Here is a 57,671-nt window from a genome sequence, read left to right as displayed (position 1 = left end):
AAAAAAGGCTATATATTGCCGCTGCAAGTCCTGATCCTTCCATAAATCAGGTTCATTATCACCGGGGATATGGATGACTCGAAACCGAACTAAGGCTTTTAAAATGTCGTCACTTACCGCAGAAAAGATATCCGGTTTAGGTCGGTCTTTATAAGGCCATTTTTGCATGATGTTGCCCTTATCATCACGGTAGAGGACGGGCGGATTGGCCCTGCACAGGTCATCGATGATATCATGCTGCGTAACGTATTTATACACCGCTTCTACCTTAGGGATACTATAAGGAGAATGGACCCACTTGCCTAAGAGCTCTACATAGAGTGAGTAAGGGCTTCGTCCTTTTTTATCCCGTTCTTCTCGATATAAGTCACCGTCACGGGCAATATAAATTAATTTGTCATGCAGCGGATGTGGGGCCAAGTTCGACGTCCTCACTTCCGAAGCCGGGGTACAGGGAAGGAGGGTTGACTGTTCTGCTTTGGGAAGGACGCTGGCATGACTAAAGTTACCCTCACCGTCGATGGTCACTTCGATTTGGGCTTTCTGTACGACATGACAGATTGGCATTAAAACAGCCTTACTCCCCTCTATATTCTCTTTTCCCACCAATTCTTCATGGGCATCGTAGGTTTTAACTAACTCCATAATCCAGCTCATGGCAAGTCTCCTTCCAGCACCGCCGCTTCTCGTTCCACGGAGCAGATATCGTCCGGTGTAAAGACTTTGGCTTTCACCTTGTGAATATTCCGCACGAGGGTGCAGGCTTCCGGGCGAATAAAGCGAATGACGCCGTGATTCATGACAGGCTGCCAAAAACGGCCTGCATCATGTCTCGCCCCGTTTCATCAGGATAGTTAAAGCCATGGAACATCGTTCCCAAGGGAATAGCCGGAGTATCATCATAAACACCGGGAGCTTCACCATAGTCAACGGGCTCTACATAGCCCTGACATTCTCGCGTACCTAAGAAAATATCACGGCGGCCGCCTCGTTCGACCATTCGTTTGGCAATCTTATAGTGCTTATTTTCATTGCGGTCACAGGCAAGTTCCGGTCGATGAAGGTTGAACTCAAAATGAGCCTTCACTTCATAGCAAACGTCGCTCAAATACTTATAAATAGACAACGTATTCATTTTCTTATTATAGCCCTTTGGTTTTACCCCGCGAGACTGGGTACGAATCTCCTTCATGACCCGCATTTCATCGATGTACCAGATGATCGTCGGTTTCCAATAAATACCTTCAACGATTCCTTTCAAAGCCTGGTAGGTTGGCACAGAATAGGATGATTTTTCGCCGCCTATACGGGTAATGGGATCGGAAAATAACGCCATTCTTCCGTATACTTTAAAGGTTATTTCATTTCGCAAAATATCCCCTCCTTAATAATTACAAAATGGATTTGCTTGTTCTTCTAATTTGAGACCGATGGCCGAATCATAATACTTTTCCCGCAAGGCCAATGGTCCTTGCAGAGTCTGGAAAATAGCACCCATTCGCTGAAGCTGTTCCAGTTCATAGGAAAAGACATTGACCGTATATGGCTGAACCTTCTTGAACAGTTTCAAGAGTTCCTTCGGATTTTCAACGGAACCATTTAAGGCCTTAATGAAATCTTTCCCCTCCTCATAAGGAACGATGACGCCGATGGTTTCCGAGTCGATGACCGAAAAGGCATTGCCTGCATCCCAAAAAGCATGACGATAGGAAAGGTACTTGCTTATTTCTATCTTGTCTCGTTCCCCACAGGCCTGATATCCGATATCATTCGCTGAAATAAGTTCTAACATGGTATACTTCCTCGGCGGCAACTCATAAGATTTCTTGAGATCTCCTCGATCGTTGTAATACTTCATAAAGTAGGCATCCAAATTATCTGGTTTTAGAATGTCCTGGATATCGATATTATGAAGCAAATCCTTGGCCATTTTGATGCCGATTTGGATGTCGGGCAGTTTATCGAGATTTTCCCTTTCCATCTGAAAGATCTTGACTAGGCCTGATTCCATTTCACCATGACGGTTACAGCGGCCTGCCGCCTGGGCCAGAGAATCAAGGCCGGCCAGAGCACGGTATATCGTCGTGAAGGACACGTCGACACCGGCTTCAATCAGCTGCGTCGAGATACAGATGAGCCTGCGCTTCGATGTTCCGCTATGAAAGGCCGCCAAGGCCTCCTTCATGCGTTTAATTTTATCCATTCGATGGGCCGGACACATTTTGGTGCTCAAGTGAATCACCTCGACTTTGTCTTCGCTGTTGGCAGCCAGATTCTTTACAGCCGTATAGATGTCGCGAGCCTGGCGAGTCAAATTGACGATGCAGAGGACACTGCCCGATTCCACCGCATCTTTCAGCAGCAAGGGTGCCAGCGTTTCAGCCGTATGCAAGGTATCTTTCAAATACTCGAATTTTACTCGCTGAAAAGCCTCATAAACAGCCTTTAGATCATCCATTATTTCCCCATCAGACTCAATGCAATGCATCTTCATGTTATCTAATCGGGGCTGCGTCGCCGTGCAAAGAACGGCCGTGACGCCGGCAAAGTGCTTTAAGAAATTCATAGCCAGATTAAACATATAGGTGCATTTAACGGGTAAGGTCTGAATTTCATCGAATATGATGATACTGTCGGTCAATGCCTGAAGCCGGCGGGTCGATTGGCAGCTTCCTTCAAATAAAGTCTCAAGGAAATGAACTTGGGTCGTAAAAATAACCGGCGTGTCCCATCGTTCGGTCAATAACTTCCGCCAATCCCGTTCTTCATCACTCATATCTTCTTTCGGCAATACGTTAGAATGGTGTTCTAACACGGCCGCATCAAGCTGGAATACGTCACGGATTTCCTTGGCATTTTGATCGATAATCGACGTATAAGGAATGACGACGATGATTCGCTTTTTATGGTACTTTTGGGCCTGAGCTAACGCAAAGCGCATACTAGCAAAATTCTTGCCGCTCCCCGTCGGTACCGACAAGGTGTAGATGCCCGGTTTCTCCGTTCCAAAGTGTTGGCAGGCATCACTGATTTTTTGCCGTTCCAAGGCAATGGCCCGGGCCTTACCATCTACCGGCAGGACAAAGGAGTGAAGCTTATCTTCCAATTTCCCGGAAAAGAGATTCCACAGCTTATCGTAATCCCAATTCTGCGTCAAAGAGGAGTTCCCTTCGAACTCTGCCGAATCCAATCGATCAGCATCGACTAACCAGCTAAAAAGCAGCCTTTCGACCATGCCCCAATAAAACCAATATTTTTGGCGGTTTTCACGATTTTTAGACGGACAGCATTTATTAATGCGGTCCTGGAATTCTTCGACTTCGGCAACGGCTTTATGGAAGAGATCATCCAACTCCGTCGATGACAGGACCGATTCAAAAAAGTAATCCTCTTCCTCTTTCGTTGCAACGCCTTCTTTTTGAAGACGCCGTACATAATCCGATTCGCCGCGCTCACTCAAAAAGTTCGCCAATCCGCCGTGATGAGACATAACGGAAAGATCGATTAGATTGATCGTCTTCCTTTTCATCTCCTCATTTAGACTGCCATAACGCTTCCATAAAAACTTGGCTCCTCCTGTCGAATGATCGATTTTGCCACGATCACGAACTGCTGTTTCAGCATCGGCAATTATGTCTCGAATATATACCTGAAAAGGCTTTTGCCCCTCAATCCACTGACTGCGGCTCTTAGAAAAATCATGCAAGAGGCCGGTCAACTTCGCCAAGGCGCCCAAGCCCCAAGGTGTTGCGGCAACTTCCATCTTCTCAGCCACGTTCACTAAGTGATTCCTCAAAGCCTGTACCACAACCTTGCCGTCCTTATCTCTTCGAAAATGCGCTATAATCGTCATAAAAGCTCCTAGCAATACGACGTCAGGCCGGTCTATGCCTCAATCTAAGCCATATACCGGTTCACGATGCGGCTTCCTGACAAGAAACAATCGACATTCATATATCTCTAAAACTCATTATACTCCTAAACGATATTTACTACAAAGCATGTAGATTAGAATTAAATAAAAATTAATGAAAGCATACCTCCCTTCTCTAAAGTAATTTCAATGAATGATGTAAAATCCCACATCCGATTTACGATGAGAATAAATTGACATGTCATGTATCCTTTGAGCCCATTATAGTGCTTCGTTATTTCTCAAATCATAACGTAATATCGAGGGCCGCCTCGGGAAACAACGCATACAAAAAAACGCCGCGAGTCCTCTAAACTCACGGCGTTCCTATCCTTTAATAGACTTCGTTATCTTTTCGTTTCGTCACCGTCGGATGGCTGTCGATAATGATCTGGCGGCGCAGGCAAGTGGCATCGTGGTCGTTGATGATGCCGCAGGCTTGGAGGTGGGAGTAAATAGTGACACCGCCGACATACTTAAAACCGCGCTTCTTCATATCTTTGCTGATTCGTTCCGACAAGCCGTTGCGGACCGGAATCGCTCCCTTGGCATGACCTTGATAGAGAATCGTTTTTCCGCCGGTGAAGCTCCAGAAGTAGTCGCACAAGCTTCCGAATTCGTCGCGCAGTTTTTGACAGCAGCGGGCATTGTTGATGACAGCCTGTATCTTCCGGAGCGAGCGGATCATACCTTCGGTATTTAGGATGCGTTCCACATCGGCGTCGTCGTAAGCTGCCACCTTATCGTAATCAAAGTTGTCGAAACACTGCCGGAAAATATCCCGCTTGCGCAAAACGATCAGCCAGCTGAGTCCGCACTGCAGGTTTTCCAAGGTCAAATGCTCAAACATCTGCCAATCATCGTGAACGGGAACGCCCCATTCGTTGTCATGATACGTCGTATTGAGCGGATCCGTATTGGCCCATTCACAATATCCCATCTTTTTCTCCCCTTTCTTAGCCCGAAAGGCAACCCTCTCTTCTCGGTCCCCATCAAATCAAAGGCTTAGCGCCATGATAGTCCTTGAAACAGAGGCGGCAGTCCTGACGAACCCGTTAGCAAACACATGTTTCCATATCCTGATTATAGCATCGAAGGAAGTTCCTCGCTACCGATAAGGGATGAGCCCTCGAAAGAGAATTTCCCATTGATTCTTTCCCAAACTTTTGCTATAATCAGTTCAACTTCATATGTAATGGTACTGACTGCTGCCGAGTAGTCAGAGTGCGCCGTGTTCCTCATCGTCAGGTCTTAGCAGATGAGGACGCGGCGCCTTTTTAGTTTTTAGGAGGAAACAATGAAAACATTCTTTTACAAGGAACCTTATGAGGAAAATGGAAAAACGGTCTTAGAGGTCAATCTCTTCCCGGACAAATACTGCAACTTTAACTGCATCTTCTGCCCGGTCAGCCGAAAGTTGACCCACATACAAACGGAAGAAACCGTCCATTTGGACGACATGGCCCCGGCCATGGGCGACTTACAGCAACGGCTCCGTGACATACGTCCCGACTTAGTCTTTATTAACTCCCTGGGAGAAGCCCTGCTCTTACCGGAACTCGAACAGATCATCCATACCATCCACGAAGCCGGAATTCCCGTACGCCTCCTCTCCAACGGCTACCTCTATGGAAATCCGGAATACGCCAGACTGGCCGGTCACTGTGAAGAAGTCATTGGCGAACTGAAAATGGCTCACGAAGCAGCCTTTCAAAAGGCACAGCGCCCCCTTCCGGGCTACACCCTTCATCAGCATATAAACAACATGGTCCGATTCCGAAAAAACTACAGCGGCCGCTTCCATCTGGAGATCACCATCGTCAAAGGCTACAGTGACGATGCGGACTCTCTCGAAATTTTCCACAAGGCCGTCCAATCCATAACGCCTGACGAACTTCACGTCGTAACCCTGGAGCCTCCCTTCGATAAAGTCTTGGCCATCGCTCCGGAAAGGCTCGAAGAGATTACGCGTTTTCTGCAAGAACCTTTGAACTTCTAATTTCGGTGAAGCTCAGACGCCCTTAGCGAACCGCCCTGCAAGGTCAGCCCCCTCCCAAAAGAAAAGCCGCAAGTCCTCCGACCCGCGGCTTTCATCCTCGTTTTAGAATAATTGTTTCAATCCCTTTTTCCGGCAACGAATCAGACCATAGTTGCTTAATAATAATACGTCCCGTTGAGGCGATAGGACCAGCCTAACCGATTCATGCCGTATTCAAAAATCTTGTTGGGAGCCATGAGCACTGTCGTATGATTTCCCGACATGGTATTGGTCCGATACCGCCACATGTCCGTCTTATACTGAGAAAAACGCCAAGTCACGACCTCACCCAACCTGCCGTTTTGAACCCTTTTTACAGAGACAGAAAACCACTTCCCGGTCGCACTCGTCCCATAGGTTAAGGTATCATCCATGACATAGACGTCTACATTCTCCAATGCCATATGGTTGACCCAAACGTCGGTAGCCCCGGCAGAACCGGTGCCGGCAAAGAAGCACATACATCCCACACAACAAATCAATAACGTCTTCCACAACCGTTTCACGACCTCATCTCCTTTGTGAATAGAACAGCCTGTCAATCATACACATAGCAGCGCCTTAGTAGTAATGCGTGCCATCACTCGAATAGGACCATCCCAACTGCTTCATCCCATATTCAAAGATTTTGTTAGGCACCAGGACGCCCGTACGACGGCTGCCGGCCATGGTGCTCGTATAATATTGCCACACCGTATCGGCCTTAAAGAACCGCCAAGTCACCACTTTATCCAATTTGCCATTTTGAACCCGTTTGACAGCCACAGCAAACCACGGTCCCTGTGAATCGGTTCCGGAGGCTAAGATATCATCCATGACATACAAATCCACATTTTCCGAAGCCCAATGATCGACCCAAACGTCGGCAGCCTTCGAAGGACCGGCGCAGCCGAAGAGGACCAGATATATCAACAAAAAGACTGCCAATGCCTTAGCCAACTTTCTCACCCGCTTCATCCCCTTTACTAAAAATAACGCTCTATCCTCATAGCAATAGGCCATCGCAGTACACGTCATGATAGAGAGTATCGAACGATAGAACAGCTAATGGAATAGCCATCTGACTGGTAGCAAATACGCAAAACCCCCTCCATTCGCTTCTATATACTTCCGATTATACAAAGCCATCGTGACAAAAACCGTCTCTATTCATAGAAGTCATGTTCAAAAGGCTCTGTACTGCCGACGTTTTCCCCCTTTCAGCGTCCGTTCCGGTCACAATGAATTCTCTATTTTTTAGTCATCTGACTATGCCTGCGATTTATAGCTATTTTCATTATAACAAAATAAAGGCAACTTTGTTATACTGTTTTATACAAAAAAGATGCTCGATCTATGCTCCCGACGGCCGAGGCCTGAACCGGTATTCAGGATGTACCATCGGCAGCGGAATCATTGCCATAAACCCCCTTCTGCCTCACCGGATTTGCAGCACAAAAAGACATATCGCGCCTTTCTTTTAGCTCAGCTTCTGCCAAGGGCCAAAAGGGGGTCGATATGTCTTTTTCTTTTATGATTGAAAGGAGTTCGCCTATGGCTGGGAATCTTCTTTTACAACGGGGATATACACCCGCTTTAAAGGAATCATCTGTTGATACTTTTCACTCAAATCCGGATAGTATTTCAAAATCAAATCGACCAGCTCGTTTCCATTGATGCCGCGAATGATGGGCGTGCTGTCCAGATACTTTTGGGCATTCCGGGTATAGTTAGATAAGGTTACAAAAAGGCCGTAGTCCCCTTCCCGCATGGCGCCTTTCAAGGATTGGATGGCCGCTTCCCTTATGTCGCCGTCCTGGCTTTTAACCTGCACCAGAATCCGAGGCGGCAACTCATCTTTATAAGCCGTAATGTCGATTCCGCTGTCTCCGCCATGGGCCGACACGATGGTACGATACCCCATGGCCCGTAAGAGGTCAGCCACAAAGTCCTCTAAACCATATCCTTTGAGATGCTTGCTCAATTCCTTCAAAATGAAATCTCTCGTCGCCTCTACAATATCCGCTGCCGTAGCCCCCACACTGTCATCTTCCTCATCCCCGATGGCTTCCGTGTGTTTCTCGAATCCCTGATCAAGGGCAGAAAGATACTCGTCGGCATAATTTTTCACCAAAAAGAAGGTCAGGGCAGAACCGATTTCATACAGCGCACCTTGAGAGAAGAAAGTCCGGGGAAGATGCTTCAACCATGTCACCTTACGCTGCTGGCCATACGATGCATCGCCCGGATGAAACTCATATTCCCCTTCAATGATGCCGATATTAATCCGGCGATCGATTTTGGACGGGAATACCACGTAATCGCCGATTCCGACCTCGTGGACAAATCGATAGAGCATACCGGCATGGGTTGAAATCCGGCCCTTCCGGGCATCGGGATAAACGGCTGCGTACTTTTCCTTGAAAGCATCGCGATTGGCTTCGAGCTGACTCAAATCACCCATATCCTCCCAACCAATGGCAATGACATGGCGCTGCAAAAATAAATTATCATCCGTTGTATGGATACCCCATACCCTTTTTTCTTCGTGAGACATATCCTTATACCGCCTTATATCGTGTTTTGAATAATGCATTTTCAACTTAAATTTAATTATATCACGAATGAGGCAGCAAAGTCCCTCAAAAAAGGCACCTTCATCACAATCCGATGCCTTATGGCCTTTTCACACCCAAAAGTTACATTTCTGCTAAGGCCTGCCGTACAATTTCCTGCAAGTCTTCATCGCCCTTGCCGTCCATGGCCGCTTTTTTATACCATTTTATGGCTTGTTCCCGATCTTGTTCGACGCCGGTACCGTAACGGTAACAGTTTCCCAAATAGCACATGGCTTCGGCACTGCCAATTTCCCGATTCGCTGCTTTTCGAAACCATTCGACAGCTTTTCGATAATCTTGTTCAACACCATTGCCAAAGTAATAGCACCTTCCTAAATCACACTGTGCATCGTCATCTCCTTGATCAGCTGCTTTTTGGTACCACGCTGCGGCTTTGCTGTAATCTTGTGCGACGCCTTTTCCTTCATAATAGCAGTCCCCTAACTGATACTGCGCACTGGCATGGCCTTGGTCGGCTGATTTTTGGAACCATGAAAAGGCCTGATACTCATCTCCATCCCATGATGCTTCTCCTCCCAAATTGTATTGTGCCATGGAATCTCCCAGTTCAACGGCTTCCCGATACCATTTCTGATGCCATATTGCACCGCCCCAGTCCCGCTGGTTCTCATACACGCTGCGGAAAACCTCCCCGACATCGTCTCGCCACAATACAAATTCAGCAACCACCTCGACCGTATGGAGCTTCAGAAAAAGGGTGAGCTGCTTTGGCGAACGAGAAATCTTTTTTACCATATCACGGTTACAGGGAAGATGAACCCGAGAATTGACAACCCCGGTCTTAGTCAATCCTACATCTTTCAAAATCGTTTCTGCATAATCATCTTTTGCACAAAAGCAAAAGGGCCGAATAAAAAACGGCAGCCTCTCCGCCTCGGCATCATAGTCTGCAAGTACCGCCGTCACCCTACCAAAGGGCAGGAAGGGCATCTGACGGATTCTTTCTTCATAAGCGACCTCCGTTTCATACGGGAATGGCTCCCAACAGATGGGCTGTACAGCGATCAACTCGTCGCCATGCTTCAGATACACCTTACTGTAATCACAACAGACCTCATCCTCATGAATCCTTAACTTTGCCACCAACTCCCCGTCGATGACCGTGTCATCGGTCACGCCGGTCACGTAAAAAGCTTGGACAGGCGAAAATCGGATATCCGGATTACGATCGATATGGTACCTCAAAAAACAGCTGTCCGTATACCCGTCGCCTTTACGGGGATCAAGAACAGCACAGCCAATATAAACGGGCTCCATAGCCGTTATCCGCTGCCGGAAGGCACTCGGCGTTTCAAAGCCCCGGCGGGAAAGGGGCTGCATCTGCTGTACCTCTTTTTCGGTGTCCCCGGACAGTCTTCCGCCTTGAGTCAAATAGCGGCTCACGGCGGGGACATCAGCGGACAAAAAGTCTTCCGGCCTATAGGATTTTCCCTTATGCAGCCCATAGGCTGTGGTCAGGATCAATAACCGTTCCAAACACAGTTGCACATCCCCATCCTCCCGGCCATAAGACTCAACCATACGGCGAACCTCATGGAAATGGCGGCTTAAGCCTTGATCCACGAGCTTTTTTTCTTCTAATTCATTGATGCCTTCAAACAAATTCAGATAAGCAGCCCCTAAATCACGAATCATCCATCTCATAGCCAGGCTCATCTCCTCCATGGCCTCCTTAGCCTCGGAAGCCTCCTCGGCCCAGACGCAGAGATCATACAATTGAGGAAAATCCTGCTCCAAAAAACAAAATCTCGATACCGTCATCTCCCTTACCTCCCAATAGTGTGATGTCTAATTTTCATCGGTGCTGTAATTCCTATTATATCGCGCAGTCATGACAGAATATGTCATCGTCCGCAATAATGATGTTGGCCTTATACAAATTTTTCCTGTTGCCCAGTCAAACCCATCCTATACAAAAAAAGACTCGCCCATTGAAAAACCGACATCCTAAAGTTAGATTTTTAGGTCCAACTTTAAGGGGGGGCGGTTCACAAAAGGCAAGTCCCTTTTACGCTCCAGCCGCCATTTAGAAATGGCAATAGGCTAGGTTTCATTCATAGCCGTATTCGGCTGTTATCTATCTTGATTTAAGCCGCACCGTTTTCGACGGTTGTCTTATCGGATACGCCGGAAAGTGATTCATATTCTGCCGTCGGGAAACCGTACCAGATCACGTCATGGTTATCGTGTGGGCTGATGGCGATATGGGCAAAGGTACTGTCCGGGGCAGCGCCGTGCCAATGGACGACACCGGGCGGGCAGTAAACGACGTCTCCGGGATGAAGGACTTCTACCTTACCGCCTTGTATTTGATGGTAGCCGACGCCGTCGGTGGCGATCAAGATTTGCCCGGTCTTATGGCTATGCCAACGGTTATAGGTTCCCTTAGGAAAGACGACATACGTCCATTCCGGAGAACCCGCAGCGTTCGGCTTTGTCAGTACCTTCCCCAAATAGACGGGGTGATTGAAATTAGGCGATGGATACGGTTCCGGTGAATAAGAGAACAGAAAGGCGTCATCTCTTTTTTCGGCAGCCTTCGTCTTGCCTGTATCGGAAAAATGGATATTTTCATATTCCTCAGGGCTTAGCGGTCCCGTATGGACAGCCGCGGCATCCTTCGGAGCCTGCCAGTTTTTATCGTAGATGACGATCTGCTGAAAGGCCGAGTCTTTAACAGCTCCGTGAAAATGGCTGACACCGGCGGGAATCTCGACGACGTCACCGGGGTTGATACGAACGGCATCTTTTCCCCATTCCTGATAAATTCCTTGACCGGCGACACCGATGACGGTCATAGCCCCATGGGCATGCCAGCCGCTGTAGCTTCCCGGCTCGAAGGTAATGACATTGGTCTGAGGAACCTGATAGACAGCATCAGCCTCGATTAAATCATTCCGATGAACGGTCCCGACAAAGCGGTCAGAAATATCCTTCCCCACGGGAAAAGGCATCTTGTGCGGTTCGGCCGCATCGATGGTCATAACCGGCAACAGGGACGACAGCATCACCATAAAAAACAAAATCCATCTTACCATCTCTCTTCACCTCTTTTTAAATAACAGTCACGTTTCTCCCTCCTTCTTAGGCACACCTGTCCGACAGAATCCTTTCTAAATTATAAAGAAGCGGCCAGGTTTCCCGCTTCTTTCGCGTTCTTGGCCATGCCCACATAAGTCAGGCCGTATAAGGCGGCAAAGCGTTTCATCGTGAACTCGCCCGCTTCAATCATCCACGTTTCCGGCGCAGCTCCCTGGAAGATGAAGAAGAGTTTTTTCCCGGATAAGCTACCTTGGGAAACCTTCCCGTAAAAACGGTCCAGTACATTTCGTACGGAGCCGCAGATATTATGCCAGTACACCGGCGATCCGACGACGAGGACATCGGCCTGTTTAATCTTTTCGAGAACGGCGTCCAACTGGTCTCCGGGCAGGTCCTGTCCATAGGCATTGATCCGGTAATCGACGAGATTCAGCGTTTCATAGGTCTGATTTTTAAGGAGTTCCGCAGCCATCTTGGCCGTATTTCCATTTTTATTGGGGCTTCCGTTAATAAATAAAATACTCATGATGCTTCCTTTCTGACAACCAAGGGCTGTCATCCAAATCATAAAATAATCTTTCAATCTTTCATCTGCCGCTGCCAAAAAGAAACGGCTCGATGGATCCATCCTTCGGCAACGGACCCTTCTCCGAGGCCAAAGCCATGGGGCAGCCCCGGGAAAATTTCAATGTCGGCATCGGTTCCATGGGCCCGAATGCCTTCGATCCGTCGTTTCATGGTGCCATACCAGGCAATGCCGTCGGCCGTCCCGACGCAGTTATACGTAGGCGGCTCCCTTCCGGTGACATCGGACAATCCGGTATACTCCATGATGACCGCCGCCGGCTGAGGGTATGGTCTTTCGCCAAAGGCTCCCGTCCCATACGTACCGACCCAGGCTGCCATCCGCGCGCCTGCCGAACCGCCCCAGAGGGAATAATCGCTGACATCGATATTTAGTTCTCTTGCATGGTCATGGATAAAGGCAATGGCCCGGGACAAATCTTCACAGGCCGTTTGGGCACCGACGCGATAGATGAGGGCAAAGGCGTTGTAACCGTCCTTGGCAAGCTCCTGGGCATGAGGAAAACTGTCATGCATGGCACCGACATAGACAAACCCGCCGCCGGCACTGAGAATGGCCGTCTTGCCCTGAGGCTTGCCGCGGAAGAAAAATAACCCCGTATCCTTCTTTTTCGGATCGGCAGCCTTTTCCGCCGGACTGTAAATATCGTAAAAAACCGTCTCCCCGGCAAGGACCCTTTCTTTCAGCTCATTGACGAGGCTCACCGTCCGCTCCGGCTTTATATAGCTGTACCAAAGAAAGGCTTTTCCCAAATCCTTCAACGTCATCTGCGGCGGCAGCGCCAGATCTACGGGAAACAGGAGGCGTCCGAAGCCGGAAAATGCCTCATCCTGTATGACATCTCGGATTTTTGAATCTAAAGAAAAAAGTTCTCCCTTCATCATTCCATCACCTCCTTCATCCATCATCTATAGAAAAAACGGCCCTCATCCGGCAGACAGCCAAGGCAGCCGCATCGGCGCTCGAAAACAGTGACGAAGCGCCGAGCTGCCAAAGCAGCGCACTTCCCGTGACCTCGGGCCGCGGCAAAAAGCCCGGAACCGATGTCTGCCGGGCTTTTCGTACTCCTTTGGACCCACTTAAAGTCCAGTCGCTTATCTTACAGATGTTTCTGATAGAAATCAGCCAGTTTATTGACAGCTTCATCGACGTATTCCGGAACCCAATAGGTTCGAATATGGCTGGCGCCTTTGATGAGGAACAATTCCTTATCGTTCGTACCGCTGGCTTTGGCAAAGGCATCTTCCGTCATGTAGAGGGTGTCGGCCTTGTCGCCGGCCATCATCAACAGGGGCTGATCGATGAGATCCATCCGATCTTCGACGTCAAAGGCCATGAGTTTCATGAGCGATTCCGTCGTGTAGCTTCCCGTCGCATTGGGATGGCGATGGGTCAGGCCATAGTATTCGATACCGTCATGGTAGAGGGTATTTTCCGGAAGCTCTGCCATCTTGGCCCGAAGATCGTCATCGGTAGCATTGGGCGGCAGGAACCCTTCATAGACAATCTCGCCGGAAAGTTCTTTTTCCCGGGCATCGGCCGCTTTTTGAAGGCGAGCCGGAATCCCTGCCATATCGGCATCATGGAAGCCATTGCGGCGTACCCGGCCGGAGTTAAACATGGACAAGGTGGCTACAGCCTTGATGCGCTTATCCGTCTGAGCGGCTGCCAGCGTATAACCGCCTCCGCCGCAGATGCCGAGGGCAGCAATGCGAGCCCGATCGACTTTCTTCAACGTAGACAGGTAGTCGACCATGCCGCTCACATCTTCAATGCGGTTCGACGGGTAATCGCGAAGGCGCGGTGTCCCGCCGCTGGCTCCCTGATAGCGAGCATCGGCAGCGACCGTGATATAGCCGAGTTCAGCCAAGCGCTGGGCGTACAGGCCGGCTACCTGTTCCTTCGTCCCGCCGTTGGGATGCGCCACGGTAATGGCGGCATACTTCTTATCGCTCTTTTCGTCATAATCGGCCGGCAAATAGAGGTTGGCAGACACTTTGATACCATCCACTTCATATTCGACAGGGCGGATATTCACCTTGCCCGGTTCATTCTTTTCAATGGCATTGCCGTAGACGAGGCCAAAGGGATTCCCATTCGGCGAAGCGGCGGCTGCCGTATTTCCATTCATCCCCATCATCATCAAACCTCCCATCATGGTGAGCATTAACATTTTCTTTATACCTATTTTCATATAATCTCCTCTCATTCAACGATTAAAAAAGGGCTTTCTCGCACCTCATGTATCAAGGATATCAACCGGTAGTTACTACCTGTCAAGCCTTTTTAATAATTTTTATCGGTCACCGAAACGTCGTCCCTCTTTTCGATAAAGATTCGCTTATATTTCGGTCCTCAGCGGTCCTTCAAAACAACTGTGATGCAGCTGTCCGGATGGACGCCGCTTAGTCCTGAAGTTTCACGCCATAGATAAATTTCACGAATTCAGGATCGCTGTGATCAACGATGTCACTGTGTCCCAGGTCCAGTTTTGCAATTTCGGCCATATCTTCTGCACTCAGTTGGAAGTCCCAAATATCCAGATTCTGCTCCATACGTTCTTTGTGGACGGATTTGGGAATGACCGTCACACCGCGCTGTACATTCCAGCGCAGCGCCGTCTGAGCCGCGCTCTTTCCATATTTCTGCCCGATGGCTGTCAACACAGGATGCGTAAAGATACCATGTTTCCCTTCTGCAAAGGGCCCCCACGCTTCCGGATGAATGCCATATTCTTTCATCAGTTCCAAAGCATTTTCCTGCTGGAAGAAAGGATGCAGTTCCACCTGATTTACGGCCGGAATGACCTCTACGGTTTCGCACAGATCTACCAGCCGTGCCGGGTAGAAGTTGCACACGCCGATGGCTTTCAGCTTGCCTTCCCGATAGGCTTCTTCCATCGCCCGATAAGCGCCGACATAATCGCCCATGGGCTGATGAAGCAGATACAGGTCAAGATAATCGAGACCCAGCTTTTTCAAAGAGGTCTCCATGGCCGCTTTTGCGCCTTCATAGCTGGCATCGTGTACCCACAGTTTCGTGGTGATAAACAGTTCTTCGCGAGCAACCCCACTTTTGGCGATTGCCTTGCCTACGGCTTCTTCATTCATATAAACGGCAGCCGTATCAATGAGGCGATAACCACTGGCAATGGCATCCAGGACCGCCTGCTCGCACTGAGCCGGATCGGGCACTTGGAATACGCCGAAGCCTTCTAACGGCATTTCTACACCGTTGTTCAGTTTTACAGTCTCAATCTGTTTCATAGTCTAAATCCTCCTAGGTTCTTATATTTTGTTTAAAATGCGCCGTCGGCTCCATCTACGGCCATAATGGCGCCGCTAATAAAGCTAGCCTCCTTAGAAGCCAGGAACAAGGCCACACTGGCGACTTCCTCCGGTTCCCCGAAGCGCTGCATGGGGTTGTTGCCGGTAATCCGTTTCTCATGTTCCTTCGCAGCCTCATCGGACAGATTGGTCACATTCCAAATTTCCGTACGGATAGGACCCGGTGCAATGGCGTTGACTCGGATACCGTCGGCGGCCAAGTCCAAGGCCCAGCAGCGAGTAAAGTTTTCTACAGCCGACTTGGCACCGATATACATGGAAAGATTGTAATTGCGATGCGTTACGCCAATCGTAGATAAATTAATGATGTTGCCCTTCGCCTTCAGCAGCAAGGGCAGGGCCTGAATGGTCATATCTACCAGAGAGCGGACGTCCAGACTAAAGGCCCTATCGTAATCCGCCAAGGTTATGTCTTTAATGGATTGCACCGGGCACCAGCCGGCATTATTTACGAGAATATCCAACTGCCCGTCATAGCGTTCCTGTACCGCTTCGATGACCCGGGCCACCGTCTCGCTTTGGGTCAGATCACCGGCCACATAAGAAATACGGCTGTTTTCGGCTGCGACTTCCTGAAGCTTTGCCTCTCGTCTTCCGACAATGAGGACCTTCGCCCCCTCATCGGCATAGCGTTCGGCAATGGCTCTGCCGATACCGGAACCGCCGCCGGTAACGATGGCTACTTTGTCTTTCAGTTTTCCATCCATGCTGATTCCCTCCTGATTTTCTATAAATATTCCCGAATTCCATCCATCAATCGATTCACAATCACCGCAACAGGTTCGATGCTGTGAATCATGGAAATCCCCAGTCCAAAAGAAGCAAATCCCTTTGAAAGGTCACCGAACAGCATGCCGTTACGGATGCCCAAATGTTTGTGCTGAGCCTCGAAGATGTCCGCTTCACTGGCACCGCTTTTGCTCATGGCCACCAGCTTGTCAGGAAGCTCTCCCGGCATCGTGCGGTAGAAAGCGGGAAGGACGCGGTACATCATCATATCTTCTGCATTAAGACGGACGACGGCCTGTTTAATATTATCGGCGACCAAAGATTCTTCCGACAACAGAAAAGCCGTTCCTACCAGCAATCCTTCTGCGCCCAGCACAAAGGCTGCTTTTGCCGTCCTTTCATCGGCAATACCGCCACAGGCTACAATGGGGACTTTTCCTTCCGCGGCATCAGCCAGCATCGGAACAATCGAAAAAGTACCCACGGCCTGTACGGGAAGGGTACCCCCTTCGTCAAAACCGGTAGCGACAATGATGTCAGCCCCGGCAGCTACAGCCGCTTTTGTATTCTCGATGGTAGGAGTGGCAGCACGGAAAATAACCTTAATCCCTTTTTCATGGAATCTATCGAACCAGTAAGGAATCACCTCGCCCCAATACAAGGCAGCCGAAACACCTTCTTCGGCCATTAGCTCAAGGGTCGGGGCGGTAAACTGATCGACTTTCGGATCAATGGGCCCTACATTGAGGGCAAAAGGCTTATCCGTCAGGGCCTTGATTTTTCGAATCTGTTCTCTCGTGCGCTCCATCGTTTCTTCTACGGTATAGACGTATTCTGTCTGCCCCGCATTGAGACCCAGTACCCCCAAAACGCCGGCTTCACAACAAGCTGCTACATACTCTGCATCGGTCAGCCAAAGAGCCGGCCCCTGGATGATCGGCTTTTCGATCCCTAAAATATCACATACTCGATTTGCCATATACGAAACTCCTCCCTATGAATTTTGGCTATTGGCCTGAATGATTTCATTCAGACGGATATGTTCATTCCGATAACGAGCATCCGGATTTATTTCCGGTATCGTCATCCCGATCGCCTTTTGCGGGCAGGCATGGATACAGGCCATACAACCCTGGCATCCGGCCCCGCGATAGACAGCCCGCCCATGCTGCACCGTCCAGCAACCGGCGGGACAGACCTTGGTGCAAATCCCGCAGCCAATGCAGCCATTGGACACGGCATAAATATTTTTCCATCGTTCTTCCGGCGGCGTCGTGCTGCGAGAAAGAAATTCCTCATGGGCGGCACGGTCCGTTTCCGAAGCAGGCTGAATATACTGTCTGCGACGTCGGATATCGGCGGTAACAGCCGCCAGCTGTTCCTCTACTTTTTTATCCAGCTTCGTCTGCTGATTCATATCAAAGGCAGGCAAAAAATTATCTACCATCAGCACCGTATTGATATAAGAAGGACGGATACCACACTCGTTACAGAGGGCTTCGGCCAGCTCTGCCGCTCCACCATGACGATTGCCATAGGTAAGGATCATATAAAAGAAATCTGTCTGAAAGTCGGCCTTTCGCATGAATTCCTTTACCATCGGCGGTACTTCATGTCCAAAGACAGGGCAGACGATGCCAATGGCTTCATCTTGAAAATGTAAGTCTTCTGCATGGATAGCCTGGGGAATACTGACCAGGTTCTGATCCAGTTGTTTGGCCACATACAAGCTGTTTCCCGTAGCCGTAAAATAAAATACCATGTGAATTCCCCCTATCAACAATTTTTGCCAAGTGTATACGCTTCTGCCATAGCCGCCTTCCCCTTAATGTCACCTACAGCAAAAGCTTCTCCATAAACCTTTCCTTTTACCACACTTCCGGGAATACAGTCCACATACCCCTGAAGGTCATTCATAGTGTTCTTCATCGCATGGACCCCGTCGGCGGCGGTAGCAATAAAATAAAATTCTTTATTCTTCATCTTGCCGCCGTCAGCCCCGATGGGCAGGGTGCGATCGATCATGGCTTTCAATTGGGCACAGACGGAGTAATAGTATACCGGCGTGGACAGGACGATGACCTCGGCAGCAATCAACTTAGCCAGAACCTCTGTCATATCATCCTTTTGAACGCAGGTACCGCCGTTTTTCAAACAGGCCTCGCAAGCCAGACAGGGGGCAATCTTTTTTCCCCGCAGGCACACCTTTTCCACCATGTGCCCGGATTCTTTAGCCCCCTTCACAAATTCATCCACCAACAACTCGGAATTGCCGCCCTTACGGGGACTGCTGACGATGGCAAGTACTTTTTTCATATTCGTTACTCCTCTCTATGATAGTAATAAGTATTTTGCTTACGCATGAATTTTTATACTATTAAGCTGCCGGGCCGTGCAGGGACTTCGATGATCCATGATTTCACTGTGCCCGATATCCATCGTAGAAATGGCGTTCATGTCCTTTTCCGATAAGGCAAAATCGAAGATGTCCAGATTTTCTTTCATTCGTTCCCCATGGGCCGTTTTAGGAATGGTTGCCACCCCTCGTTGATAATGCCAGCGCAGCATGACCTGCGCCGTAGAGACTCCATGTTTCGCGGCAATTTTCATCAGGATCTTATGATGAAAAATGTCCCGCTGCGCTTCCGACAGCGGCCCCCAGGCCTGGGGAAGGACATGGTGTTCCTTCATGACCTTAATCGCATCGCCCTGCTGGAAAAAAGGATGGATTTCAATCTGGTTGACCATGGGCTTTATGTCCTGATTCATACACAGATCAATCAGCCGTTCCGAAGAAAAATTACTTACGCCGATGGCCTTTACGGCCCCTTCCCGATACAGCCGTTCCATGGCGCGCCAGGAATCGTAAACATCCCCGAAGGGTTGATGGATAAGATACAGGTCCAGATAATCAACTCCCAGCTTCTTCAACGATTGCTCAAAGGCGTGAAGGGTGCGGTCATAACCGGTGTCTTGTATCCAGAGCTTTGTCGTCAGGAACAATTCACTTCGGGGAATGCCGGCGTGTCGAATGGCATTTCCTACAGCTTTTTCATTGTGATAAGAAGCCGCCGTATCGATGAGCCGATACCCTGTTTCAAGAGCATAGCCAACACACTGCTCACACGTTTTAGCATCCGTGAGCTGAAAGGTGCCAAAACCAATCTTCGGCAGGAAAACTCCGTTAGCAAGCTCAAAGCATTCCATATATTTCACCTCCTTCATCTCTCTTGCTGGCTATATTATAGAATGGTCACCCGCAAAAGAACAGTACCGTTCGCGCAGACCGCTCTAACTTTAACGCATACTGAAATCAGAAACGACAACGAAAATATGATATAATAAAAAAACGAGATTCCCTTAGGAATCTCAGCTTAAACGAGGTGGCAGATATGGTTGAATTCTATCAGTTGGAACAACTTCTCAGGGTGGCTGACTGCGGTACCTTGTCCGGTGCGGCAGAAGAGCTTCACCTTTCTCAGCCTGCGCTCAGCCGTTCTATGCAGCGTCTGGAAAATGACATCGGTGTCCCCCTGTTTATCCGATATAAAAATAAAATCGAGCTGAACGAAAATGGTCGGCTCGCCGTAGAATACGCCGAAAAAATTGTCGATCAGATGAGTGATATGATCCATGGGATTCGGGATTATGACCGGAAACGCCATACGATTTTTGTCGGCTCTTGTGCGCCTGCCCCCTTGTGGGAGCTTCTCCCCGCACTCTCCGACCAGTATCCCGACATGACGGTGGCCTCTGAACTTCGGGAAAACGACGCCTTGATACAAGGACTGAAGGATGGGACCTACCATCTCGTCCTCTTGCCCTTTCAGATGGAAATAGCCGGGACAAGGTGTCACCCCTATGGAGAAGAGCATCTTTTCTTTTCCCTGCCTCCCGCTCATCCCCTTTCCGGCAGCCAAAGTCTGCAGTTTAAAGACCTCAACGGGGACACCATGCTCTTGCGGAGCCGATTGGGCTTTTGGAAACATGTAACAGAAGAAAAGATGCCGGATACGCGCTTCTTAGTACAGAACGACGCTGATTTTGACGAACTGGTGAAAGCCTCGGCCCTGCCCTCCTTTACCAGCGACCGGGTCATTCAACGAGAAGGGGAATTTCCAAACCGGATTAAAATCCCGATTGAGGATACAGAAGCCAATGTCGTTTATTCGCTGTATTACCGGCTCAAAGATCAGAAATTTCTTGCCAATTATTTACGGACAGTCCTCTAAATCGGTTAGACAAGGGCCGGCTCTTCTTCGTTCAATCGGTATCCCTCTCTCCCGAAGGGACCGTCCTGAACCATGGCGATGATGGAACGCAAAATCAACGAACACCTCGAAAAATCTTTGCTTACGAGGAGGTTACATCTAAATTTCAGATTGAGTTATTGCCAGTGGTCTGATTGGTATTGCAATTAACCAAAAATTTTCCATTCCGACGCCGCTGGTCTCTCTGGTTTAGGTCATCATCCGTCATGGAATATGCCCCGGATAATAGGGAATCCCTGCCATATTCATCCTTCAAAAATGACATACAGATGCGAAAAGTCCGTCATAATCCGAAAAAGCACCGCCTTTCATGATTCGCCTAGAGAAGGCCTTTCCCGATGTCGCTGATATGCCGCAGTCCCGATTTTCTTTCACCGTCTCGCTGAAGATGGGGTTTGTATTCCGGTTCGCCCCGCAGCACACCTTCAACGTAGGCCTCAAAGGTCGGATAGCCATGGTACTTATCTTCCTTTCGTTTGCCGCGCATGGGTCGTCCGTTGCTGTTTTTTAGAATAGCGGCAATGTAGTTTATATTATTGACCTCGTTTTCGTGAGCCATCTCAATGGCCGTACAAGTGGCTTCGCTACCCCACATGTTTTCCAAGGTGATCAATCGATGAGCAAAATCGCCCTGCATGGGCCCAAAGAGGTTATGATACGTCCGGACCGAGGCGTAGCCCGTCACGGCCTTGGGTGTCGTCACAGCTTCACATGTAAGGCTTTCCGGTTCCCTTTGAGTCTCTTCCCCTTCATCCGTAGCAGAAAGCGCTTCCAGCGGCATGTCACCCGCCTTTTCGGCTACGACAGCTTCTTCGACGAGCTCATCGATGGGCAGGACAACCGGTTCTTCTTCCGGAGTATCCGGATGGTCTTCACCGAAAGGTTCGATGAGAGGGCTTTCTTCCGGAAGACCTTCCGGTTGAGTTTCTTCCTCTTGAGCCAGGCGCTGCCTCTCCCGGTAGCGGCGAACGCGTTCAGAGGTCTGCTCCCGTCGCCTCTCATCGCGATGAAAGCTTTGCAGCTCATCCCAGATGACGATGCGGATCATACCCTTTTCGTCGCGTTCGATGAGGTCGACTTGTTCGAGTGCCCGCAGTCCGTTTTCAATAAAGGGCTGGCGGCGGTGCAGGCTCTTAGCAATGAGCTGCGTCGTAAGGGGCTCGGTCTCGGAGACGTAAATCTTACCTTCGTCATTGACCATACCTGCCATATCCTTTAAGAAGAACCAAAGGACGATGTACGAATCGCCGTTGGGAAGATTCATCAAATAAAGAATACGGGGATCTAAAAAAAGTCCTACTTTCGTTTTCAGCCATTGTAACTTGTTCATTGCCAACACCTCATTTTCGTTTTAGGGATTGTCCTTCGAAATTACCCCTCTACTCTTATAAGAGAAAAATAAATCGAAATGCGGCACAATTTTTCGCCAAAATGCCAATTTTCATTTTATCTTTTCTCGAAAATACATGAATTTTCAAAAATAGAGATTGTTTTCCCATGAATTTATTCTTGACTATAAGGAGTTTTCTACGAAACACCTAAAGTTTTCTGAACTTTTAGAAATTTACAAATTAATACATTCGTCCATTCTACACACACAGTTTCAGCCAAAAAATCCGGCAAGACCGTCCCCCGTTCCAAACTTTCGTTTTCTGTCATCGTACCCTTTCATTTCCGGCACATCCTGTATCACCTTAGACAGGCCATTTGAAATTACCCCTCTACTATACTAATACAAAAAAAATGCCAATCGTCTAAAGTTTTTTTCAAACTTTTTCCAAAAAGTCACCATTTTCTCATTTTTATTTTCGTATTTTTTCTTATTTCCATCGATTATATCTATTTTTTTATCCATACATTCCGAAAGACACTTTTAATGTACAAATACTTAAACTTTTCTGAACTTTTAAAACTTCGCAAATTAATACATTCGTCCATCCTGAATATACGTTTTTGGCAAAAAATAAGCTAACCTCATCAAATCAAATAAGGGAAAGATCTTACCCGATTTTCTCCCCTGCCTGACTCAAAATCAGGGGTGCAAAAATTTATAAAATTAAAAAAATATCATGTTTCCCTTATGCGTTCTCATCGCCCTTTCATCTTGTCTCATATCTTGTCTCATATCTTTTCTTGTATCTTGTCTTTTCTATATCTTATCTCCCTTCTTTTCTTATCTCTTCTTATCTTCTCTTTCTGTAACGCGTTACACCTCGTCGAAAAAGAGAACAACAAAACGTCCTTACATCGCAGTATAAGGCCATTTAAGAGCATTGCATCCGATTGGCAAATCACCTTATTACGCCCTTATTCTTTCCATATAAAAAACAGAAAGACTTGAGTAAGTTCATCTTTATCGATCTGAATACAACAAAAAGCCGATACAAAACATCCTAGACAGATGCCTGTACCGGCTTTTCTCATACACTCTCTTTTTCAAAGCTTTGATATTTCTTGTACCCGAATCGTTAAGAATCGTACAGGGGTATGAATCACCACTACGGATTTGATGTGGATAAATCTCTTGACTGGTGTTACGTACGTCGAGATTCAGGCATTACAAAAAATATGTGACAGTTCCCATCAGAAAACAATACAGAAAAAGGCCCACCGTCGTTATGACGATGAGCCATTTTCTCATAGATTCATGTATGCCTTATTTTTGACGAGAGACCAAACATAAAATTCCTGCCGGGAGTTCGTCTCTTTATTTGTCCTTCTTATCTCCCGTGTATTCGATGACGATGATGGCTCCCTTATTTTCCATTTCGGTAATGGGCTTGCCGTCTTTACCCATCGCATTGCCTCCGTTATCCGTGGCCACGTAGATCTTTGTCGTATCCGGACTTACGAGGACATTGCGGTAACGGTTATTGGTCTTGAACATTTTTTCTACATCGCCCTGAACCTGTTCTTTCTTGCCGTCGAGTTTCACCCGATAGATGGCGCCGCTCTTAAGGGTCGTAATGAGCAGGGAATTGCGCCATTCTTTAATTTTCCCGTTGTCCGGATAGTAGGCCACGCTGGAAGGCGCGATGGTCGGCCAGCCTATATAGTAAAGCGGTGCATAGGTGTCATCGGCAAAATTATATCCATTGCGGACGACGTTAAAGGATTTGAGCGGATCTTTGAGATTCGGAGCATCAAAGTCTGTTTCCTTCTGAGTGGGAACGCCTGCGGGGATGTTGTTGGGATCGAATTTTGCCTGTAATTCTTTGGGAGCCTTGGAATAGTTGGCATAGACATAGGATTCATTATCCCGATAGCCTGCCACATAAGGCCAGCCATAGTTGCCGCCTTTTTCGATGAGGTTCAGCTCATCATCCGTAGACGGGCCATGCTCGGTCGCAAAGAGTTTATCGCCAACAAAGGCGAGGCCTTGGGAATTGCGGAATCCATAGGCATATACATGACTGCGGACACCGTTTAATACGGGGTTGTCATCGGGAATGGAACCGTCTTTATTGAGGCGCAACACTTTGCCCGGATAGAGGCTGTAATCTTTAGCGGCTACCTGCGCTGCCGTCGGAAGCATCTGCGCCTGGATTTCCTTGTCTACGTGAGATCCCTGATTATAACCTTGGTCACCGATGGTATAGTACAGTTTGCCGTCCGGTCCAAAACGGAGACGACCGGAGTTATGGTCCACGCTGGCCGGCAGATTGTCGAGGATCGCCGTTTCATCACGGAGGGTCTCGGTCTTAGGATCATAGGTCATGCGGACAATGCGGGCATGCTTTTCACCATTGACTTCATAGGTATAGGCCGTGTAGACGTAGTTATTACCCTTCAGGAACTGCGGATCTAATGCCAGCCCCAGAACCCCCTGATGAGGCGGCGCTGCAACGGCATTTTTGAAGGTATACAGCACCGTATGCTTACCCGTTTTCGGGTCAACCTTAGAAATCGATTTCGACTGACGTTCTGTTACCCACAACGAATCGTCCGGTCCCCAAAGGACTTCCCAGGGAGAACCAAGGCCATCGACAAGGACAGTAGCCTTGAAGGGCTCGGCAATATTTACCTTGTCTCCATGAGCTGCCTCAGCCACATTAAAACCTGCTGCCGCGGTAATGGCAAGGCTGCAAAGTACTGCTGCTGCTAATTTTTTCATAACGAATCTCCTTTCAAATGAAATTTGTATACTTAGTATCTCTAATCGGCTATATACGACCAGAGGTATCTACATTCCAAACAGCCCCCAATTCACATCTTCGGGTACATTATATACTGCTGGATGGTTATTATTTTGCAATTCAGTATTATAATCAATCCGTTATCATATTACTGATTATACTAAAAAACTATCTGCGAGGCAATTATTTGGCTTAAATACTTATGCAAAGTCGCCAGCTCGCCTTCATCCACTACCTCAGAGAGGGATAATTTCCAGAGGATTACGTTAAAATTTCCCCACAACCATGTTACATTAACCCCTTGCAGAATTTATAAAATTTTGCATATAAAAAGGCTCTCAATCATCTATTTCACAATAGTGACTGAGAGCCTCGCTTCATGACATAAAACTGGGATGTATCCGCTTATGTACTCACAAATCCATTTCCATTTTGGCTTCCATGACGGGAGTTCCCTTTGTACTCCATTCGGTGTTTTCAACGGATTCAACCGTATGAAAGCCCATTTTTTCTGATGCTCTCCCCTTTTCAAATTCCGAATGAGGCTCAATCACTCGATCCTTACTTTTCCCTTGTAATGAGCGCCACGGCTTCAACATGGTGAGTCCGTGGGAACATGTCGACGGGCTGTACTTTTTGTGTATGGTAGCCGTGATTGTTTAGGTAAGCCAGGTCGCGAGCCAATGTCGCCGGGTTACACGAGACGTAGACGACGCGCTTTGGTTTGCTGTTGGCGATGGCTTTTAAGACCGGTTCGCCGCAGCCGGCGCGGGGCGGGTCCAAGACGATGACGTCGGGCCGGACGCCGTTACGGATGAGTTCGGGCAATTTATAGATGGCGTCGCCCAGGATGAATTGGGCGTTGCCGATTTTGTTGTCCTTGGCGTTGCGGACGGCATCACGGATGGCAGAGTCGACGATTTCGATACCGTAGACTTGTTTGGCCTTCTGGGCTAAGAACAGGGTGATCGTCCCCGTGCCGCAGTAGACGTCGGCGACGATTTCCCCGCCTTTCAAATCGGCAAAGTCGAGGGCCGTTTCGTAGAGGCGCTGGGCCTGTTCGCTATTGACCTGGAAGAAGGACTGGGCCGAGATATGGAAGGTCAAAGAGCCGATGGAATCGTGAATGGTGCCGCTGCCGTAAATGGTCTTGGTCTTATTTCCTAAGATGACGTTGGTATGGCGTTTGTTGACGTTTTGGACGACGCTCTTAAGGCCCGGCACGTCACGGCGCAGGTATTGGACGAGGTCTTTCATGTGCGGGACCATGTCGGAAGCCGTTACCAGGCATACCATGACTTCTCCCGTGTGGACGCCGACGCGGCCCATGATGTGGCGGACGATGCCCGTCCGTGCGTCTTCGTCGTAGGCCGGAATCTTGAAATCTTTCATCCATTGGCGGACGACGGCGGCGATGACGTTATTGCCTTCTTTTTGAATGGCACAGTTTTCAACGTCGATGACTTCATGTGTCGAGGCTGCAAAACAGCCGATAGCGACGTTTCGCTTGCCGGCAGCGGCTACGGGAAACTGCATCTTATTGCGGTAATTCCACGGCGTCTTAGCGCCGAGAACAGGCAGGACGTCGACGCCTTGCAGGTGACCGATGCGTTCCATGGCATCTTTTACCTGCTGGCGTTTTTCTTTCAGTTCGCCTTCATAGCTCAGGTGTTGAAGCTGACAGCCGCCGCAGCGTTCATAGACCGGACAGGGCGGCTTTTCCCGATCCGGCGACGGCGTCAGGATCTGTTCTAAGGCCGCCGAAGCGTAGGTTTTCTTGACCATCGTCACCCGAGCCCGTACCGTTTCACCGGGCAGGGCATAGGGCACGAAGACCGTAAAACCTTCATAGCGGCCAATGCCTTCACCGCTCGTTCCCAGGCCGGCAATGGACAATTCATAGGTTTTCCCCTTTTGCACAGGGATTTGCCGTGTTTCTTTCATGAGTTTCCTTTCTTGGCAAAGGGCCTTGCCCGCTTCTTTCAAAAACGGTACAAGGCATTTCTCTGCCTTTTATAAGATGATGTCACTGACGACAGGTTCCTGAACGGCAGCCTGTTCATCGGTTACGATGATATGGTCGGCAGCACGCTGAGCGAGGGCCATCATATCGTCGCCTTTCTTTCCGTAGAGGGTGAATAAGGCTTCGCCGGGCCGTATCGGATCGTAGAGTTCTTTAAAGAGGCGAATGCCGACCATGGGCTCGATGGCGTCTTCTTTTCGGGCCCGACCGGCGCCCATTTCCATGGCGATTTCGCCGAGAGCCCTCCCGTCGATGCGGGTGATATAGCCGCCGTCGGTACTGACCGCCGTAAAGACCTGTTCGGCCTTAGTAAGCGGGTGCTTGCCGATCCACGACGTGCTGCCCCCTTGGGCCTTGATGCATTCTTTAAACTTAGACAGGCCCTTTCCGGAAGCAATCAATTCGCGGATCATGGCCCGTCCCTGTGCTTCATCGGCTGCCTTTTGGCCGACGATGAGCATCTGAGCGCCCAGGGCTTCGACGACTTCCATGAGACGCCGGCCCCCTTTCCCGGACAAGGCTTCGACGGCTTCGTCAACTTCAAGCGAATTTCCGATAGCCGTCCCCAAGGGAGCTGACATGGACGTAATGACAGCCCGCGTCGGACGACCGGCCAGGCGGCCGATGCTGACCATGATCTTGGCCAGTTCCTGGGCCCGTTCTTTGGTCTTCATGAAAGCCCCGTCGCCGTATTTGACGTCGAGGACAATGGCATCGGCGCCGGAGGCGATTTTCTTGCTCATGATGGAGCTGGCAATGAGGGGGATGCTTTCGACGGTTGCCGTCGCATCGCGCAGGGCATATAGCAATTTATCAGCCGCTGCGATTTCACCGGACTGGGTAATGAGGGAAATGCCGACGCGGCGCACTTGGTCTAAAAACTTTTCTTCCGGCAGAACGACGTGAAAACCGGGAATCGATTCCAGTTTATCTGCCGTACCGCCCGTAAAGCCCAATCCCCGGCCGCTCATCTTGGCGACGGGTACGCCGGCGGCAGCCACCAAAGGCGCGACGATAAGGGTCGTCGTATCGGCAATGCCGCCGGTGCTGTGTTTATCGACTTTGATTCCCGGAATGGACGATAAGTCGACGATGTCGCCGGATTTTGCCATAGCCAGGGTCAATTCCGTCGTTTCTTCGTCAGTCATGCCTTGAAGATAAATGGCCATCAGCCAAGCTGCCGCTTGGTAGTCGGCAATGCGGCCGGCCGTGTAGTCGGCAATGAAGCGGCGGATTTCGTCAGCCGTTAATACCTGGCCGTCTCGTTTATGGGCGATGCAGTCCATAGGCCACATAGGATCACCTCAGTTCTGTTAAAAAGCTGGTTCCGAATTGAAGGCCTGTGAGGCCGAAATTATCCATAATGGTCATCCCCAAATCGGCATAGGTCTTGCGAATGCCGAGATTGGCGGAATCCTTAAGGCCCGGGCTGTAGACCAGGACCGGCACCCGTTCGCGGGTATGATCCGTGCCGTGCCAGGTCGGGTCGTTGCCGTGATCGGCCGTGATTACTAAGAGTTCGTCATCCTGAATTTCTTCCATGAGGGGACCTAAGTCTTTATCGAAGTTTTCCAAGCATTCGGCGTAGCCTTTGACGTCGCGGCGGTGGCCGTACATGCTGTCGAAGTCGACGAAGTTAGCCATGAGCAGGCCCTGATCCTTGCGATGGGCGGCTAATTGTTCCCGCAGGACCACCATGTCTTCGTGGTTATTGGCCGTGTGATACGACTCGGTGAGACCGATATGGGCGTAGATGTCGCCGATTTTACCGACACCGACGACGGCGTAGCCTGCTTCCGATAAGTAGGAAAATACCATCTTCCGCTTGGGCAGACGGCTGTAGTCGCGGCGGTCGCCGGTACGGACAAAGTTCCCCTGTTCCCCTACGAAAGGACGAGCGATGATGCGGCCCACTTCATAAGGGCCGACGCAGACTTCACGGCGCGTAATGTCGCAGATGCGGTACAATTCTTCTAAGGGAATGACGTCGTTGTGAGCAGCGATTTGGAAAACGCTGTCGGCCGACGTATAGACGATGGGCTTACCGGTCTTGAAGTGTTCGGCGCCGAGGCGATTGATGATTTCCGTTCCCGAAGCGATTTCATTGCCGATATAGCCGCAGCCCGTCTTTTCCGTAAAGGCGTCGAGGAGATCCTGAGGAAAGGCGTGTTCAAAGGTCGGGAAGGGATTTTCGACGGGGTTTCCCATAAATTCCCAGTGGCCGCTGGTCGTATCCTTGCCCATGGAGATTTCTTCCATGAGGCCGTAGGAGCCGACGACGTCCGTATCTTCATGATGATGAATGTTGGCAACCTTCCCGAGGCCCATGCGGCGCAGATTAGGCAGGTTCAAGGGGACCTTGGCGTCGATGTGGCCGTAGGTATCGGCCCCTTTATCGCCGAAGCGTTCGGCATCGGGGGCTCCGCCGGCGCCGACGCTGTCGGTAACGATGACGATGATGCGATTGAATTTCATGTGCTCCCCCTTCCTATAATCCCGGCAGATATTTACGAGCCTTGGCAAAAGCGGCAATGGTCTTGGCATCGGTGATTTCGTTCTTATCGATGAGGGCTTCCACTTCCTGGGGCGTATAGTATTCGACGTTCATGAATTCGTCGTCGTCGAGGTGCTGCTTGCCCTTTTCAAGACCTCTGGCCAAATAGAGGTAAATCCGTTCGTTGCAGAAACCGGGCGACGTATAGACATAGCCCATAGGCAGGATTTCTTTGGCCGTTACGCCCGCTTCTTCTTCGAGTTCCCGGGCAGCGCAGTAGTCCGGCGATTCGCCGTCGTGTTCGATTTTCCCGGCCGGTACTTCCAACATAGCGACAGCTGCTGCATAGCGGTACTGACGGACGAGGATAATCTTGCCGTCATCGGTCAACGGCAGGATGGCGCAGGCGCCGAAATGCCAGACGGCTTCACGGGTGGCCGTCTTCTTTTCCCCACCCTGACCGTCATCAATGGATACGGTGTCGACCGTTACGTGGAGCACCCGTCCTTTCATAATTTCTTTACGGGAAACGAGGGTTTCCTTACTAATACTCATAGTATCATCCTTTCAAAAAAAGCTTCCCGAACTCCGCTGCTGCGAACCCGAGAAGCTTTTTATTCCAACGCCGACAGCAAGCCGCAGGCTGTATCCTTATATGCAAAGCGGCTCGGCGTCTCCGGAGGGTCCGGGGGCTGCCGCTGTCACAGTGTGGTTATGTTACAAATTTAGAAAGCGAACAGATCGTTCAAGCTTTCCGACATCGTCGGATGGGTGTAGATGAAGTCGCGCAGGACCTGGTATTTCAAGTTGTTATCCATAGCCATCTTGACGAGGTTAATCATCTCATGGGATTCGGCGCAGAAGAGCTGAACGCCGAGAATCTGATCGTCGGCACCGACCAAGGCCTTGAGGACGCCTTCCGGTTTGCGCAGGACTTTGGCCTTCGGAATGGCCGCAGCCGGCAGATTCATGACACGGTATTCGATGTTCTTGGCCTTGGCTTCGCTTTCGCTGAGGCCGACCCGCGAGAAGGGCGGATCGATGAAGACCGAGTACGAGAAGGCACCGCGGTTCTGTGTCGTCCGGTCGCCTTTGCCGCTCATGTCAGACATGATGATACGGCTGTCGTCGAGGGAAATGTAGGTGAACTGGAGATTGCCGCAGACGTCGCCGGCAGCCCAGATGTTGGGAACATTGGTGCGCAGGTGTTCGTCCGTTACGACAGCGCCTCTGTCCGAGAGGGCAATGCCGGCTTTCTGAGCTTCGAGGCCATCCGTGTTGGGACGGCGGCCGGTAGCCATCAAGATGGCGTCGCCTTCTAAGACCGTATCCGTATCGCCGACGGTGTAGTAAAGGGTTGCCCCTTCGATTTTCGTCGTCTTGGCACCGGTTACGATTTCAATGCCTTTCGCTTCCAGGACGGAGCGGATGTTGTCGGCAATATCCTTGTCTTCACGAGGCAGGAAGACGTCGATATCCTGAACGACGGTGACCTTGCTGCCGAAGTTGGCATACATGGCTGCAAATTCCAAGCCGATGTAGCCGCCGCCGACGATGGTCAGTTTTTCCGGAAGTTCATCCAAATCCATCATCGATTCCGAAGTGTAAACCTTGTCGCTGTCTTTGACACCGGGAATGCCCGGGATGACCGACGTAGCGCCGGTGTTGATGACGAACTGCTTGCCTTCGAGCTGGAGGACGCCGTCTTTCGTCTTGACTTCGACGTGCGTTGCATCGACGAAGGATGCCATGCCGTCGATGACTTCGACGCCGGCCTGGATCAGTTTATTGTAGTTAGCCTTGTTCAAGGCGCCCGTCAATTCGCGTTTGCCTTCGACGGCTTTTTTATAATACGCAGCTTTCGCGGCGAAATCAGACGTCGGAGCCGTTGCCGCTTCGGTAATGAGGCGTTTGGACGGAATGCAGCCGACGTTGATGCAGGTACCGCCATACATGCCGTTGTCTTTTTCGATCAAGGCAACTTTCTTGCCCTGTTTGCCTAATTGGCCGGCTAAGGTTTTACCGGCTTTCCCGAAACCAATTACGATGACATCATACATTTTCATAATTAAGCCTCCTTAATTAAAAATATATAATCGTTGGTATCCATTTATGACAGCAGTCCGGCAAGGTTTCCCCTGCCGGCCGTTGTTTCCTTGAAAAAGCTTTTAGACGCCGGTGCTGCCGATGCCGCCCGTGCGCAGGCCGCCGGCAGCATCATCGTTTACGGTCAGGTACTTCATGAAAATGCCCTGGCCGATGCGGTCGCCTTTTTCAATCGTATAGGCCACATCGTTCGTATTGTAGTAGGCAATCATAATATGGCCTTCATTGTCTTCGTTATTATAGTAGTCGCTGTCGACGATGCCCGTGCTGTTGGCCAGCATGAGGCCCTTTTTAAAGGCCAGGCTGGAGCGGATGAAAATAGACAAGTATTCATCGCCTTCCATGAAAGCCTTGAGGCCCGTCGGGACGACGGTCACGGCATGAGGCGCCAACACCGTCGTTTCAGCGGCTTCCAAATCGTAGCCGGCACTCTTAGCCGTCTTACGAATGGGAATATGGATGTCACGGTCTTTGTAGGCCGTGACGATTTCAAAACCTCTGCCCGTCATAGTGGCCTACCGTTTCTGGCGGTCGCGATTGCCGCTATGACCGCCGCGGGGACCGCGACTTCTGTGGGACGGAGCTTCATCACCGCCGCCGAGGAGGGCTTTGCGGGACAGGTTGACCCGGCCCTGGCTGTCGATTTCGACGCATTTGACCATGATTTCATCGCCGACGTTGACTACGTCTTCGACTTTTTCAACGCGTTCCATGGCCAGCTGAGAAATGTGGACCAAGCCTTCTTTCCCGGGCAGGACTTCGACGAAGGCGCCGAAGTTCATGAGGCGAGTGACTTTACCGACGTAGGTCTTGCCGACTTCTACGTCTTCCGTCAATTTTTCGATCCAAGCCTTGGCTTTGTCACCGCTTTCGCCGTCGACGGCTGCGATGTAGACCAGGCCCGAATCGTCGATGTCGATTTTAGCGCCCGTTTCTTCGGTGATCTGCTTGATCATCTTGCCGCCCGGCCCGATGACGTCGCGGATCTTATCGGGGTTGATGTGCATGGAAATGATGCGCGGAGCGTAGGGAGACAGCTCTTTCCGCGGTTCGTCGATGGCCTGGAGCATCTTGCTCATGATGTGGAGACGGCCTTCGTGAGCCTGTTTCAAAGCCTGGTCGAGGATTTCACGGCTGAGGCCTTTGATCTTGATATCCATCTGAATGGCCGTAACGCCTTTCATCGTACCGGCGACTTTAAAGTCCATATCGCCCAGAGCATCTTCCATGCCCTGGATGTCGGTGAGGATGGTGAAGTCTTCGCCCTTGGTGACGAGGCCCATGGCGACGCCGGCTACAGGAGCCTTAATAGGAACACCGGCATCCATCAGGGACAGGGTGCTGCCGCAAACGCTGCCCATGGAGCTCGAACCGTTCGATTCCAGGACTTCCGATACGACGCGGATAGCGTACGGGAATTCTTCTTCGCTCGGCATGACCTGCGTCAGGGCCCGTTCAGCCAATTTGCCGTGACCGATTTCACGACGGCCGGGACCGCGGGACGACTTCGTTTCGCCGACGCAGAAGGACGGGAAATTATAGTGGTGCATGTAGCGGCGGTCCGTTTCCAGGCCGACGCCGTCGATGTGCTGACTTTCCGACAAGGGAGCCAGGGTGCAGAAGCTCATGATCTGCGTCTGGCCGCGGGTAAAGAGGCCTGTGCCGTGGGTGCGGGCAAAGAGACCGACTTCACAGCTGACCGGACGGACTTCGTCGACGCGGCGGCCGTCAGGACGAATCTTGTCGACGGCGATCATGTGGCGGACGATTTCCTTAATCATCTTCTGAGTAATGTCGGCTACGTCGTCGCCATTATCAGGGTAGATGTCGGCAAAGTGTTCATAGATGTCGGCTTCGACAGCGTTCATCTTTTCTTCGCGTTCGATCTTATCGGCCGTGAAGATAGCCGTCTTCATGGCTTCTTCGCCGTAAGCATGAACGGCTTCGACGATGTCAGCCGGCGGTTCTTTTTCGACGAATTCCTGTTTGGGAACGGAAATGCTGTCCAGGAAGGAAAGCTGGAATTCGACGACTTTCTTGATTTCTTCATGGGCGACCATGATGGCATCGAGGATCTGTTCTTCCGGAACTTCTTTAGCGCCGCCTTCAACCATGAGGATGGCGTCTTTCGTACCGGCAACGACGATATCCATATCGCTCGCTTCGCTCTGAGCGACTGTCGGGTTGATGACGAATTCACCGTCTACGCGGCCGACGCGGACACCGGCGATCGGGCCGGCAAAGGGAATATGAGACATGCACAGGGAAACAGAGGCGCCGATCATGGCGGCGATTTCCGGGGCATTGTCGTGATCTACGCAGAAATCATAAGCCACGACGTGAACGTCATGACGATACGTTTTCGGGAAGAGCGGACGGATCGGGCGGTCGATGAGACGGGCAAAAAGGGTTGCCGATTCGGGCGGTTTGCCTTCTCGTTTAATAAAGCCGCCGGGGATTTTGCCGACAGAGTACATCTTTTCTTCGTAATCGACAGTGAGCGGGAAAAAGTCTGCATCTTCACGGGCTTCCTTCGACCCCGTTGCCGTTACGAAAACGGCGGTGTCACCATACCGTACCAGTGCGGCACCGCTGGCTTGCTTCGCCAATTTGCCGACTTCAATCACCAGCGGACGGCCGGCGAAATCCATTTGGAATTTCTGTTCTTCCATTGTTACCTCCTTGAATCTTACAGGTGATAGGCACTAGTTTGGAAAAATCGGCGATTCGCCCAAACTACAACCTACCAACCTGTGTTCTGAAAAAAGGGCCGATGCAGTCACATCAGCCCTACAGTATGCGAAATTATTTACGCAAGTTCAATTTTTCGAGAATTGCACGATACCGATCGAGGTCGTGTTTCTGCAAGTAACCGAGCAAATTACGGCGCTGGCCGACGAGTTTCAACAAGCCGCGGCGGGACGCATGGTCCTTCTTGTGGCTGCGGAGATGTTCCGTCAAATAGGTGATGCGGTTGGTGAGCAGCGCGATCTGTACTTCCGGAGAACCCGTATCGTTTTCATTGGCACCAAATTCAGCTACGATTGCTTTTTTTCTTCTACGCTTAACATTGTATCTTTCCTCCATGTGTAAAAAATTAAAACTTATTCGCAAAGTGCTAAGTGATCGTCGGAGTCATCGAGACACCGAGCACCCGTACGACATAGATATTATACTATACCCTGCCAGTTGTGTAAAGAATTTCCTACATAAATCGTGAAAATGTCCCTCAAGTCAAGACCGTCCCCTTACAAAGACGACGACCTCAGCGGACGGTGTCGCAGTGGTCCTTGGTTGCATCCGTGAGGTAGCTCTTGATGTCGGCCCCGGTGCATTTGCCGAGGTCGTCCCCTGCGTCGGAATCGTCACCAAGTCCGGCAGATTCCGAAGCGTCGCGTTCGACGTCTGCCCGTTCCGGTTCGTCCGGCCGTAAAAATACCCGGGGTTCGGACGCACCTTCTTCCGGATTGACGGCATCATCATCGTCACTTTCGACGAAGGACGGCGATTCCCGCAAGGCCACATCGGCGGCCAGTCCTGACAGACCCGTAGCAAACCACTGCCGATTCCCGGATTGGAAGACCTGCTGTTGTTCATCATAAGTAAGGTCGTCTTGTCGTAAATGGTCGGCCAAAACATCTTTCCAATCGCGGGCATCCCAGCAGTTATCGGCCCCGACGGCCAGATCATAAGCAGTATCCAAGCGAGAGTGAAGGGCCTTGCGGATTTCCCTAACGGCAATCGGGTCTTCGCAAAGGACCATCACGGCCAGCGTATCGTCCCGGGTGACTCCGCTTTCCTGCTGGAACCACTGCCAAAACCCGTCGAGGTCCTTCGCAGACCGGACATCGTAGCCATATTCATCTTGATGCCGGTGCCAATCGATGGAAATCCGATTAGCAGCCTCGTCATAGACCAGTGCGCCCATTTCAATGTTGTTCCCTGTCATGATGAATATGAATCGTTTCATAATATCTGTTTCCCTTCTTGTTTCACAGCCGACTGCCAAGCCTCAAACTGTCGGTCAAGCCGTGCCTTCGTTTTATGAATTTTCTTCTCTGCCGCGGCAAAATCCGCCTCGGTTCTTTTTTCTTCGGACTCAAAGTGAGCCTTTTGACCGTCCATGGCCATCTTCCAAGGCTCCGTCTGCCGCCTCATCGGCTCCGAAAGGGGCCGGCGATTCAAGGTCTTGGGCAGCGGGCGGTTTTGTTTTTGAACCATCCTTTGCCGAAAGGCCTCATATTCCCTACCGATTTCGATACCTTTTTTATCGACCTTCATCCGTGCCATTTCGATTGCTTCTTGCAGATTATGGGCCATAATATTACCTCGTATTCCCAGTATAAGCCGAGTCCGACTGAAAATCAATATCTTCGACAGCGACGCCCCGGTCAGCCTGGTCCATAACCGAATCAACCCGGTCCTTATACGTTTCGTAGACGGCCTGATCGTCACGGAGAGCCTGACGCCATTCGTGGATGCGCATACGGACGTCGTCTCCGGTCTTATCGGGATAGATTTCCTGATAGGCCGCAATGACGGCATCGCGCAGTTGATTGATTTTATCGAGGCTCATTCCCTGAGCCTTCAAGAAGTCATCGAAACGAACCGACGTAAATCCCAGTGCCTTAAAGGCATTGACCACGGCCTGCACTTCGCCTTGCGTCATATTGGCCCTGCCGATGGTGACGATGAAGTCTGACGGAATCTCGATGCCGGCGACTTTGCCCCAGCCTTCGGTGAGCCCTGCCGTCCCGACCGTCAGATAGCGAAGACGATTCTCTTTCAGTTTGCCATAGTCGATGGCTTCATCGGGAATCATCACTTTGAGATAGGCATAATAGTCATGGAGATTGTCAAAATCTTCCAGCCGTTTCCAATCGGGATGCTTCAACTGCCCCTGTTCGTCGATGGCACAAGCCTCTTCCAGCCGATAGCCGATTTCTTCTACCTTATCGTCTTCGCTAATGATGCCCAGTGATTTGGCAATCTTGGCGATGACCTTAGCCGCAGCTTCAATGATGATTTGCGCTACAATGGGCCCTAACACAGGACCTAAGGGACCGATAGCGATAGATGCCACCGCTCCAATGACGCGAACAGCTGCGCCGAATATTTTTCCTAAATTCCCGCCAATAGCCCCGGCTACATGAGCCAAGGCCCTGCCGGCTGTCTTGAGAGCACCGCTGACACAGCTTCCGATGGCTCGGACGGCACCGGTAAAGGCCCTTCCGATTCCTCCGACAAGAGAGCTAAAAAATCCCATACACCTCACCCTTTCTTACAAGCTATCAAATCCAGTCGATCAAGTCCAAGCGGTCAAGGGCCTCATATTTACCAAGCTCTTTTCCGTCGAGGACATCTTGAACCCACTCATCCAGCACGATTTTCCACGCTGTCGATGGCTTATCCGTCGGCAGTACATGGCAGAGATACGTCAAAAGTATGTCTTTCCCGCATTTTTGGCCTTCGCGCCGTATTTCGTCGTTCAAGGCATCGATCTTGTCCCAGGACGATTGGGAATTTTCCTGAAGGAGGCTGAAAATGGCATCATTCTTCATCAATTCCAAATAATGTTCTACATCCGTTTTTGTAACCTCCGGCAATTGTTCCAGCCCCGGCAGGATTCCCTTGCGGTAATGCCGTTGATAGTAGCCGACAGCGATGTCGTGAATGGCCTTCGGCTGTATTTCCTGATAGCCCGTCGTATCGGCCAGTTTATCGACCTGCACTTGCACGGCCTTGGTCCAATCCTGAGAAAAGACGACGGCCCGGCCGGTAACCAAGTTGGATAAAAAGGCTTTCTGAGTCTGATCCAGGGCCATCGTATTGCCGATCGTATCCTTATCGTCTTGGGCAAAGATTTTATGGACGATCTTGGTATTCGTATTCTTGAGCACTTCCGGTGTCATCTGGTCGGGAATCTGATCGGCGATGATCAGCGATTCGCCGTACTTTCGAACTTCGGCCAGCATATCTGTAAAGACCATGACGCCCTGCTTCTTGTTCTGACTGTCCCCGGGCTGATAGCGACTCAGGAGGCGGTGAGCTTCTTCAATCAAGGTGATATGCTGGAACGATTTCTTCTTTTGGCTGGCTTCAAAATGAGCGGCCTTGACGGCCTGCAGCAGATTAGTCATGATGAGGCCCATGATCAGGGATTTTTCCGAAGCGTTCTTGATTTCTTCCAACTCGATGACGACGTTTCGTTTGATGAGGTCGCGGAAATCAATAGACCGCGGCGTGTTGAACATCATGCCCTTGGAGCCGACCAACAAGCCTTGAATATAAGCATGGACCGTACCGAGGTATTCCGTAAACAGCCGTTCGTCAAAGCCCTGTTCGCGGATGATGGTCGGCATGATATCGTAAAAGTCTTGCAAGGTCGGAAAGGCATAGACTCCGTCGGCAAAGGGACCGTCCGCATCGTCAGGACCTTTCCCCTTCCATAGATTGGTACCGATACTCCACCCCTTATCTTCATAGATGCGGTAAATCGCCGCTTCCAGGAGTTGCGGGATGGCGGCCTGCATGTCAAAGGTCGCTTCAAAAGTAGCCTTGATCATATCGGCTCGCGACGTAATCGACTCGCCGGGAAAGAGTTCAAAAGGATTCAAGAAAAAGGGAGCCACATCCTGGGCGCCGGGCGTAAAGAAAGTAATGTCCAGTTCAGGATGGACGACCTGCAGTAACCGGTATTCCGTCTTAGCCGGTTCGACGACTAAGAAAGGCAGGCCGCTTTGAAGGAGGATGTTCTGACAAGTCGTCGTCTTGCCGCTGCCCGTAACGCCGGTGATGAAGGTGTGCATGCTCAGGCTTTTCCGGGACAGCATGACCGGAATCCGTTCCTGCACGCTGCCGCATTGGACCAGTTTCCCTAAAGGCAGGTTGTCGTCGGGGCGCTTATGTTGGACGGCATTGAGGCCGAATTCCACTTCCTTGCGGAGTTTCAGGCCGATGACTTCTTTTTGCGGCACGCCGGCCAAAATACTGAGCTGATCGGCAGACAGCCAATTGCCGCAGTACAATCGTCCGCCGGCACAGGCCTTAGAAAAAGCACTGTACAAATAGGCCTTGCCCGTATTATTCGTAAGTCGATAGGGAATCTGTAAATTTTCCAAGCGGTTCCGATAAAAAGCGTCCTCTTCGCCAAACTCGCGGAAGGTCAAGGGCATGCGGTTGCCCTTGGGACCGCTGTATAAGGAGCCGATCGTATTGGCCAGGCGGTACAAGGTCGTCCGCTTATCGCTGCACAAATAGGCGCAGGACAGGAAGAGCCCCTTCCCGCGGCCGTCATCGACGCGGGGCATCAAGACATCGTCAATATACTTCAGCCAATCGACGGCCGTCTTCTGTTCCAATTCCATCTGGTACGATTGACTGGTATTGCGGACCCGGCCCCGCATCGTTCCCTGTACCGTATTGCGACCATAAGCCAGGGACACATTGCGCTGGGTCATGTCGCCCCGGCTTTCCGACTCGTTCGTCGTCGTATGATGGCCCTTGCTTTCAGTCATGCTGCTGGCATACATTTCATTATTCTGCCGGCTCATGCCGTTCGAACTCATGTTTTGCGTCCCCGAACCGCGGCCGTCGTCGGTCGTCGTGTCGGAGCTGCCGCCCTTATGGGTATTGGAAGACTGGCTGGTATGCTCCGTCTTCTGCGTCGTTTCACTGCCCGATTCCATCGTACCGACTTGGATATTGCTCAGCTCATCGCGGCGGCTGTCGACGCTCTCACTCTGTCCCCGGCTGTGATTGACCGAAGACTGGTCACTCGTACCGCGGCTGACGCCCTTGTTCCAAGTCTTGTTGACCTGTTCGCTTTCATTATCCGTATGGCTGCGGTCATAGCGCCACTGGCAGCGAGCCAGCGGGCTCAATTTATCGGCCACGACGGAAAGCTGACGGGCCACGGATTCTATTTCTCCTCCCTCATAGGGTCGGGCCAAGACGACTAAGGCAAATCGTTCCTGCCCCGACATGACGTCGACCAGTCGTTCGACGCCTTGGAAGTTTTCACTCTTCTCATCGATGGTCGGAACCCCTTCGAGAATGCCGCCATACGGGCTTTGGGCTAAGACGTCGAGGATGTCCTGCTTCTCGTCGTTATCGCTGATCAGCTTCAATTGGCAGCCGCGGAAATTCCCGCGCAGGGCCGGCTGAAGGATCTCATTGCCCACGTCGGTAACGCTCTGAAAAGTCGGGTCCGGGCAGGACAAGTCACCGGCGACGCCGAGATAAAATCGAACGCCTTCGGGCGTACCTAAAATTAAATAGACGAAGTGGATGCCCTTCATATGACGGAAGGTTCCGATGACATTTTCCATGGCCTCCCGGCGGGGCGCCTTTTCTTCATAAGTAATCTCATCCAGACGGAACAAGGACAGCTTGGGAAGGCTCAAAGCCGGGCCCAAGTCCTTCGGAACCTCGCCGCCTCTGGCCGTATCCGGAACGCCTTGCTCCAAAAAAGCCATGGCCTGTCGGGACGCTGTCAACGCCGATTCAACTTGATTCTGGGATGCCTCATCCCTTATTTCCCCTAATTTCATTGGGTTCACCTCAATGTTTGACGAATTTTATGTTTCCGTGCCACGCAGTCGGCATCTTTAAATTCAGCCCCCGTGCCCACAGCGTATTCGACGGCGTCGGGCGAGACTTTCCGCAGGAAAATCATGCAGTCGTCGTCATCGGACACATCGGCTGGATCAATGCGGCAGCGAACGTATTTCACGGCCTTTTGCGGCAGTTTTCCTTCCAAGGCCTGAGGCTCTGCCGTGTAATAAATCTCAAAATACTCTTCATCGGCATAGCAAAATTCAGCCCACGATTGGTAAGGCACGCCCTGACCGATGCGGACGCAGAAGTTGCCGTCGACGTCGATATCGCCTAAGAAATACGGGAACAGGGCTTCGCCGCTGTCATCGACGTTGTCATTGACGATTTTGACGTCCTTCCCACCCTTACGGCTACGCAGGAGGCCGAAGGCAACGCCGGTCTTGCCGGTCAGCTTCTGGTCGAGTTCCTCCGTCTGTCCTTCCCCTTCTTGGTCATCAAAACCTAAGGGCATGTGGAGAACCAGCATGCCTTTGGCGTCTTTGCCGCCGGCATGGGCCGAAATTTCTTCTTCTTCTTTTTGGATCTGCTCTTCAAAGAGTTCTTTGACGATGGACGAGCGGCACGAATTGCCGGCCAATAAAATATGGAGTTTATCCGGCTCTTCAGTCTGCTTTTTAAAGGCCGTCTTCCAGGCTTCAAAGAAGTTGGTCACGCCCCTTGAAACGAGGCTGCGAATAACGCCTTTTAGGACATCGATGTCGACGGTGAGCTTAACCGGAACGCGGTTTTGATTGTCTTCTCGCTTCTTCTGCTCTTTTTCGGCATCGTTTTTCTTGTCTTTCCGTCCCGTTTTACTGCCGTCGGTAAACAACAGAATTGTCCATTCTTTGTCTTGCCACTCTTTGATTTCATCGGGCCGTTCTTCCCAGATGGGACGCATGGCTTCAGCCAGGCATTTGCGGTTCATGAAGGAAATCTGCGTCGCATCCCTTTCGGCCAGGATGAGTGTCTCCGTTCCGGCCGGAGCCGTGCAGCCGTGAGGCAGGGCGATGGGAATGGCGTTCTCCCGCATAGTGCCTAAATTGGTGCGGAATACTTCAAAGGCCAGGACGTTGAGGATATTTTCGCCGCCCAAATAGGGATCGCCGCCGCGGCCGAATTGATGGATCTCGAACTTATGACGGCGCGGATTGGCGGCCTTCTTTTCGATTCCGAAGTCAAAGTCCGTCGTACCGCCGCCAAAGTCAAAGACGCCGTAAGCCGTGATGTCCTCCTTTTTAGCAGGTTCCAGACCGTACGCCTGTAGCGCAGCCGCCGCGTAAGCCGCAGGTTCACTGGCCCCGGCATAGACTAAGAACCAATCCATGCATTCCTCGTCCGCTAAGATTGCCGGCGGCAGAGACTTTTTCAAGCCCCGCTCAAAACTTTTGAGCAATTTTGTGCGAACGGCCAAATCGTAGTTGACCGGGAAGGACAGGATGTAGTCTAAATAGATGCCGTGGCGCATATTGTTGATGTAGAGGCCCAAGTAATAGGCGTAGATTTCAATGGGATCGAGGTCGTCGTCATCGAGCTCCAAATAGGGTTTGAGCTTCCAGACCTTGCCCTTGCGGTCTTTCAAAAGCAGACGGCGATCTTTTTCATGGGCCCACTGCTTGAGTTCACTGAAGACGGCGTAATAGACGGAACTGTCCACATCCTGCTGGAGCAGAGCCTGTTCGGCCTGATGGGCGACAGTCACATCTTCCCACTTCGTAAAGGGACGGCCGATCCGCTGGCCATAGGCCGTAATAAAGCTGTCTAAATCGCGCAGTTCGATGACGGTCGGGTTTTCATAATCTTTCTCCTTGACGGCCTTAGAAAAGTCACCGGTCCCGATGCGCAGGAGACGGGCTCCGTCTTCACCGCGGCAGACGACGACGGAACTCTTGGTGCCGAAGTCGATGGCACAGGTCCCGTTGGCCACGACGTCCAGCTGGGGCGGCCGGGCCGTCCAGACTTGATTCGCTGCCAGAATAATAGGTGTCATATCTGCTTCCGGTGCTTCAAAGAGTTCCCAGTGCCCCTTATTAATGTCTGAAAGGACGCTGTAAGCATAGGGTTCTAAATTTGCCCGCCGGTAATCGCATTCTAGCAGACTTTTGCTCAACAATAAGAGAGTTCTTATTGTTTGCTCCGAACCAGAGCTAACTCCCACTATAGTTCTTGACAAATCAACGTTACATTGAGAAGTTTCTTTTTGAAAATATCCGTAACAAACATCGTCTATAAATGCTTCCCTTCGAAAAGAAATATGATCACCTCTATAATCGAGATAGGTTTTAAAGTTTTGATAGGATGATAAAAGCTTATTATATACTAATCGCTCTTCCTTTTGAAGGCCTTCTGGCATGAGCCCTTTCTGCAACCAAGCCAATAAAGTTTTAACAGGATTTAACCCCAAGCTATTTTTGCCGTCTAAACGGGAAATCATAATCATGAACATAGATTGATTTGAATTATAGTTGATACGATGATTTCTACTTCCTGTGCAATAAAAACGCATATAAGTGCTGTCATACGCATAGTCATCAGTTATAAAAAACGCCTTATTAAAAGGGGCGGGATTCGTCGGATAATGAGCAATATTCCCAAATTCATCAAGATAGGGGTTTCCATTTCCAATATGGAATGTTTTCACCCCTTCTTCAGGTGAAGCTAGGACAAACTCAATGCCATCGACGGTCAATACCTGTGATTGGTAATCAAAGTCCTCAACACCTTCATAGAGGTGTAATTTACCATTATACAACTTCATTTCACAATAGGGCAACAGATAGTTTTTAGGATAGAGTGCAGCCGTGTCGCGGTCATACCAGACCCGTTTATTCCTCATCCTGACAAAACGTTTGTCAATTAATCTCCGGCAAGCCGGAAGCACGATGTCTAAGTTTTTTTCGATATCGTCACACTGGATGCGGAGGTCTTTTATAAAGGAGTCTTCAAAGTCACCTTTGCGCATGTAAATTTTGCTGAGTTGGGTCGGCCGCTTAGTGGATAAGTTACTCACTGCCATTTCTCTTTTATCTGATAAATCCATAGGCATAATCCCTCTTTTCCTTAATAGTTTTAAGCTTCGATGCAAGGCCATCCGGGTGTAGGCAGAATTTCTGTTCTGCCTCCGGACGACAAGCTTCAGCGCAGGGTTTGACGGATTGCACGGCTTTCTTCAATGGTGACCTTCTTCCCCGATGCATCCTTGGTGCCGACAGCGTATTCGATGGCGTCGGGAGCCACTTTTCGCAGGAAGATCATGTGGTTATCGTCGTCGGATACGTCGGCGGCATCGATGCGGCAGTTGACGTATTTTACGGCATCCTGCGGCAGCTGTCCTTCCAAGGCCTGAGGCTCTGCCGTGTAATAGATTTCAAAATCTTCTTCATCGGCATAGCAGAACTCCGCCCAGTTCTGATAAGGCACGGCTTTTCCAATGCGCACGCAGAAATACCCGTCCGTATCGATATCACCTAAGAAGTACGGGAACAGAGCTTCGCCGCTGTCATCGACGTTGTCATTGATGATTTTGATGTCCTTGCCGCCCTTACGACTGCGCAGGAGGCCAAAGGCGACGCCGGTCTTACCGGTCAACTTCTGATCGAGTTTCCCTCGGTCTTCAATTGCAATTTCTGTTGCTTTTTCTTTTCTCAGAGCTTGGACAGCGTCCGCTACCGCTTCGACTACGGCTTCTTCTATTGCTTTTTCTCCCATCATCGCTTCAACAGCATCTACATCATGTTCATCTGCTGCACCTTTATCTGGTATTTCCGGATTCGCTTCCTCCGGCATTTCTGCTTCCATCCCCAAAGGCATATGGAGAACCAGTATCCCCTTGGCGTCTTTGCCGCCGGCATGACTCGAAATTTTCCGGGATTCCTCAGCAATCTGGGTCTCAAAGAGTTCTTTGACGATAGGCGAACGGCAGGAATTGCCGGCCAATAAGATATGGAGGGTATCCGGCTCTTCGGTCTGATGTTTAAAGGCCGTCTTCCAGGCTTCAAAGAAGTTGGTGACACCGCGAGAAATGAGACGGCGGATGACGTCTTTTAAGCGATCGATGTCGACGGTGAGTTTGACTTTGACCCTATTTTGATTTTCTTCTCGTTCCCTCTGTTGGCCCTCATCGTCACTGTTTTGCTTGTCTCTCCGTCCTGCCGTTTTGTTACCGTCCGTAAACAGCAGCAGCGTCCACTCCTTATCTTGCCAAGCCTTGATTTCTTCCGTTCGTTCTTCCCAAATGGGCCGCATAGCTTCGGCTAAACATTTGCGGTTCATAAAGGAAATCTGCGTCGCTTCCCGCTCAGCTAAGATGAGGGTTTCCGTCCCTGCCGGAGCCGTGCAGCCATGAGGCAGGGCGATGGGAATAGCATTGTCGCGCATAAAGTCCAAGTTGGCGCAGAAGACTTCGAAAGCTAGGACATTGAGCAGGTTTTCGCCGCCTAAATAGGGGTCGCCGCCGCGGCCGAATTGATGGAGTTCGAACTTATGACGCCGCGGATTGGCCGATTTCTTTTCGATGCCGAAGTCAAAATCCGTCGTACCGCCACCAAAGTCAAAGACGCCGTAGGCCGTCATCTCTCCCTGTTCAGCCGGTTCCAGTCCATAGGCCTGGAGGGCTGCCGCCGCATAGGCTGCCGGTTCGCTGGCCCCGGCATAGACGCGGAAGCGCCGCATGCAATTTTCGTCGTCCAAGATGGCCGGCGGCAGGGATTTTTTCAGGCCTTTCTCGAAGCTTTGGAGCAATTTGGTGCGGACAGCCAGGTCGTAGTTGACCGGGAAGGACAGGATGTAGTCCAAGTAGATGCCGTGACGCATGTTGTTGATGTAGAGACCCAGATAATAGGCGTAGATTTCGATGGGATCAAGGGCTTCGTCGTCCATTTCCAAGTAGGGGTTGAGCTTCCATACCTTGCCCTTGCGGTCTTTGAGCAGCAGTCGACGGTCTTTTTCATGGGCCCACTGTTTTAATTCGCTGAAGACGGCGTAATAGACGGAACTGTCCACATCCTGCTGAAGCAGGGCCTGTTCGGCCTGATGGGCGACGGTCACGTCTTCCCAAGCCGTAAAGGGCCGGCCGTTCCGACTGCGATAAGCATTTTCGAAACTTTCTAAGTCGCGCAGTTCGACGACTGTCGGATTTTCGTAGTCTTTCTGTTCGACGGCCTTGGTAAAGTCACCGGTGCCGATGCGCAGAAGGCGTGTCCCGCCTTCGCTGCGGCAGACGACGACAGAACTCTTGGTCCCAAAGTCGATGGCACAGATTCCGTTGGCCACGACGTCGAGCTGGGGCGGCCGAGCCGTCCAGACTTGATCCGGCGGAATAGGGATAGCCATCGCATCTGCTTCCGGAGCTTCAAAGAGTTCCCAGTGGCCCTTATTGATGTCAGACAGAGTACTGTCGGCATAGGGTTCTAAATTGGCCCGCCGGTAGTCGCATTCCAGAAGATTCTTCCGCAGCGAAAGCAAATCAATCTTATGCTGGTCTTGTTCGGATTTAAGTTCTTCTGCAGGTACTTCAAACTGCCATGGAAAGGCATCTTGTTGAAAGCGGCCGTGGCGAACGTCCTCCATAAATGTCTCCCGGTAGAAAGAAATTCGGTCCCCCTTGGAATTCCCCTCAAGGTAGATATTGATTTTTTGATAGGTTTCCAAAAACTGCTTATAGAGTTCTTCTTCTTCCCCACTAAGTCCTTCCGGTACGAGGCCTTTTTCTAGCCATGCCAGCACCGTCTTGGCCGGATTCAAGCCATTGCTGTCCCTGCCGTCCAAACAGGAAATCATGACCATGAATACAGGTCTGCCTGCATAGTTGCCCTTCCACGCACTACCATCCGTAGCATAATAGCGCATATCATAGGCGCGACCACAATAATAATCATTGGTTATAAAATAAATTCTATCTGTATATCCATGATTCGAAGGATAGTTCGAGATACGTCCATTACGATCAAGATAGGGATTGCCATTCCCTTGTCGAAATGTTTTCTTTCCTTCTATATAAGAAGCCAGAACAAAGTAGATGCCGTCAACAGTCAATGTCTTAGACCGGTAATCAAAATCCTTAACCCCTTCATAAATCTGTAATTTACCATCTCGTAACATCATTTCACAAACAGGAATATCCACCTTATCATGTTGGGGATAGAGGGCCGCCGTATCGCGGTCATACCAAACCCTTTTATTCTTCATCTTGACAAAGCGCTTGTCGATCAATTTCCGGCAGGCTTGGAATACGACGTCGATTTTCTTTTCGATAACCTCCCCTTGAGAGCGCTCCTCTTCCATAAAAGAGTTTTCGAGCTTCTGTTGATCCACGTGGCTTTCATTGCGTTGACTCACGTAGACTTCGCTGAGTTGAGTCGGCCTTTGGTCAGACAGTTTTTCTGCCGTAGTCGTTTCTTGATTCGATACGTCCATGGAGGGCCTCCTTTATATCTTTACCTGGCTTTTGCAAATGATCTTGCCTGTACGTACATTCCGATAGCCGGGCAAGAATACCTTGGACAGGCAGCCTTGATTCCGACTGCCGCCGGTCAGGATATGTTTGTCAATGTCGTAGGAATCGCCGACTTCCACGTCTTCGACGGCGTAGAGATCTTCCGACCGGCTCCGGTTGACCAAGTCCAAACTGTAGCGGAACAGATTCCAAAGGGTTTCCCCGGCAGCCTCGTCACGACTCATCATTACCGCTTCCCGGGTCACGTCCCACAGGGTCTGCAGGGTCCTTTCCTGAGACAGGCCGACGATGAAGGCCTCAAAGCCGGGACGGGCTAAGACACCGTCCAAGAGGTCTTTAAAATAGTCGTCCACCTCTTGGTAGGCTTCATAGAGCTGCCAACCTTGGACAAAGCGTTGAGCCAATTCCTGCTCGGCCTGCTGCAAATCATCTTTTAAATCTTCCCGTTCTTCCCGAGTCCGATCCAAATCTGCCGTAAGGGAGCTGATACTGCCCTTGGCCTCGTCCAGTCGTTCCTGCAAAAAGGTGATTTCAGCCTGAAGTTTAGAAACGATACGCCGCGCTTCTTCTACCTTATGATTCGATTCCTCCATTGCGCGGACGGCTTGATTCCGCAGCCGGTCAGATTCTTCTATAGCACGAAAGGCTTGTTCTTTTTCGCGGACAGCCCGGTTCATGTTGTCTAACATTTCATCCCGTTCCTGAACAGCCTGATTTCGTTCATACACGGCGGCATCCCGTTCATTGATTGCCCGGTCTCGCTCAAGAACAGCGTCGTCCTTTTCCGCCGCGGCCTGCTGTGCCGCTTGTTTCCAAAGGTCTCTATCTTTTCGAGCCTCTTCCAATTTTTGTCGAAGTTCCTGTTTCTTAGAAGAAGGTTCCTCTTTTTTCGAAATATAGACCGCTTCCTTCGGTGCTGCCGGCGCTTCCATCGCTTCCGGTGTTTCCGGAGCTTCGTGAGCTTCCGCTTCCGCTGACGGTCCTACGGCAATCTGACAAATCAGACTGCGGATTTCTTCATCTTCCTTCAGTAATTTCACAAGGTCATCTCTATCAAATCCTAGTCCCATATCTATACCTCCACTATATAATGATGTCATGAACTCATAAGTCACAACAACTATGCCATATCGTCATACATAGTATTATGTTACCATGAATAAAAAAAGAGTACAAGAAAGGCCTTTGTTATTTTCGACAAATATTACAAATTCACGAATTCTTTGCAACACGATAGTCTTGTCGCTGATTATAGTCTACCATATAGTATGGACAGATTATGTCATAGCCATTGGTTTTATCCCATAAAATCACTCATTTTCAAACCTTCTTTTCTCCTTCTCCATCATGACGAAACAAGGGGCTTCAGCACTTGTCAAAACAAGGCCTTTCGCTTATACTATACGAAAAAGGTTGTATTTAATATAAAGCTGAAAAGTAAAGGAGTCTTGCTCATGAAAAAATATGATGTCATCCTCATTGGGACCGGGTCGGCCAACATCATTGCCGACGCCGCCATTACCCAAGGGCTGTCCGTTGCCATTATCGAACGGGGCAGTTTCGGCGGCACCTGCCTGAATCGCGGCTGCATCCCGACTAAGGTCATGGTCACGGCAGCCAGCCGCATCCGTGAAATCCGCGAAGGCGGCCGCATCGGCGTCTTTGCCGACAATGCCCGCCTCGACTGGGATATTTTAGCCAAAAGACTCTGGGAAAAAATCGATGAAAGTAAATCCATCCAGGGCTACTACGATAAGTTCCCCAACGTCGACACCTACAACGGTACGGCAGCCTTCGTCGACAACCACACCTTGGACGTCACCTTAAACGACGGCACGGACGCAAAAATCCAGGGCGACAAGATTTTCATCGCCACCGGCGGCCGGACCAACATCCCCCGCATCGAGGGTCTCGAAGACGTCGGCTATCTGACGTCGGAATCCTTCTTCGGTGAATCCTTCCCCAAGAAGCCTTATAAGAGCCTGATCATCATCGGCGGCGGCCCCATTGGCTGTGAATTTGCCCATGTCTTTGACGCAGCCGGCACGAAGATCACCATCGTCCAGCACAACGCCCGCCTGCTGCCGAAAGAAGACGAAGCCATTTCGGCCTTCATCCTCAAACAGTTCCGCCGCTACGGCATGGACGTCCGCTTAAAGCAAGATACGGTAAGCGTCACCGTCCGCGACGGCCTCAAAGTTCTCAAGATCCGCGATATCGACAGCGGTGAAGAAGCCGAAGTGGCTGCCGAAGAAATACTCGTCGCACCCGGCATCAAGCCGACGACGGATCTCCTCCACCTCGAAAACACCGACGTCCGCCTCGATAAACGCGGCTACATCGAAACCAATGAGTTCCTGGAAACGACGGCTGACGGCATCTGGGCCCTCGGCGACATCAACGGCATGGCCCCCTTCCGCCACAAAGCCAATTACGAAGCCGAAATCATTGCCCACAACCTCTTCTCGGGCAATGAACCGGAAAACTGGCGCTGGGCCAGCTACGACATCATCCCGGCCGTCACCTACACCTATCCTGAAGTGGCCCAAGTCGGCCTGAGCGAAGAAAACGCCAAGAAAAAAGGCTACGACGTCGAAACGGCCATCAACCACTACTCGGCTTCGGCCAAGGGCTACGCCATGGGCTTTGAACCGGGACAAGATGACGACGGCTTCATAAAATTGGTCGTCGACAAAAAGACGAAATTCATCCTCGGCGCCCACATCATCGGCCCCGAAGCCTCGATCCTCATTCAGCCTTTCATCAACAACCTCATGAGCGGCGAACACACCCTTCAGCCCGTCCACGAAGACATCGCTTCAGAAACGGCTAAGAAACTGCGGGCCCTGCCCTTGACGCGGACCCTGACGCCGAAATCGGTCTACACCTTCAGCGAAACCATGACGCCTCACCCGTCTCTCTCGGAAGTCGTCATGTGGACCCGCTACTATTACGAAGGCAAGTAACTCCTCCCCATATAACAGCATACGAAAAAGGGACGCTATGAAATTTTTCATAGCGTCCCTTTTTTATGTCTAAACTCAAGCTTACTTCGTCACCACAGAAACAAGGTCAGCAGCCCTTCCTTCGCTTAAGATACCGACGTCAGCAACAAGTCATAAAGATGTCCCAAAATGCCTATATCACAGACTATTGCTGAAAAAAGGATGTATCCCGCTGCTTCATGATTCGGGATATGTCTGCTTGCTTATAAGGTTTCTAACATAGAGCCGCGCACTTCAGCCGATTTCCAAGGAATCAAGGCCGCATGGCCCTTCGTATGGTCATGAACGGTATTGATCCAGGGAATTTCCTGATTGGCTTTAGCCTGGAGCAAAGGACTCGTCGTCCCGGCCCGGCAAAAAGCCTTGTTAATGACCCACCAATGGCAGTGAAGTTCCGTCCGTTTCAAGTCCGCTTCGAGGCGCTGAGCTTCGTAGACCGGCGTCGCTTCCGGCAGGGTGACGATGACCACTTCCGTATCGTCGCTCTTAAGGCGCGGCAGTAAATGCTGTACCGACGGCGGCGTCACGCCGCGAGTCCGGCGGATTTCCTTATCATAGTTTTCCGTCGATTCCAAGAGCAACAGGGTATGACCGGTCGGCGCCGTATCGATGACGACGATTTGGTCATCAGCCTGATCGACGATGTCGGCAAAGGCATGGAAGACGGCGATTTCCTGGGTACAAGGCGAGCGCAAGTCTTCTTCGATATAGGCCAGGTCCGCAGTTCCCAGGCCATTGCCCTTGGCTTCGTCCAACACGGCCCTCCTATACTGCTGCAAAGCGGCGCCTTCATCGATGCGGCTTATGGTCAGGCCTGCCGTCTGTTCGACGATGTCATCTACATGGGCTGCCGGATCGGTCGTCGTCAGATGGACGCGGTGGCCGCGCCGAGCCAGTTCCATGGCAATGGCCGCCGCAACGGTCGTCTTGCCGACGCCGCCCTTGCCCATGGTAAAGATGATCTTACGGCCCTTTTGCTCTAAGTCATCGATGACCGACGAAAGAGGGCTGACCGGTTTCATCTCGTCAGTTCCTCTTTCCCCTTCGGCCAGTTCTCCCTTGAGCAGGGCCCGTACATGGTCGAGACCGGTCACGTTGTACGAACGCAGGGGGATTTCAAAAATCGGCAGGGCCGGGAGCAGTTCCGGAATGGATTTCAATGCCGACTCCTGCTTTTCATAGAGGCTGCGGGTAAGGTCATCGTCCCAAGCCGTGAGCTTGCCGTTGATGACGATAACTTGATTTGAAATGCCCAGGGCCGCCAATTCTGCCGAGGCTCGACCGGCTTCTTTTAGAGGCAGCAGGTCCGGTCTGGCTACGAGGAGCATCGTCGTCGCTGTCTCATCAGCCAAGGTTTCCACGGCTTTTTTATATACTTCTTTTTTCGACTCCAAGCCGGCCAGCTGCCCCAGGCAGGACGCGCCGTGCTTGCTCTTTTGAATGAATTGGCTCCACGCCGACGGCAGCTGCAGCATCCGCAGGGTATGACCGGTCGGCGCCGTATCGAAGATGATGTGATCATAATCTTTACTGATCTCGCCATCGGTCAGGAAGCGAGTAAATTCATTGAAGGCGGCAATTTCGACGGTACAAGAGCCGGACAACTGCTCTTCCATATTGCGCAGGGCCGCTTCCGGTAAGAGACCGCGATACGGACCGACGACGCTCTCCCGATAGGCGGCTGCCGCCTGAATGGGGTCTAAGTTGGCAACGAACAGATTGGCGGCTTCCGGAATGGGCGTATCCTCATCACTCAGCTCCATGGAAAAGACGTCCTGCAGATTCGACGCCGGATCGGTACTGATGAGCAGCACCTTACGCCCGGCATCAGCTAAGGCAACTGCCGTCGCACAGGCAACGGATGTCTTGCCGACGCCTCCCTTCCCGGTCAAAAAGAGGTATTTCGTACGGACAACCTCTAAAGGATTATATAAGGTCATCATCATTCCCCCTTAGCAGCAGGAACTGCCGTCACCACAGCAGCAGGAGGAAGTATCGCTGCTCGTATCATCGCCGCAGCAAGAACCGGTATCGTCTCCGCAGCCGCAGGCTGACGAATCGCCGCCGTCAGCACAGGACGTATCCTGGCAGGCATCGGCAGCATCATTTAACAAGGCGACATCAAAGCCGAGAATATCGGCGAATTCCTCATTCGTCGGATAGCGGCCGGAAAATTGAACGGCGCCGTCGACGAGGACCAAGGGCAGTTCTTCCGGACCGTGATTCTGAAGAAAATCGGTGACGGCCTTGGTCTGAACGAATTTCATAGGATCGTTCGACAAGTTATAGCGGCCGACGACGATGCCCTTCCCCTTCAAGGTTTCAAGCACGGCCGACAGGCGTAATAGTTCCGGATCAATAGACGGGCCGCAGAGACCGGTCGGGCAGCACATCGCTTGTTCAAAAATTTCCATCTGTTTCATGATAAAAGCCTCCTCAATAAATTTATACATTTACATCTATCAATATATAAGGCCGAAAAACGGCCGACTTCAGCAGCAGCAGTCCCTGTCATCGGGAGCCGCGTCACCGGAAGGGTTCATCAAATCGCCGATCATCTGCTGCAGGGCTTCCCCTTGGCGGGCATTCAGGGAATAATAGACCCACTTCCCCTCTCTGCGGCCGGTGACGAGATTGGCATCGCAGAGAATCTTCATATGGTGCGATAAGGTCGGCTGCGACAGATTCAGGTCTTCTAAGAGGACGCAGGCACAGCGTTCACCCTGGCGCAAGAGCGACAAAATGCGAAGGCGCTTTTCATCCCCTAAGGCTTTCAATACGCGAATCACTTCCTTTTCTTCCATGACCCTCTCCCTTTCATATTGATATGTATCAATCTATGAACAGTATAATTCTCACATTGATATTTGTCAATCTATATACAAAAAAAGAAGCCATCCGTAAGGACAGCCTCTCTTTTGTTTTATGGTACAAACTTATTTGCTGACTAAGTCTTCTTCAACCTGAATATGAAGTTCATGCAGCTGTTTCAATGCAACCGTCGACGGAGCTTCGCTCATGGGGTCGATAGCGTTCTGCGTCTTCGGGAAGGCGATGACGTCACGGATGGACTTGCGTTTGAGCATGAGCATGATCATGCGGTCCAAACCGAATGCCAGGCCGCCATGGGGCGGTGCACCGTATTCGAAAGCACGGAGGAGGAAGCCGAATTTCTGTTCTGCTTCTTCCGGCGTCAGGCCGATGGCTTTAAAGACGCGCTGCTGGACGTCGGGTTGGTAGATACGCAGGGAGCCGCCGCCGAGTTCGATGCCGTTGAGTACGAGGTCATAGGCCTTGGCATAGACGTGACCCGGGTCGGTTTCGAGTTTATCCATATCTTCGTCGCGCATGGCCGTGAACGGATGGTGCATAGCGACGTAGCGCTTTTCTTCTTCGCTGTATTCAAACATCGGGAAGTCGACGACCCAAGTGAAGGCGAATTGGTTTTCGTCGATGAGATTCATGCGGCGAGCCATTTCTTTACGCAGTTCGCCGAGAGCGGCTGCAACGACCTTCGGTTTGTCGGCGATCATGAGGACTAAGTCGCCCTTTTCAGCGCCGCAGGCTTTACCGATTTCAAGGAGTTTGTCTTCGCCGAAGAATTTCTTGATCTGCGATTTCAGGGTGCCGTCTTCGAGGAAGCCGATCCAAGCGAGACCTTTTGCACCGTAATGGCTGACGTATTCGACGAGGCCGTCCAGTTCGCGGCGTGGAATATCGGCGTCGCCTTTGACGTTGATGGCTTTAACCTGGCCGCCGTTATCGATGACGCTGCGGAAGACTTTGAAGTCCGTGTCTTTGACGAGTTCCGTTACGTCGGTAAATTTCATGTCGAAGCGCAGGTCCGGTTTGTCGGAGCCGTAGTTTTCCATGGCGTAATCCCAAGTCATGCGGTGAATCGGGAGCTTGACGTCGTGACCCAGGGTTTCTTTGAAGATGTAGTGTACCATTTCTTCAACCAAGGTCAGGATTTCTTCCTGATCCATGAAGGACATTTCCATGTCGAGCTGGGTGAATTCCGGCTGACGGTCGGCACGCAGGTCTTCGTCGCGGAAGCAGCGGGCGATCTGGTAGTAACGGTCCATGCCGGAGATCATGAGCAGCTGTTTGAAGATCTGCGGCGACTGGGGCAGTGCGTAGAACTTGCCTTCGTTGACGCGGCTCGGTACGAGGTAGTCACGAGCGCCTTCAGGCGTGCTCTTGCACAGTTCCGGCGTTTCGATATCGATGAAGCCGTGGCCGTTCAAGAAGGTGCGCATGGCATGCTTTACTTTATGGCGCATGATGAGGTTGTTCTGCATTTCCGGACGGCGAAGGTCGAGGTAGCGGTATTTCAGGCGAATCTTTTCGTCGACGTCGATGTTGTCTTCAATATAGAACGGCGGCGTCTTCGACGAGTTGAGGATGCGCAGTTCTTCGCAGCGGATTTCGATCGTGCCGGTCTTCATCTTGGGGTTGACCGTATCGGCGTCACGCATGCGGACGACGCCGCGGACGACGAGAACGTATTCCGTGCGGACCTGTTCTGCCTTATCGAAAGAAGCCTGTTCGTAGTCCGGAGAAGCGACGACCTGTACGATGCCCGTGCGGTCGCGGAGGTCGATGAAAATCAATCCGCCGTGGTCGCGGCGGCGTTCAACCCAGCCGGTCAAGACGACTTCTTTGCCCTTATCCGCTTCGCTTACTTCAGCGCAGTAGTGGGAGCGGTGTAAACCTTCCATTGTATCCATGAGTAAATCATCCCTTCTTGTGTGTTTCCATATATGCAACAATCCCATCAAGGGGAACGCTGACTTGTTCTTTGCTGGCCATATCGCGGACCATGGCGGCGCCGTTGGCCAATTCATCGTCACCGATGATGACCGTGTAATCGGCATTCAGTTTATTGGCCGACTTCATCTGGCCTTTCATGCTGCGGCCCAAGAGGTCGATTTCAGCATAGAAACCTTTTTGGCGCAGGGCCTGCTGGAGTTCAAAGGCCTTGGTCTTGGCCGCATCGCCGAGGGCGACGATGAATACCGGCTTTTTGGCATCCATCGGCGGCATGAGGCCTTGTTCCTTTAAGGTCAGGAGCAAGCGTTCCATGCCGATGGCAAAGCCGATGCCCGGCGTTGACGGACCGCCCACTTCTTCGATGAGGCCGTCGTAGCGGCCGCCGCCGCAGACCGTGCTCTGTGCGCCCAAGGGAGCGTACATGATTTCAAAGGCCGTATTGGTATAGTAGTCGAGGCCGCGGACCAGGCGCGGGTCGAGGGTAAAGGGAATGCCGATGGCCGTCAGATATTCCTGGACTTTGTGGAAGTGTTCCTTACATTCGTCGCAGAGATTATCCGTAATCAAAGGCACGCCCATTTTCATCATCTTTTCGCCGTCTTCTTTGCAGTCGAGGACGCGGAGCGGATTCTTTTCCAACCGCGAATTGCAGTCGTCGCAGAGCTGATCCTTCTTATCGGCGAAGAAATCGAGCAGTTTCTGGCGGTAAACGGGACGGCACTTCGGGCAGCCTACGGAATTGAGGTGCAGGACGAGATCCGTCAGTCCCAGTTCCCGGAAGAGCTGGAAGGCCATGGCGATGATTTCTGCATCGACGGCCGGATCCTTGGAGCCGATTTCTTCGACACCGAACTGGGTGAACTGGCGGTAGCGACCGGCCTGGGGACGGTCATGACGGAACATGGGCCCCATATAGTACAATTTATGGACCTGCGGTTCGCCGTAGAGCTTGTGCTCGAGAAAGGCCCGGACGACAGATGCCGTATTTTCCGGACGCAAGGTCATGCTGCGGCCGCCGCGGTCTTCAAAGGTATACATTTCTTTGGTAACGACGTCTGTCGTTTCCCCGATACCCCGTAAAAATAATTCGGTACTTTCAAACATAGGCGTACGGATTTCGCCAAAACCATAGAGCGAGCAGATCTGCCGGATTCTTGCTTCCAGCCACTGCCATTCCGCCGTCTGTTCCGGCAGGAAATCCTGCGTACCTCTCGGTGCAGTAATAGCCATTTTAAATATCCTCTCCTCCGTATACGATAGCACACAAACGGCGGCGCCGAGCCATTTTGTCGTCCAGCGCCTGAATGTATGTATTGACATCTTTCGGCATATATACTTTTTCCAGCGTATGACCGTCACGGCCGAGGAACTTCGTCGCCCCGCCCGGTCCGGCTGCCAAGACAGACTGCCGTTCTTCCATCATCTCGATATTATAAGCACTGACCGTGCCCGGCAGCGCGTAGCCGACATTGGCAAAGCTGGCGGCCATGTATTTCTGGCGGTACATATAATAAGGGACGTAGCCTCCGCCTGCCAAAACAGACTGACAAAGGCTGACCATGCGGCCCGTCACGTCAGCCAGCGGAATTTTTTCCCGCAGGTCGTGATGGAATAGAGGTGCCCGTTTTTTAATGCTAACGTATGAATTGTAACATTTTCCGGGTGCAGTTTGCAAACTATTTCCATATTTTCCTGCATATCCCCTACGGTTTGCCCCGGAAGTCCGGCAATAAAATCCATGTTGATGACGGAAAATCCGACTTTGCGGCACGTCTCATACATGGTATAAATATCGTCTACACTGTGGCGGCGCCCCAAGGCGTCGAGGAGGTGCTGCTGCATCGTCTGGGGATTGACGCTGATGCGATTGACACCGCAGTCCTTGAGCATCGTAAGGACCCCTTCTTCAGCCGTGTCGGGCCGCCCGGCTTCGACGGTCCATTCACGGACGCTCGGGAAATTTCGGGCCAACCGCTCCATGAGGGGCTTCAAAACCCATGGGGGCAGGCAGGTCGGCGTTCCGCCGCCGACGTAGAGGGACGTCACATCGAGGCCGTAGTCCCGGCAAAGGTCTGCCAAGTCATCGAAATCGCGCAGCATGGCGTCGCGAAAAGCCGTAAGGCCATCCTCCCCTTCTCCGCCGATGAGGCGTGACGGAAAGGAGCAGTACAGGCAGTGACTGGGGCAGTACGGGATGCCGACGTAGAGGGCAATCTTCCGGCCGCGGTCGGTTACATAGGGACGCTGGAGACTTGCCATGGCGACGAGGTCCTTAGCCGTCTTATCGGCCACGTCATAGTCGTCGGTCAGCACCTTTTCGGCACCCCTTTCATCAAGGCCTTGGTCAAAGAGATGGTGAACGAGTTTCGTCGGCCGCACGCCGATGAGGGTTCCCCACGGACCCGGGCCGTGACCGGTAAAACGCTGGTGCCAGTGAATAAGGCAGTCTTTGACGAGCTTTCGCGGATCGTCTTTCGACAAGAGCCCGATTTCAGACGACCACGACTGCCCGTCCTCCGTAAAGGTACAGCCGACATAAAGATGGCTGCCATCGTCCCTTAAGGTGATGGCAGCTCCGACGTCGCGGCTTTCCCGACCGCCGACATAGCCCAGGGAGGCCATGACCTGGCCGATGAGGGAATGCAGGCTTTCGGGACCGCAGTACGTATAGGTCTTTACAGACATCCTATTCTGCTTCTTTCGCAGCCGCTTCGGCTTCTGCTTCGGCGTCGCGCTTCTTCTGGCATTCTTCGCAATAGCCGTAGACCTTGAGCTGATGGTCGACGGTATGGAAGTGAAGCTGTTTTTCCAAAATCGTTTCCAGCGTTTCCAGAAGGTCGTCTTCGCATTCCCACACTTTTCCGCAGCCGAGGCAGATGAGGTGGTGATGGTAATGGCCTTCATTGTCGCGGTCGTTCAATTCGTAACGGCTGCAGCCGTCGTCGAAGTCGAGCTTTTTGAGGAGGTCCATCTGAGTGAATAAATCAAGGGTCCGATAGACCGTCGCCAAACCGATATCGGGGGCCTTCTTTTTGACCAGTTCAAAGACTTCTTCGGCGCTCATATGGCGGATCGGGCTTTCGACGAAGGTCCGAAGGATGATCTGACGCTGAGACGTCATCTTATATTTTTTGAATTTAATCTTGTCTTTCATGCGTTTCATCATGGTATCCATGATTTCTTTTTTATTGGTTTCCATTTTTATTCATCGCCTTTTCTCTATAGGTATTGTAAAACCACAGATGTTTGCAGAGAATCTGTAAAACTGCCGTCACCGGGACGGTAAGGATCATGCCGGCTATGCCAAAGAGGGTCCCGCCGATGAGCAGGGCTATGACAATGACCACGGGATGGAGTTTGATAACGGCACCCATGACCTGGGGCATGATGAGGTGGCTGTCGATCTGTTGAATGACGACGTAGAAGATGAGAACCTTCAAGGCCAGGGACAGGTCTATTAACGCCCCCAAGAGGATGGCCGGTGCCGCGCCGACGATCGGCCCGACGATGGGTATCCATTCGGTGATGGCCGCCAAGA

General features: G+C 51.1%; 48 protein-coding genes (1 of these 48 cut by a window edge). 3 read left to right on the top strand and 45 right to left on the bottom strand.

Translation table 11 applies throughout. The features are described 5' to 3' along the window. From cas8c to TX77_RS04635, 5 genes are all read right to left on the bottom strand, one after another. Positions 1–657 carry the start of a type I-C CRISPR-associated protein Cas8c/Csd1 gene (cas8c, locus tag TX77_RS04650; RefSeq protein WP_044503656.1) on the bottom strand. It extends 1,371 nt beyond the left edge of the window, so 657 of the gene's 2,028 nt are visible here — the first part of the coding sequence; the start codon lies at positions 655–657; its stop codon lies beyond the left edge, outside the window. Beyond that, entirely contained in the window at positions 654–800 is a 147-nt protein-coding gene (locus TX77_RS14025) for a hypothetical protein (protein WP_230198042.1), read from the bottom strand. Before TX77_RS14025 ends, cas8c begins: the two co-directional genes overlap by 4 nt. Further along, entirely contained in the window at positions 797–1,372 is a 576-nt protein-coding gene (gene cas5c / locus TX77_RS04645; protein WP_230198041.1) for a type I-C CRISPR-associated protein Cas5c, read from the bottom strand. The genes TX77_RS14025 and cas5c overlap by 4 nt, the downstream gene beginning before the upstream one ends. A 12-nt stretch (positions 1,373–1,384) precedes the next feature. Next, positions 1,385–3,853 carry a CRISPR-associated helicase/endonuclease Cas3 gene (locus TX77_RS04640; RefSeq protein WP_044503655.1) on the bottom strand — a complete coding sequence of 823 codons (2,469 nt, stop codon included), beginning with the start codon at positions 3,851–3,853 and terminating at the stop codon, positions 1,385–1,387. Between the two features lie 394 nt (positions 3,854–4,247). After that, a complete protein-coding gene (locus TX77_RS04635; protein ID WP_044503654.1) occupies positions 4,248–4,853 on the bottom strand; it encodes a DNA-3-methyladenine glycosylase I in 606 nt (201 codons plus the stop codon). Between the two features lie 357 nt (positions 4,854–5,210). On the opposite strand from TX77_RS04635, the gene TX77_RS04630 reads away from it, so the two are divergent. Continuing rightward, entirely contained in the window at positions 5,211–5,912 is a 702-nt protein-coding gene (locus tag TX77_RS04630) for a radical SAM protein (RefSeq protein ID WP_044503653.1), read from the top strand. Positions 5,913–6,067: 155 nt separating this feature from the next. Here TX77_RS04630 and TX77_RS04625 read toward each other — a convergent pair whose 3' ends face one another. The 14 genes from TX77_RS04625 to TX77_RS04555 all read right to left on the bottom strand — a co-directional run bounded on the left by TX77_RS04625 (position 6,068) and on the right by TX77_RS04555 (position 19,480). After that, positions 6,068–6,457, bottom strand: a complete 390-nt coding sequence (locus TX77_RS04625) for a hypothetical protein (protein ID WP_230198039.1) — start codon at positions 6,455–6,457, stop codon at positions 6,068–6,070. Between the two features lie 55 nt (positions 6,458–6,512). Continuing rightward, complete coding sequence (locus tag TX77_RS04620) at positions 6,513–6,899, bottom strand: hypothetical protein (protein WP_049917293.1); 387 nt, start codon at positions 6,897–6,899, stop codon at positions 6,513–6,515. 583 nt (positions 6,900–7,482) lie between these two features. Further along, positions 7,483–8,487 (bottom strand): restriction endonuclease, encoded by a 1,005-nt coding sequence (locus TX77_RS04615; protein WP_044503650.1) that lies wholly within the window; start codon positions 8,485–8,487, stop codon positions 7,483–7,485. Positions 8,488–8,629: 142 nt separating this feature from the next. Then, positions 8,630–10,330: a tetratricopeptide repeat protein gene (locus tag TX77_RS12925; protein WP_049917292.1), complete on the bottom strand. Its 1,701-nt coding sequence runs from the start codon at positions 10,328–10,330 to the stop codon at positions 8,630–8,632. 326 nt (positions 10,331–10,656) lie between these two features. Then, entirely contained in the window at positions 10,657–11,607 is a 951-nt protein-coding gene (locus TX77_RS14020) for a cupin domain-containing protein (protein ID WP_049917291.1), read from the bottom strand. A gap of 80 nt (positions 11,608–11,687) precedes the next feature. After that, entirely contained in the window at positions 11,688–12,137 is a 450-nt protein-coding gene (locus tag TX77_RS04595) for a flavodoxin family protein (RefSeq protein WP_044503649.1), read from the bottom strand. Between the two features lie 53 nt (positions 12,138–12,190). Beyond that, the gene (locus tag TX77_RS04590) at positions 12,191–13,081 is read right to left on the bottom strand and encodes an alpha/beta hydrolase (protein WP_230198038.1); all 891 of its coding nucleotides are present in this window, start codon (positions 13,079–13,081) and stop codon (positions 12,191–12,193) included. A 215-nt stretch (positions 13,082–13,296) separates the two neighbouring features. Beyond that, entirely contained in the window at positions 13,297–14,391 is a 1,095-nt protein-coding gene (locus tag TX77_RS04585) for an alpha/beta hydrolase (RefSeq protein ID WP_044503648.1), read from the bottom strand. 211 nt (positions 14,392–14,602) lie between these two features. Further along, complete coding sequence (locus TX77_RS04580; RefSeq protein ID WP_044503647.1) at positions 14,603–15,463, bottom strand: aldo/keto reductase; 861 nt, start codon at positions 15,461–15,463, stop codon at positions 14,603–14,605. A 32-nt stretch (positions 15,464–15,495) separates the two neighbouring features. After that, entirely contained in the window at positions 15,496–16,251 is a 756-nt protein-coding gene (locus TX77_RS04575) for an SDR family NAD(P)-dependent oxidoreductase (protein ID WP_044503646.1), read from the bottom strand. A 20-nt stretch (positions 16,252–16,271) separates the two neighbouring features. Then, positions 16,272–17,252: an NAD(P)H-dependent flavin oxidoreductase gene (locus TX77_RS04570; protein WP_044503645.1), complete on the bottom strand. Its 981-nt coding sequence runs from the start codon at positions 17,250–17,252 to the stop codon at positions 16,272–16,274. Between the two features lie 15 nt (positions 17,253–17,267). Beyond that, entirely contained in the window at positions 17,268–18,035 is a 768-nt protein-coding gene (locus TX77_RS04565) for an EFR1 family ferrodoxin (protein WP_044503644.1), read from the bottom strand. A 14-nt stretch (positions 18,036–18,049) separates the two neighbouring features. Next, positions 18,050–18,589 carry a flavodoxin family protein gene (locus TX77_RS04560; RefSeq protein WP_044503643.1) on the bottom strand — a complete coding sequence of 180 codons (540 nt, stop codon included), beginning with the start codon at positions 18,587–18,589 and terminating at the stop codon, positions 18,050–18,052. A gap of 39 nt (positions 18,590–18,628) precedes the next feature. Further along, on the bottom strand, positions 18,629–19,480 hold the full coding sequence (locus TX77_RS04555; RefSeq protein ID WP_044503642.1) for an aldo/keto reductase: 852 nt from the start codon (positions 19,478–19,480) through the stop codon (positions 18,629–18,631). Between the two features lie 185 nt (positions 19,481–19,665). Here TX77_RS04555 and TX77_RS04550 point away from each other — a divergent pair, with 185 nt between their 5' ends. Next, entirely contained in the window at positions 19,666–20,505 is an 840-nt protein-coding gene (locus TX77_RS04550) for a LysR family transcriptional regulator (protein ID WP_044503641.1), read from the top strand. A gap of 358 nt (positions 20,506–20,863) precedes the next feature. Here the strand turns inward: TX77_RS04550 and TX77_RS04545 are convergent, their stop codons facing one another. The 17 genes from TX77_RS04545 to TX77_RS04465 form a co-directional block, all read right to left on the bottom strand. Further along, positions 20,864–21,874 (bottom strand): phage replisome organizer N-terminal domain-containing protein, encoded by a 1,011-nt coding sequence (locus TX77_RS04545; protein ID WP_044503640.1) that lies wholly within the window; start codon positions 21,872–21,874, stop codon positions 20,864–20,866. A gap of 1,377 nt (positions 21,875–23,251) precedes the next feature. Beyond that, positions 23,252–24,658, bottom strand: coding sequence for a glucose/sorbosone family PQQ-dependent dehydrogenase (locus TX77_RS04540; protein ID WP_044503639.1), 1,407 nt, complete (start codon positions 24,656–24,658; stop codon positions 23,252–23,254). Between the two features lie 583 nt (positions 24,659–25,241). Continuing rightward, complete coding sequence (gene rlmD / locus TX77_RS04535; protein WP_044503638.1) at positions 25,242–26,624, bottom strand: 23S rRNA (uracil(1939)-C(5))-methyltransferase RlmD; 1,383 nt, start codon at positions 26,622–26,624, stop codon at positions 25,242–25,244. A 69-nt stretch (positions 26,625–26,693) separates the two neighbouring features. Continuing rightward, entirely contained in the window at positions 26,694–27,998 is a 1,305-nt protein-coding gene (locus tag TX77_RS04530; protein WP_044503637.1) for a thymidine phosphorylase, read from the bottom strand. Positions 27,999–28,002: 4 nt separating this feature from the next. Then, the gene (locus TX77_RS04525; RefSeq protein ID WP_044503636.1) at positions 28,003–29,178 is read right to left on the bottom strand and encodes a phosphopentomutase; all 1,176 of its coding nucleotides are present in this window, start codon (positions 29,176–29,178) and stop codon (positions 28,003–28,005) included. Between the two features lie 13 nt (positions 29,179–29,191). Beyond that, positions 29,192–29,752, bottom strand: coding sequence for an NUDIX hydrolase (locus TX77_RS04520; RefSeq protein WP_044503634.1), 561 nt, complete (start codon positions 29,750–29,752; stop codon positions 29,192–29,194). Positions 29,753–29,922: 170 nt separating this feature from the next. Then, positions 29,923–31,263 carry an FAD-dependent oxidoreductase gene (locus TX77_RS04515; protein WP_044503633.1) on the bottom strand — a complete coding sequence of 447 codons (1,341 nt, stop codon included), beginning with the start codon at positions 31,261–31,263 and terminating at the stop codon, positions 29,923–29,925. A gap of 102 nt (positions 31,264–31,365) precedes the next feature. After that, entirely contained in the window at positions 31,366–31,812 is a 447-nt protein-coding gene (locus TX77_RS04510) for a dCTP deaminase/dUTPase family protein (RefSeq protein WP_044503632.1), read from the bottom strand. 6 nt (positions 31,813–31,818) lie between these two features. Next, positions 31,819–33,975, bottom strand: coding sequence for a polyribonucleotide nucleotidyltransferase (locus TX77_RS04505; RefSeq protein ID WP_044503631.1), 2,157 nt, complete (start codon positions 33,973–33,975; stop codon positions 31,819–31,821). A 133-nt stretch (positions 33,976–34,108) separates the two neighbouring features. Further along, on the bottom strand, positions 34,109–34,390 hold the full coding sequence (gene rpsO, locus TX77_RS04500) for a 30S ribosomal protein S15 (protein WP_044503630.1): 282 nt from the start codon (positions 34,388–34,390) through the stop codon (positions 34,109–34,111). A 178-nt stretch (positions 34,391–34,568) separates the two neighbouring features. Then, positions 34,569–35,273 carry a hypothetical protein gene (locus TX77_RS04495; RefSeq protein ID WP_044503629.1) on the bottom strand — a complete coding sequence of 235 codons (705 nt, stop codon included), beginning with the start codon at positions 35,271–35,273 and terminating at the stop codon, positions 34,569–34,571. Then, a complete protein-coding gene (locus tag TX77_RS04490; RefSeq protein ID WP_044503628.1) occupies positions 35,270–35,623 on the bottom strand; it encodes a hypothetical protein in 354 nt (117 codons plus the stop codon). The genes TX77_RS04495 and TX77_RS04490 overlap by 4 nt, the downstream gene beginning before the upstream one ends. A 4-nt stretch (positions 35,624–35,627) precedes the next feature. Continuing rightward, complete coding sequence (locus tag TX77_RS04485) at positions 35,628–36,569, bottom strand: hypothetical protein (protein WP_044503627.1); 942 nt, start codon at positions 36,567–36,569, stop codon at positions 35,628–35,630. A 25-nt stretch (positions 36,570–36,594) separates the two neighbouring features. Continuing rightward, positions 36,595–39,855 carry an ATP-binding protein gene (locus TX77_RS04480; protein WP_049917290.1) on the bottom strand — a complete coding sequence of 1,087 codons (3,261 nt, stop codon included), beginning with the start codon at positions 39,853–39,855 and terminating at the stop codon, positions 36,595–36,597. Between the two features lie 5 nt (positions 39,856–39,860). Next, on the bottom strand, positions 39,861–41,891 hold the full coding sequence (locus TX77_RS04475) for an Hsp70 family protein (RefSeq protein ID WP_154651856.1): 2,031 nt from the start codon (positions 41,889–41,891) through the stop codon (positions 39,861–39,863). 1,145 nt (positions 41,892–43,036) lie between these two features. Continuing rightward, positions 43,037–46,315 carry an acetate and sugar kinases/Hsc70/actin family protein gene (locus TX77_RS04470; RefSeq protein ID WP_049917288.1) on the bottom strand — a complete coding sequence of 1,093 codons (3,279 nt, stop codon included), beginning with the start codon at positions 46,313–46,315 and terminating at the stop codon, positions 43,037–43,039. Positions 46,316–46,327: 12 nt separating this feature from the next. Continuing rightward, positions 46,328–47,425, bottom strand: coding sequence for a hypothetical protein (locus TX77_RS04465; protein WP_044503626.1), 1,098 nt, complete (start codon positions 47,423–47,425; stop codon positions 46,328–46,330). A 384-nt stretch (positions 47,426–47,809) separates the two neighbouring features. Between TX77_RS04465 and TX77_RS04460 the strand changes: the two genes are divergently transcribed. Continuing rightward, on the top strand, positions 47,810–49,321 hold the full coding sequence (locus TX77_RS04460; RefSeq protein WP_044503625.1) for a dihydrolipoyl dehydrogenase family protein: 1,512 nt from the start codon (positions 47,810–47,812) through the stop codon (positions 49,319–49,321). Positions 49,322–49,563: 242 nt separating this feature from the next. Here TX77_RS04460 and arsA read toward each other — a convergent pair whose 3' ends face one another. From arsA to TX77_RS04420, 9 genes are all read right to left on the bottom strand, one after another. Then, a complete protein-coding gene (arsA, locus tag TX77_RS04455; RefSeq protein ID WP_276525026.1) occupies positions 49,564–51,303 on the bottom strand; it encodes an arsenical pump-driving ATPase in 1,740 nt (579 codons plus the stop codon). A 9-nt stretch (positions 51,304–51,312) separates the two neighbouring features. After that, complete coding sequence (gene arsD, locus TX77_RS04450; protein ID WP_044503623.1) at positions 51,313–51,783, bottom strand: arsenite efflux transporter metallochaperone ArsD; 471 nt, start codon at positions 51,781–51,783, stop codon at positions 51,313–51,315. 69 nt (positions 51,784–51,852) lie between these two features. Beyond that, the gene (locus TX77_RS04445) at positions 51,853–52,164 is read right to left on the bottom strand and encodes an ArsR/SmtB family transcription factor (protein ID WP_044503622.1); all 312 of its coding nucleotides are present in this window, start codon (positions 52,162–52,164) and stop codon (positions 51,853–51,855) included. A 132-nt stretch (positions 52,165–52,296) separates the two neighbouring features. Next, positions 52,297–54,090, bottom strand: a complete 1,794-nt coding sequence (gene aspS, locus TX77_RS04440; protein WP_044503621.1) for an aspartate--tRNA ligase — start codon at positions 54,088–54,090, stop codon at positions 52,297–52,299. A gap of 7 nt (positions 54,091–54,097) precedes the next feature. Next, positions 54,098–55,363, bottom strand: coding sequence for a histidine--tRNA ligase (gene hisS / locus TX77_RS04435; RefSeq protein WP_044503620.1), 1,266 nt, complete (start codon positions 55,361–55,363; stop codon positions 54,098–54,100). A 1-nt stretch (position 55,364) separates the two neighbouring features. Further along, the gene (locus TX77_RS14015; RefSeq protein ID WP_230198037.1) at positions 55,365–55,706 is read right to left on the bottom strand and encodes a hypothetical protein; all 342 of its coding nucleotides are present in this window, start codon (positions 55,704–55,706) and stop codon (positions 55,365–55,367) included. Next, positions 55,703–56,818: a radical SAM protein gene (locus tag TX77_RS04430; protein WP_230198036.1), complete on the bottom strand. Its 1,116-nt coding sequence runs from the start codon at positions 56,816–56,818 to the stop codon at positions 55,703–55,705. The genes TX77_RS14015 and TX77_RS04430 overlap by 4 nt, the downstream gene beginning before the upstream one ends. A 1-nt stretch (position 56,819) precedes the next feature. Beyond that, on the bottom strand, positions 56,820–57,332 hold the full coding sequence (locus tag TX77_RS04425; protein ID WP_044503619.1) for a Fur family transcriptional regulator: 513 nt from the start codon (positions 57,330–57,332) through the stop codon (positions 56,820–56,822). Beyond that, positions 57,319–57,671: AI-2E family transporter (locus TX77_RS04420; RefSeq protein ID WP_044503618.1), on the bottom strand; the 353-nt coding region annotated here is incomplete at its 5' end. The genes TX77_RS04420 and TX77_RS04425, both read right to left, overlap by 14 nt.

The sequence above is a fragment of the Megasphaera massiliensis genome (assembly GCF_000455225.1).
In the GTDB taxonomy this organism is placed as follows: domain Bacteria; phylum Bacillota; class Negativicutes; order Veillonellales; family Megasphaeraceae; genus Megasphaera; species Megasphaera massiliensis.
The sequence above is the reverse complement of the archived record's forward strand: the minus strand, read 5'-3'. Positions and strand labels throughout refer to the sequence as shown.

Coding starts and splice junctions, on each gene's coding strand:
- TX77_RS14025 (WP_230198042.1), bottom strand. CDS start 800: ATGAATCACGGCGTCATTCGCTTTATTCGCCCGGAAGCCTGCACCCTC.
- TX77_RS04640 (WP_044503655.1), bottom strand. CDS start 3,853: ATGACGATTATAGCGCATTTTCGAAGAGATAAGGACGGCAAGGTTGTG.
- TX77_RS04635 (WP_044503654.1), bottom strand. CDS start 4,853: ATGGGATATTGTGAATGGGCCAATACGGATCCGCTCAATACGACGTAT.
- TX77_RS04630 (WP_044503653.1), top strand. CDS start 5,211: ATGAAAACATTCTTTTACAAGGAACCTTATGAGGAAAATGGAAAAACG.
- TX77_RS04615 (WP_044503650.1), bottom strand. CDS start 8,487: ATGTCTCACGAAGAAAAAAGGGTATGGGGTATCCATACAACGGATGAT.
- TX77_RS12925 (WP_049917292.1), bottom strand. CDS start 10,330: ATGACGGTATCGAGATTTTGTTTTTTGGAGCAGGATTTTCCTCAATTG.
- TX77_RS14020 (WP_049917291.1), bottom strand. CDS start 11,607: ATGGTAAGATGGATTTTGTTTTTTATGGTGATGCTGTCGTCCCTGTTG.
- TX77_RS04595 (WP_044503649.1), bottom strand. CDS start 12,137: ATGAGTATTTTATTTATTAACGGAAGCCCCAATAAAAATGGAAATACG.
- TX77_RS04590 (WP_230198038.1), bottom strand. CDS start 13,081: ATGATGAAGGGAGAACTTTTTTCTTTAGATTCAAAAATCCGAGATGTC.
- TX77_RS04585 (WP_044503648.1), bottom strand. CDS start 14,391: ATGAAAATAGGTATAAAGAAAATGTTAATGCTCACCATGATGGGAGGT.
- TX77_RS04580 (WP_044503647.1), bottom strand. CDS start 15,463: ATGAAACAGATTGAGACTGTAAAACTGAACAACGGTGTAGAAATGCCG.
- TX77_RS04575 (WP_044503646.1), bottom strand. CDS start 16,251: ATGGATGGAAAACTGAAAGACAAAGTAGCCATCGTTACCGGCGGCGGT.
- TX77_RS04570 (WP_044503645.1), bottom strand. CDS start 17,252: ATGGCAAATCGAGTATGTGATATTTTAGGGATCGAAAAGCCGATCATC.
- TX77_RS04565 (WP_044503644.1), bottom strand. CDS start 18,035: ATGGTATTTTATTTTACGGCTACGGGAAACAGCTTGTATGTGGCCAAA.
- TX77_RS04560 (WP_044503643.1), bottom strand. CDS start 18,589: ATGAAAAAAGTACTTGCCATCGTCAGCAGTCCCCGTAAGGGCGGCAAT.
- TX77_RS04555 (WP_044503642.1), bottom strand. CDS start 19,480: ATGGAATGCTTTGAGCTTGCTAACGGAGTTTTCCTGCCGAAGATTGGT.
- TX77_RS04550 (WP_044503641.1), top strand. CDS start 19,666: ATGGTTGAATTCTATCAGTTGGAACAACTTCTCAGGGTGGCTGACTGC.
- TX77_RS04545 (WP_044503640.1), bottom strand. CDS start 21,874: ATGAACAAGTTACAATGGCTGAAAACGAAAGTAGGACTTTTTTTAGAT.
- TX77_RS04540 (WP_044503639.1), bottom strand. CDS start 24,658: ATGAAAAAATTAGCAGCAGCAGTACTTTGCAGCCTTGCCATTACCGCG.
- rlmD (WP_044503638.1), bottom strand. CDS start 26,624: ATGAAAGAAACACGGCAAATCCCTGTGCAAAAGGGGAAAACCTATGAA.
- TX77_RS04530 (WP_044503637.1), bottom strand. CDS start 27,998: ATGTGGCCTATGGACTGCATCGCCCATAAACGAGACGGCCAGGTATTA.
- TX77_RS04525 (WP_044503636.1), bottom strand. CDS start 29,178: ATGAAATTCAATCGCATCATCGTCATCGTTACCGACAGCGTCGGCGCC.
- TX77_RS04520 (WP_044503634.1), bottom strand. CDS start 29,752: ATGAGTATTAGTAAGGAAACCCTCGTTTCCCGTAAAGAAATTATGAAA.
- TX77_RS04515 (WP_044503633.1), bottom strand. CDS start 31,263: ATGAAAATGTATGATGTCATCGTAATTGGTTTCGGGAAAGCCGGTAAA.
- TX77_RS04510 (WP_044503632.1), bottom strand. CDS start 31,812: ATGACGGGCAGAGGTTTTGAAATCGTCACGGCCTACAAAGACCGTGAC.
- TX77_RS04505 (WP_044503631.1), bottom strand. CDS start 33,975: ATGGAAGAACAGAAATTCCAAATGGATTTCGCCGGCCGTCCGCTGGTG.
- rpsO (WP_044503630.1), bottom strand. CDS start 34,390: ATGGAGGAAAGATACAATGTTAAGCGTAGAAGAAAAAAAGCAATCGTA.
- TX77_RS04495 (WP_044503629.1), bottom strand. CDS start 35,273: ATGAAACGATTCATATTCATCATGACAGGGAACAACATTGAAATGGGC.
- TX77_RS04490 (WP_044503628.1), bottom strand. CDS start 35,623: ATGGCCCATAATCTGCAAGAAGCAATCGAAATGGCACGGATGAAGGTC.
- TX77_RS04485 (WP_044503627.1), bottom strand. CDS start 36,569: ATGGGATTTTTTAGCTCTCTTGTCGGAGGAATCGGAAGGGCCTTTACC.
- TX77_RS04480 (WP_049917290.1), bottom strand. CDS start 39,855: ATGAAATTAGGGGAAATAAGGGATGAGGCATCCCAGAATCAAGTTGAA.
- TX77_RS04475 (WP_154651856.1), bottom strand. CDS start 41,891: ATGACACCTATTATTCTGGCAGCGAATCAAGTCTGGACGGCCCGGCCG.
- TX77_RS04470 (WP_049917288.1), bottom strand. CDS start 46,315: ATGGACGTATCGAATCAAGAAACGACTACGGCAGAAAAACTGTCTGAC.
- TX77_RS04465 (WP_044503626.1), bottom strand. CDS start 47,425: ATGGGACTAGGATTTGATAGAGATGACCTTGTGAAATTACTGAAGGAA.
- TX77_RS04460 (WP_044503625.1), top strand. CDS start 47,810: ATGAAAAAATATGATGTCATCCTCATTGGGACCGGGTCGGCCAACATC.
- arsA (WP_276525026.1), bottom strand. CDS start 51,303: ATGATGACCTTATATAATCCTTTAGAGGTTGTCCGTACGAAATACCTC.
- arsD (WP_044503623.1), bottom strand. CDS start 51,783: ATGAAACAGATGGAAATTTTTGAACAAGCGATGTGCTGCCCGACCGGT.
- TX77_RS04445 (WP_044503622.1), bottom strand. CDS start 52,164: ATGGAAGAAAAGGAAGTGATTCGCGTATTGAAAGCCTTAGGGGATGAA.
- aspS (WP_044503621.1), bottom strand. CDS start 54,090: ATGGATACAATGGAAGGTTTACACCGCTCCCACTACTGCGCTGAAGTA.
- hisS (WP_044503620.1), bottom strand. CDS start 55,363: ATGGCTATTACTGCACCGAGAGGTACGCAGGATTTCCTGCCGGAACAG.
- TX77_RS04430 (WP_230198036.1), bottom strand. CDS start 56,818: ATGTCTGTAAAGACCTATACGTACTGCGGTCCCGAAAGCCTGCATTCC.
- TX77_RS04425 (WP_044503619.1), bottom strand. CDS start 57,332: ATGGAAACCAATAAAAAAGAAATCATGGATACCATGATGAAACGCATG.